This window comes from Mesorhizobium sp. WSM3626 (assembly GCF_000513935.1).
Classification (GTDB): Bacteria; Pseudomonadota; Alphaproteobacteria; order Rhizobiales; family Rhizobiaceae; genus Mesorhizobium; species Mesorhizobium salmacidum.
Map to the genome: position 1 here is coordinate 1 of NZ_AZUY01000053.1, position 41,384 is coordinate 41,384.

At 60.7% G+C, this 41,384-nt stretch carries 35 protein-coding genes and 1 pseudogene; 25 read left to right on the forward strand and 11 right to left on the reverse strand.

What is annotated here, in order from left to right; translation table 11 throughout:
• Positions 1–2,833 precede the first annotated feature (2,833 nt).
• The 3 genes from M653_RS0126600 to M653_RS0126620 all read left to right on the forward strand — a co-directional run bounded on the left by M653_RS0126600 (position 2,834) and on the right by M653_RS0126620 (position 5,363).
• Positions 2,834–3,061 carry a hypothetical protein gene (locus M653_RS0126600; protein ID WP_156938285.1) on the forward strand — a complete coding sequence of 76 codons (228 nt, stop codon included), beginning with the start codon at positions 2,834–2,836 and terminating at the stop codon, positions 3,059–3,061.
• Positions 3,062–3,148: 87 nt separating this feature from the next.
• Positions 3,149–3,340: a hypothetical protein gene (locus tag M653_RS0126605; RefSeq protein WP_051442818.1), complete on the forward strand. Its 192-nt coding sequence runs from the start codon at positions 3,149–3,151 to the stop codon at positions 3,338–3,340.
• A 1,366-nt stretch (positions 3,341–4,706) separates the two neighbouring features.
• A complete protein-coding gene (locus tag M653_RS0126620; protein ID WP_027146056.1) occupies positions 4,707–5,363 on the forward strand; it encodes an outer membrane beta-barrel protein in 657 nt (218 codons plus the stop codon).
• An 801-nt stretch (positions 5,364–6,164) separates the two neighbouring features.
• Here M653_RS0126620 and M653_RS0126630 read toward each other — a convergent pair.
• Together M653_RS0126630 and M653_RS0126635 are read right to left on the reverse strand one after the other, a co-directional pair.
• Entirely contained in the window at positions 6,165–6,641 is a 477-nt protein-coding gene (locus tag M653_RS0126630) for a DUF2269 domain-containing protein (RefSeq protein WP_027146057.1), read from the reverse strand.
• Positions 6,641–7,927, reverse strand: a complete 1,287-nt coding sequence (locus tag M653_RS0126635) for an SDR family oxidoreductase (RefSeq protein WP_027146058.1) — start codon at positions 7,925–7,927, stop codon at positions 6,641–6,643. The genes M653_RS0126630 and M653_RS0126635 overlap by 1 nt, the downstream gene beginning before the upstream one ends.
• Before the next feature lie 409 nt (positions 7,928–8,336).
• On the opposite strand from M653_RS0126635, the gene M653_RS0126640 reads away from it, so the two are divergent.
• The 9 genes from M653_RS0126640 (at position 8,337) to M653_RS01000000133630 (ending at position 19,381) form a co-directional block, all read left to right on the forward strand.
• Positions 8,337–9,383 carry an NAD(P)-dependent alcohol dehydrogenase gene (locus M653_RS0126640; protein ID WP_027146059.1) on the forward strand — a complete coding sequence of 349 codons (1,047 nt, stop codon included), beginning with the start codon at positions 8,337–8,339 and terminating at the stop codon, positions 9,381–9,383.
• A 390-nt stretch (positions 9,384–9,773) separates the two neighbouring features.
• On the forward strand, positions 9,774–10,685 hold the full coding sequence (locus tag M653_RS0126645) for a sugar ABC transporter permease (RefSeq protein ID WP_245262372.1): 912 nt from the start codon (positions 9,774–9,776) through the stop codon (positions 10,683–10,685).
• Positions 10,685–11,584, forward strand: a complete 900-nt coding sequence (locus M653_RS0126650) for a carbohydrate ABC transporter permease (protein ID WP_027146061.1) — start codon at positions 10,685–10,687, stop codon at positions 11,582–11,584. The genes M653_RS0126645 and M653_RS0126650 overlap by 1 nt, the downstream gene beginning before the upstream one ends.
• A gap of 45 nt (positions 11,585–11,629) precedes the next feature.
• Entirely contained in the window at positions 11,630–13,159 is a 1,530-nt protein-coding gene (locus M653_RS0126655) for an extracellular solute-binding protein (RefSeq protein ID WP_027146062.1), read from the forward strand.
• Positions 13,160–13,171: 12 nt separating this feature from the next.
• Positions 13,172–14,758 (forward strand): FGGY-family carbohydrate kinase, encoded by a 1,587-nt coding sequence (locus M653_RS01000000133625; RefSeq protein ID WP_198028838.1) that lies wholly within the window; start codon positions 13,172–13,174, stop codon positions 14,756–14,758.
• Positions 14,751–16,076 (forward strand): iron-containing alcohol dehydrogenase, encoded by a 1,326-nt coding sequence (locus tag M653_RS0126665; protein WP_027146063.1) that lies wholly within the window; start codon positions 14,751–14,753, stop codon positions 16,074–16,076. The genes M653_RS01000000133625 and M653_RS0126665 overlap by 8 nt, the downstream gene beginning before the upstream one ends.
• Before the next feature lie 74 nt (positions 16,077–16,150).
• Entirely contained in the window at positions 16,151–17,233 is a 1,083-nt protein-coding gene (ugpC, locus tag M653_RS0126670) for a sn-glycerol-3-phosphate ABC transporter ATP-binding protein UgpC (RefSeq protein ID WP_027146064.1), read from the forward strand.
• Entirely contained in the window at positions 17,234–18,289 is a 1,056-nt protein-coding gene (locus M653_RS0126675) for a hypothetical protein (RefSeq protein ID WP_027146065.1), read from the forward strand.
• 93 nt (positions 18,290–18,382) lie between these two features.
• Positions 18,383–19,381: a sugar-binding transcriptional regulator gene (locus tag M653_RS01000000133630; RefSeq protein WP_084636903.1), complete on the forward strand. Its 999-nt coding sequence runs from the start codon at positions 18,383–18,385 to the stop codon at positions 19,379–19,381.
• A 1,250-nt stretch (positions 19,382–20,631) separates the two neighbouring features.
• Here the strand turns inward: M653_RS01000000133630 and M653_RS0126695 are convergent.
• Positions 20,632–20,862 (reverse strand): DUF768 domain-containing protein, encoded by a 231-nt coding sequence (locus tag M653_RS0126695; protein ID WP_027146067.1) that lies wholly within the window; start codon positions 20,860–20,862, stop codon positions 20,632–20,634.
• 765 nt (positions 20,863–21,627) lie between these two features.
• Here M653_RS0126695 and M653_RS01000000133635 point away from each other — a divergent pair.
• The 6 genes from M653_RS01000000133635 to M653_RS1000000137010 all read left to right on the forward strand — a co-directional run bounded on the left by M653_RS01000000133635 (position 21,628) and on the right by M653_RS1000000137010 (position 24,808).
• The gene (locus M653_RS01000000133635) at positions 21,628–21,831 is read left to right on the forward strand and encodes a hypothetical protein (RefSeq protein ID WP_051442823.1); all 204 of its coding nucleotides are present in this window, start codon (positions 21,628–21,630) and stop codon (positions 21,829–21,831) included.
• A gap of 8 nt (positions 21,832–21,839) precedes the next feature.
• Positions 21,840–22,145 carry a hypothetical protein gene (locus M653_RS0126705; RefSeq protein WP_027146068.1) on the forward strand — a complete coding sequence of 102 codons (306 nt, stop codon included), beginning with the start codon at positions 21,840–21,842 and terminating at the stop codon, positions 22,143–22,145.
• A gap of 334 nt (positions 22,146–22,479) precedes the next feature.
• The gene (locus M653_RS0126710) at positions 22,480–22,668 is read left to right on the forward strand and encodes a hypothetical protein (protein WP_027146069.1); all 189 of its coding nucleotides are present in this window, start codon (positions 22,480–22,482) and stop codon (positions 22,666–22,668) included.
• A 169-nt stretch (positions 22,669–22,837) separates the two neighbouring features.
• On the forward strand, positions 22,838–23,377 hold the full coding sequence (locus tag M653_RS01000000133640) for a class I SAM-dependent methyltransferase (RefSeq protein WP_198028839.1): 540 nt from the start codon (positions 22,838–22,840) through the stop codon (positions 23,375–23,377).
• A 187-nt stretch (positions 23,378–23,564) separates the two neighbouring features.
• Positions 23,565–24,323, forward strand: a complete 759-nt coding sequence (locus tag M653_RS0126720; RefSeq protein WP_027146070.1) for a thermonuclease family protein — start codon at positions 23,565–23,567, stop codon at positions 24,321–24,323.
• Positions 24,320–24,808, forward strand: a complete 489-nt coding sequence (locus tag M653_RS1000000137010; RefSeq protein WP_156938287.1) for a hypothetical protein — start codon at positions 24,320–24,322, stop codon at positions 24,806–24,808. The genes M653_RS0126720 and M653_RS1000000137010 overlap by 4 nt, the downstream gene beginning before the upstream one ends.
• A 23-nt stretch (positions 24,809–24,831) precedes the next feature.
• Here M653_RS1000000137010 and M653_RS1000000137015 read toward each other — a convergent pair whose 3' ends face one another.
• From M653_RS1000000137015 to M653_RS1000000138265, 5 genes are all read right to left on the reverse strand, one after another.
• The gene (locus M653_RS1000000137015) at positions 24,832–25,872 is read right to left on the reverse strand and encodes a hypothetical protein (RefSeq protein WP_156938288.1); all 1,041 of its coding nucleotides are present in this window, start codon (positions 25,870–25,872) and stop codon (positions 24,832–24,834) included.
• Between the two features lie 179 nt (positions 25,873–26,051).
• Complete coding sequence (locus tag M653_RS0126745) at positions 26,052–26,249, reverse strand: hypothetical protein (protein WP_027146073.1); 198 nt, start codon at positions 26,247–26,249, stop codon at positions 26,052–26,054.
• Positions 26,246–26,425, reverse strand: coding sequence for a hypothetical protein (locus M653_RS0126750; protein WP_027146074.1), 180 nt, complete (start codon positions 26,423–26,425; stop codon positions 26,246–26,248). Before M653_RS0126750 ends, M653_RS0126745 begins: the two co-directional genes overlap by 4 nt.
• Before the next feature lie 864 nt (positions 26,426–27,289).
• Positions 27,290–27,781, reverse strand: coding sequence for a hypothetical protein (locus tag M653_RS1000000137020; RefSeq protein ID WP_156938289.1), 492 nt, complete (start codon positions 27,779–27,781; stop codon positions 27,290–27,292).
• Positions 27,782–28,676: 895 nt separating this feature from the next.
• On the reverse strand, positions 28,677–28,907 hold the full coding sequence (locus tag M653_RS1000000138265; RefSeq protein ID WP_084636905.1) for a DUF1127 domain-containing protein: 231 nt from the start codon (positions 28,905–28,907) through the stop codon (positions 28,677–28,679).
• 131 nt (positions 28,908–29,038) lie between these two features.
• On the opposite strand from M653_RS1000000138265, the gene M653_RS0126775 reads away from it, so the two are divergent.
• The gene (locus tag M653_RS0126775; RefSeq protein ID WP_245262373.1) at positions 29,039–29,935 is read left to right on the forward strand and encodes a transcriptional regulator GcvA; all 897 of its coding nucleotides are present in this window, start codon (positions 29,039–29,041) and stop codon (positions 29,933–29,935) included.
• Between the two features lie 1,353 nt (positions 29,936–31,288).
• Here the strand turns inward: M653_RS0126775 and M653_RS1000000137030 are convergent.
• Positions 31,289–31,732: a hypothetical protein gene (locus tag M653_RS1000000137030; RefSeq protein ID WP_156938290.1), complete on the reverse strand. Its 444-nt coding sequence runs from the start codon at positions 31,730–31,732 to the stop codon at positions 31,289–31,291.
• Between the two features lie 1,604 nt (positions 31,733–33,336).
• Here M653_RS1000000137030 and M653_RS0126800 point away from each other — a divergent pair.
• Both M653_RS0126800 and M653_RS1000000134725 read left to right on the forward strand, forming a co-directional pair.
• Complete coding sequence (locus M653_RS0126800) at positions 33,337–33,642, forward strand: hypothetical protein (RefSeq protein ID WP_027146081.1); 306 nt, start codon at positions 33,337–33,339, stop codon at positions 33,640–33,642.
• Between the two features lie 11 nt (positions 33,643–33,653).
• On the forward strand, positions 33,654–33,947 hold the full coding sequence (locus tag M653_RS1000000134725; RefSeq protein ID WP_245262374.1) for a KTSC domain-containing protein: 294 nt from the start codon (positions 33,654–33,656) through the stop codon (positions 33,945–33,947).
• A 289-nt stretch (positions 33,948–34,236) separates the two neighbouring features.
• On the opposite strand, the pseudogene M653_RS1000000138270 reads toward M653_RS1000000134725, so the two are convergent.
• Both M653_RS1000000138270 and M653_RS0126815 read right to left on the reverse strand, forming a co-directional pair.
• Positions 34,237–34,335, reverse strand: a pseudogene (locus tag M653_RS1000000138270) (hypothetical protein); the annotation flags it as partial.
• A gap of 752 nt (positions 34,336–35,087) precedes the next feature.
• Positions 35,088–37,205, reverse strand: a complete 2,118-nt coding sequence (locus tag M653_RS0126815) for a catalase (protein ID WP_027146082.1) — start codon at positions 37,203–37,205, stop codon at positions 35,088–35,090.
• Positions 37,206–37,411: 206 nt separating this feature from the next.
• Between M653_RS0126815 and M653_RS0126820 the strand changes: the two genes are divergently transcribed.
• The 4 genes from M653_RS0126820 (at position 37,412) to M653_RS0126835 (ending at position 41,082) form a co-directional block, all read left to right on the forward strand.
• Complete coding sequence (locus M653_RS0126820) at positions 37,412–37,966, forward strand: hypothetical protein (protein ID WP_027146083.1); 555 nt, start codon at positions 37,412–37,414, stop codon at positions 37,964–37,966.
• A 28-nt stretch (positions 37,967–37,994) separates the two neighbouring features.
• Positions 37,995–38,312 (forward strand): SemiSWEET transporter, encoded by a 318-nt coding sequence (locus M653_RS0126825; RefSeq protein ID WP_027146084.1) that lies wholly within the window; start codon positions 37,995–37,997, stop codon positions 38,310–38,312.
• A gap of 665 nt (positions 38,313–38,977) precedes the next feature.
• A complete protein-coding gene (locus M653_RS0126830; protein WP_027146085.1) occupies positions 38,978–39,886 on the forward strand; it encodes a tyrosine-type recombinase/integrase in 909 nt (302 codons plus the stop codon).
• Positions 39,887–39,888: 2 nt separating this feature from the next.
• A complete protein-coding gene (locus tag M653_RS0126835) occupies positions 39,889–41,082 on the forward strand; it encodes an IS91 family transposase (RefSeq protein WP_027146086.1) in 1,194 nt (397 codons plus the stop codon).
• Positions 41,083–41,384: the final 302 nt, after the last annotated feature.

Genomic DNA, 41,384 nt, shown 5'->3' on the forward strand with positions numbered 1-41,384 from the left:
GTTGCGGCACGCGATACCGCGGAAAGGTCTCTGGCCGAGGCCAGGCAGACGATTGAAGGGGAGCGGCGGAAAATCGGGCTCCTGGAGCGTGATATCGCCGGGGCNCGTCAGTCCATCGAAGCGCTGGAGGCGAGCNCGAAGCTGGCAGNAACAACGCGGGCCGGCGCCATTCAGGGCAGCCAGCTTGCTGAAGTTGCTGNAAGGCAGGCTGGCGAGGCCCTCGCACAGGAACGCGAAAGAGCAAACGCGCTGGCGAGTGATCTTGCAACTGCTCGGCGGGAACGCGACGCCGCAAAGGAGGAATTGGCCCGGATATCGACGGCGTTCAACGAGGCGGCGGATCAGGAGCGCAAAAAAACCATTGACCTGNCACGCGACCTCGCTTCGGCNCGCAAGGACNTCNACNNCNTCAAGCGCTGGGNTGAGCGCTGCACCTCGCATATCGAAAACNNGGCAAAGGCACNCCCCNCNGATCGCGCANGNGCACATGCGCCCCGGCGCAGNTCGCTTAACCNGNGGCAGCAGNANGTCGGCAANGCGGAAGTGCCCAANTCGCGGGTCGTTCGNCTGACGACGATCACGCTGCCAGACGCGCTGCTTCCCACGCGACCCCCGNNTGAGGGGTTCAGTCAATGACAGNCGAGGATGGAGGATTGCGATGAGCAGATACGTCGCGGCCGTTTTCTCGATTGTAATCGCGACTCAACCTGCCATGGCTATTGAGGCAGGAGTTGGGGCCAAGGCCGGCAATGTAGGGGTTGGTACCAGTGTGGGCGTCGGCCAGAGCGGGGCGTCAATCGGTCTTGGCGCGAGCGTCGGCAGCGTAGGGGCCGACACCGGAGTTTCGGTCGGAACAGGCGACGGCTCAGTAGGCGCAAGCGTTGGAGCCAGCGGCCAACGCAGTGGGCAAGGCGCCTCGTCCGAAAGTACCCCAGCAGGCGCTCCTCCAGGCAATACCCCTGGTCATCCCGCCGCCACGACCGCCACGACCGCCCCGGCCGCAGGCGTGCCACAATTCATCTCCCTGCCACGCATCCTCCGGCCGTATGGCGGGGGTGGTCGCTCATCGGCTGTGACGGCAATCGAAGCTATACCGGGCACGCCGAGTGCAATTGTTCGCGCCTGCCGTAAGGCGATTGCGTCGGCCGCCTTTCCTTTCGGCGTCGTGAGTATACATGCGACGAGCGCAGGTTCCGCACGCCGTCTGAGCCGAGGCGCGGTCTCGGCCCCGATAGCAGTTCGCATACATTATAAAAGGCAAGGTGGCGCCGAGATCCGGCAGGCGCGGATCAGATGCCACCTGGACGCAACGGGTAAAGTGATCAGGCTGACATAGGGGTTGTGCCTTGTGCTTCGCTTGCACCCTAGTGCGACAGAGTTCGCCGATATTGAGACCTCGGACCGACGCCCGGGCTTGATGCGCGCCAATGGCGCCGAGAAAAATCTCGCCGAACTCCTTGAGCTTGGCGGTGGACCTGGGCTTCCCGTCACCATCGATACCGATATCGTCAGGCTGGTGACTAAGCCGCCGAGGCCGAAGGCGCCACTGATGGACAAGGCCACACAGAAGCCGCCATCAAGCGGGACGTCTTACCCGCCTGGAAATAGCCCGCAATAGGTCGGCTTCGTTCGTGATCCCGGCATCGAAAACCTGGAACACTTCCCTAGCCAGGGATTCCCGCTGTTCCCTGTCTTTTTTGGCTAGACGGCGCTCGCTACGCAGCCGATCGAACACCCGCTGGAGCTTATCCAGATCAGCGGGGCAGTAGACACCACTGTTGCTCGACCAAGGCATTGCCGCCGCCCTCAGCGCGGCTTTGATAAGACACGGTTGAGGCAGCAGGAACCCGCTCCACAACTCTACACGGAGCGGGTTCCTATTCCCATTCCTGACCACAGCGCGGGCTCAGGCAAGCGCTGCTGCGGCCAATGGGATTGCTGAAAGCATGTTGCCTGCCGCGGCGGGAACGCAAGTAAGTCTTCCGGATAGCATAACCGCCGAATGGAGGAACTCCTCGGCACGAAGAGTTGCCGACTCCTTGACCGGGCCGTCCTATTCCGGACAGCGCGGTCAAATCCACCCTGACTGCGCAGGCGGCTCCGGCAAACCCCAGCCCCCCGCCCACTGTCGGGGCCGCTATGCTCATAATCTTGCGGGCCTATCTAGACAGGCCGGGTCGTGATGCAGGATCGCGTCGATAGAGACTGTCCACCTCTTCACCCCGCGATCCTTGCCGTCCTTAGGCCATGATCCTTCTAGGCAACGGCCATCTATCTTCCCTACCGGCCGAGCGGCTGCTCGGAAAGCGAGACCAGTTCGGCTTAGTCGGTCACGCCAGTTCACGGGAAATCGACAACTGGGGGCCGGCAATCATTTAAGTCCCCAAACCCCCCGCCTACTGAGCGTCGTCGATCTCTTTCAGCCTCCCTCCCTACAGGTCGGGTGTCACTGTCCGCAGCCGCGAAGGCCGGAATTGCGTAAGGGCGAGGAACAAACGCCAAGCCGCCATGTTCGGGGCTATGGCACTCTACTATTTCGATCTGGACGACAACGACACTATCTTCCCGGATGATGATGGGATCGATTGTGAAGGCCTCGCCATTGAACACGAGGCGATCAAAGCTCTAGCAGAGATAATGGGAGAGAGATTGCCTGACGGCGATTGCCGCCAGCTAGCCATTACGTGCGAGATGAGGGCGGGGATTTGGTGTTTCGGGCGAGCATCAAGTTCGAGATCGAGGCGAAACGTTTCCCAGCACGGCGCATCTCGCCTGACAGTCGCGCCTGAAGGACATTAACTGAGTGTGCAGTCGCTCCCTTGAAGCCCCGCCTTTGGCCGTCATATTCCCGCATATGCCAGATAAGGACAGCCAACGCCCTTCCATCTTCGACCTCGACGCCCTGCGAGAGGCTTTTATGAAGTCTGTTTGCGAAAACAATGTCTCGCCTTCCGAATGGGGCGAACCTGCCGAACGATTCATTCAGGGGCTTGCGGATCACAAGTTTACGGAAGCAGCGGTTAGCCAGATCACCGGAGCGCCGGACGATACCCAGCCATAAGTCCGCAACGGACGAATCCCACTTGATCTAAGATTGGGCAGCCACATAAAAATCGACGTTTCCCGTTGCTTTCTAGGGAGGCATGCGATGGATAACGTGGTTCCGTTCCGCAAGGTGGCGGCGCGCGTCGAAGTGGCGGAACCCAGCGGCGAATGGTTCGTCCGCGTCATCGAGAACGACCAAGAACTTACCCGATCATTTGAACTGGAATCATTCGCGCTGTCCTATGCGGAAGGCCAGCGGATACGGCTAGGATTGCATAGGATCACTCGGATATAGGAATTAACAAAGCTTAACAAAGCCCCGGCGCTCGGGTCTGCGCCGGGGCCGAGTTGGGCCTCAGCGTCGCGCGATCAACAGGCAGAGCTGGCGCAGGTCGCGGTCATAAGTGCCCTCGCTGCTCAGGACGTCGGCACAACAGTTTCTCTGGTGAGCGAGAGCCGAGGTTAGTTCTGAAGAAGACTTCCGAAGCCTTAAGCGGTACTTAAAATGATTTGGATTGGTGCCGGCCGCTGAGAGGCCGCTCAAGCAAGCTGCCAAAAACTAACCGGTGTGGCAACGTCCCGCTCCCGCCGCCCCATTCACGGCAGCGGCGGGCGTCCCTAGGGATGAACCAGGGCCGGCCCGGGGCGGGTGACCCAGGCTGATAGGAGGATGCAATTTCGGTGCCGAGGGCACTGTGCCGCCATGAAACACCAACGAAAAAGCCGGCCTGAGGAATCGCCCGCCGCATGCTCAACATGCCGTGCCAGACGGGTCAATTTCGATGCGAAAAAGCCCGCCACCTTTCGGCAGCGGGGAAGTTTTGGAGTGTGCTGGGATCAACCAGCATAGGTCAACGAGTGGCGGCGGCGTTGGTTGCGAGGGATTGACCACATAGAGGTCGAAGCTATGTCCTGAAATGTCGTGTTCTGGAAAGCGGTCGTGCATGCCCTCTCGCCTGGTCCTGGAATACCTTGCCATTGGGATCATGATCGTATTCGCGTTATGGGTCATGGTACGCACTTGGCCAGAGTTAATGATGTGATCCCTTCTTAGCATGGGCCTGCCGGCCCCACAGCACGCCGCCCCATTCACGGCAGCGGCGGGCGCTCTAGGATGTAAAGCACAAGCCCGGGGGGCGCTGGCGATCCAGGCTGAGGCCAGGAAGCAATCTTGCGGTGGAGACTGCGCCGCCGTGGAACATCAAACGAAAAAGCCCGCCGGCGGGAGCCAGCGGGCTTTGAGACGTGTCTGGCCGGCGTGCTGCCGAGCCGCGAGATAGTCAACGCCCTCTACGGGCCGCAACCGATCCACGAGGCCGAGGCGCTGGCGAAGGCAATCATTGAGGCCGTCGAGAAGCGGGATGAAATGGGGGCGGGCAGTGTATGCCTACTCTGTCAAACCGCATTCAAAATGCACTATGGCCTCGAGGATCGTGCGGTAGAGGCTCTCGACTTGCTTCGTCGGTCTCGCTCGCTGGTGGCCTCATTAACTTCGTTGCCTTGTCCCCTGTGAGCAGCGTGGCTGACTTGCCCTGCTCGCGGCGCTCGGTGCCAATGATGTCCATCCCCGCCTAAGGACTGAGGCTCGCGGGTGTGGCTCTTCAGCTACATACAAATTTTGCCGTTGATTCGATAATAGGCGCTTCGGCTAGGGGACTACTATGAAAGCTCTGTTGCTCGCTTCCTTGATTTCGCTTTCGTTCAGCGCATCGGCCTTATCGGCCGATCTCATCACAGCTCCCGTCGATACCACGCAATGGACTTGGCAAGGGCCATACGCGGGCGTGTTTGGCGCGGGGACGCTGGAACATTACAAGATCAGTGAACCGACTATCGGTGCCAGCGCTACGCACAGCGTCGGTTCGGCAACCATTGGTGGATTTGCTGGCTATAATTTCCAGTCGGGCAAGGTTGTCTACGGCATTGAAGGCGAGCTTGGCTACCGCTTCAAGAAGAACACGTTTGGCGACATTCCCGGCCCCGGCATACTAGACGCTTCAACTGGCTTGTTCGGCTCGTTGAAGGGACGCGTCGGGATGGACATGGGAGCTTATATGCCGTTTGTCACGGCCGGCGTCACTGCTGCAAAGCTGAAAACGTTCTTTCCGGGTGGGGACGCGGAGCGCGATGCAACTGTGGTGGGTGGTCTCGTAGGCGCCGGCATCGATGTGGCGCTGACCCATGAGGTATTCCTTCGCGGCGAGTACGATTTCTCCTTCTTCGGTAAGAAGTCGCTCGAATATTGTGGCGGTGGATGTACCCTCGACCATACCCTTCAGACACATGATTTCCGCGTCGGCATCGCCATAAAATTCTAATTGTTCGCGCATCGGCGGTGGCGCCAAACTTCAGTTTCGTTGATGACGAAGAGCGGGCCATCAAGCTATCGCGGATCATCCAGCGGCAGGTCGACTGGGAACTCCGATGGCGCACGCTCCGGAGAGTTCGCCGCCGAATTAGGCCGACGCAAGACTAGGCATCACTTGACGAAGCCTTTCGACGGCCCGGGGTCATTGGGTCATGGCCAAGGGCATCAATATCGGCGATGAGGTCGCGATAACCGCAACCGTCCGGCGGCGGGTAACTGAGGACCGCGTGAGCGTTTCCATCGCTTCTTATGGACAGCCGCATTCGATTTGCGACCAAACAACGAAGGTGCAGAACGGGCAGCACATCGAGCTGATTGGCAGCGTCACCCAAATCCGGGCGGGACCTGCAGTTCGCATAATGTCTTCGGTTCCACATGCGCCTCCTTTACTACTCCATCCAGAGGAGGGGCGGCTCGGGTTCCACAAACAAGAAAGCCCGCTGCCTCGGGGAGTGCAGCGGGCCCTTGGCGCTCGGAGTTGAGGGGTCATCTCCATGCTGAGCGGAACAATCCGCAGATAAGAGTTTGGTTCCGATGAATGCTCCCGACTCACCCTGATCTGCACTAAGGTCCAATAACCTCCGACCCGGCAATGTTTTTCTGGCCTGCAAAAAAGATGCCCACCGGCCGAAGCCAATGGGTAAACTGGAGATGACGTGCATGTGACTACAGAGGGATTGCCGGTGCTAATCTGAAGGTAGAGCAGCACGCCAAGAGCGCCACCAGGCCGCGTTCGCGCCCAAATGATAACTCAGATCCATTCGATGACGGGTCGCGTAATCATCAGCCAGAATATCGCGGTCACGGCTGCGAATGCTGGGAAGCCGAAGATAAACCACAGCCGGAACAGTCGACTGTAGCGCTCAGGTGGAGGCTCGCCGGATGCTGCTGCCTCTGCCGCCAGATTGCGCATCGTTATTTGCATCCAGACGACTGGAAGCCAGAACAGACCGGTGACGATGTAGAGCAGAATCGACAGGGCAATCCAGCCCTCCCAAAGCGAATAGCCGGCTTGCCAGGCGAGCGCGACCCCCGTCACAGGCTGCGCGACAACGGCCGTGGCCGTGAACACGAAATCCGCAATGACGACGATCCGGGCTACTGCGGCAATCGTCGCAGCATTGCCTGTCCGGTGCGCGAGCAGCATGAAGAATGCGATACCAGCGCCCGTGCCGAGTAGGATGGCGGCCCCGATGATGTGGAGGAACTTCAGCAGGAAATAGACCATCAGCGCTCCGCCAGGATCGCTAGCGCGACGAAGTGCACGACGAGGATTGGCAGGATCTTCATCAGCGGACCGAGCGGCTCGTTCCAAAGTCCCGGACGCAAGATCGTGCCCGAAACCCCATAGAACAACGAGATCCCGATCGCTGCCCAAAGTCCCAGCCGGGCAGTTGGTCGCCAGGCAATCAGCGTGCCCACCGCAATGTCGGCAAGCGCGCCGGCCACCACTGTCGGCTCGGCCAGTGCGCTGACTGCCGTATTGCTCAGAAGTTCGACACCGCTACGCCACCCGGTGGTAAGCGAGATGATGCCAGTCATAATCCAGAAAAAAGGAAGCACGACGAAAATCGCTGGCTTGACGAAATAGAGGCGAGCAAACCATCGTTCCTGTACGGTCGCGGGGTTGGTCGCAAGTGTGCTTGACAGGCTCGACGGCTGGAGCCCGGTCATCCTCATCCACGGCTCAGGGTCGCCCGTCGCACCTCGCGTGATCTCCTTCGCGGCGTTGGTCCGCATCGGTGGCCGCCATCCGAGCGCGCCTGCCAGATCGCCCAAGCGGTAGAGCACCCTGGAAGCCCCGCCCGGAATGACAAATTCTCGAGCTTTTCTCCAGCCGAACCAGCGACGATAATGGTCGATGACCTCGCTCATCAAGAGTGCCTCGGGCCCGGCCAGTTCCACCGCCACACGGGAAGGACTGTCGGGGCGCAGAAAAAATTCGACCGTGGACACGACGTCTTCGAGTTGGACGACCTGGAGGCGCCCGGTATTCGGCATCACCGGGAGAAGTGGTAAAGCGGCCAACCCGCGAAACAGTGCGCTCGCTCCATAGGCGGGTCGTCCGAGTACGACAGCGGGCCGCAGTATGACCCAGTCAAGATCAAGGGCCGTTAGCGCTTCATCCCCCGCTAGCTTGCTGGACGAAAACGGGGAGAGCTGTAGGCGGTCCACCCCAATTGCAGAGAAATGGATGACCTTCGTGACCCCTGTTTGCGCACATGCCTTGAACAACGCCGCTGCCGCGCTCTGGTGAACCGCGCGTGGGCTATCATGCAGCCCTTTTTGCAGGACGCCGACGCAGTTGACGACGGCATCGACACCTGACAAATGGCGATGCCAGTCTGCCGGATCCAAGGCCTTCGCGATGTCCAACACAATCTCGCGGCTCCCTGAAAAACAGCGCGATCCGTTGGGCCGAACAACACGATAGACCTCGTGTCCTTCCTGGCTAAGCCGCGCGCATACCGCAGCACCAATGAGACCAGTTGCGCCCGCTACCAAGACTTTCATCGCATGAAACCTGGCATGGAGATCAGGCCGCAATGCGTATTGCTTGGTGGCTGAACCCCAACATAGCTGACGAGGGGGGCGGCCATCAGGGTCGTTCGAAACTCGAAGGAGTGTTCCAAGATTTCCTCACTTTTGGCGCAACCGCAACCCGCTGCTAACCAACAACGTCTCTTGCGTTCAGTTCCGCCGGAAAATTGGGTAGCGCCTGGAAGGAGTGGTCGACCAGCCGGGCATACACGATCGCAGGACCGTGGAAGCCTTCTTCGCTTGTCCATATCGACGCTGACCAGCAGAGTCCGATAGATTGCCAACGGCGGTCCATATCCAACCAGCCATGGCTTGGCTGTTCGACCAGGGCGGCAGCCGGTCCTAGGCGAGAGGGGCAATTGGCTAGAGGAGATTAACGTCGATGACGAAAGTTCGCGCCCTTGTCCTTGAACGTCAGCACCAACTCAAGCTGCGTGATGTCGATCTGCCGCAGACAGTGGGTCCGGGCGAGGTTCGTATCAAGATCGATACGGTCGGTGTCTGTGGGTCCGACGTGCATTACTACACCCATGGGCGCATCGGCCCGTTCGTGGTCCAAGCGCCGATCGTCTTGGGCCACGAAGCCGCTGGCACCATCGTGGAAACAGGCGAAGGCGTCGAGCATCTGAAGATCGGCGACCGCGTCTGCATGGAACCAGGCATCCCGGATCCCAATTCGCGAGCGAGCCGGCTCGGCCTCTACAACATCGACCCGGCGGTCAGGTTCTGGGCGACGCCGCCGATTCATGGCGTATTGACAGCCCATGTCGTTCACCCCGGCAACTACACCTTCAAATTGCCCGACAATGTCAGCTTCGCCGAGGGCGCCATGGTCGAGCCCTTCGCCGTCGGCATGCAGGCTGCGGCCAAGGCCAAGATCGCGCCGGGTGACACAGCGGTGGTGCTTGGGGCAGGGCCGATCGGCACGATGGTGGCGATTGCCGCCCTTGCCGGCGGCTGTGCCCGCGCCATCGTCGCAGACCTCGCTCAACCCAAGCTCGACATCGCCAAAAGCTTCAAGGGTGTGGTCCCGGTCAACATCCGCGACAAGAACCTAGGGGCGGAGGTGAAACGCCTGACCGCCGGCTGGGGCGCCGACGTCGTCTTCGAATGCTCCGGGTCGCCCAAAGCATGGGAGACGTTGCTCGATCTGCCGCGACCCGGCGGCGCCGTGGTGGTGGTCGGCCTACCGGTGGCGCCGGTGGCGTTCGACATCGCTACGGCCTCGACCAAGGAAATCCGCATCGAGACGGTCTTCCGCTATGCCCACCAATATGACAGGGCGATCGCGCTGATGGCATCGGGTAGGGTCGACCTCAAGCCGCTGATTTCGGCAACCTTTCCCTTCGAAGACTCCATCGCGGCTTTCGACCGCGCGGTCGAAGGCCGGCCGGCGGACGTGAAGCTGCAGATCAGACTGCCGGATTAAGGCGAGCGCCGGGCTAACAGATTTGGCCCGCCTCCACTCTCATTGATGCGTCCACGCCTGGTGAACTGGTCGGCTATTGGTAGTTCCCCGTCTCCATTGCGATCACCACCATGTCGGTGATCGCAGTTGCAACTGGCTCAATGCAGCGATGACCCCGATGCAGACGGTCTCCTGCTTCCGTCGCGTTCCAGAAAACAATCCCTGTCCGGCTGTGATGGACGGCGTGCGAGGGCAGCGTCCGCCGACATGGATCTGACTTGACAAGTCAACACGCGTCCCACACGCTGCCTTAACAAAAGGCACAACAAACTTACAAAAGTTCAAGTTTGCACGATCTGGCCGATAGGGAGAAAGGCCAATGCATCTCTCTCACCAAGCGGAGATTTGCCCGTGAGCACGGCAACCTTCACGCAGGAGGGGTCCAGCTGGGCCCTGCCCCGGTTCATGACGGCCGAGCATCCTTTTCCCTGGCTCGCGCCAATCACGGTGATGCTTCTGGTTTTCGGCATCTATCCTCTCGCCTATTCGGTCTGGCTGTCGTTTCACAAACGCAATGTCGTTTCCCGGCAGCTTGATTTCGCGGGAGTGCACCAATGGGCGCGCGCATTTTCGGATACGCGTATGTGGCACTCTTTGGAAACGACGCTGATTTACACCTTCGTCGCACTGGCCGTTCAGCTTGCACTCGGCATCCTCATTGCGCTTCTGCTTGATACCGATCGCAAGGGCTATGGGATACTTCGGGCGCTGATGACGCTGCCGCTGGTCGTGCCGCCTGCCGTGACAGGAATGATGTTCTTGCTGATGCAGGACGGCTCTTTCGGTGTCCTGTCGTTCTACCTCTACGCCCTCGACCTGATCTCGCCGGCGCAGCCGATCCTGACGCAGCCGGTTACCGCATTGCTGGCGATCCTGCTGGCAGACATATGGCAATGGACGCCATTCATGGTGCTCATCATCCTGGCGGGCCTGCGCGCGCTGCCGAAAGAACCTTTCGAAGCCGCAGCGATCGACGGGGCCAACGGCATCCAGACATTCTTGCGGCTTACACTGCCGATGCTGCGCAAGGTGATAGCGGTCGCCGTACTGATCCGCGGCGTCGATCTCTTCCGCATCTATGACTACGTCTACATCATCACTGCCGGCGGGCCAGGCACGGCTACCGAAACGCTTTCATTCTATGCCGGCCGCATCTACTTCACCGGAGACTTCCCCTACGCCGCGACCCTGTCGCTGATTGTGCTGGTTGTGCTGATCGCCGTGTCCAACGTCTTTGTCAGGCTTTTCAAGGTGAGGTTCTGATGGAGCCGTCCCGCGTCCAGATGATCACCCGCGACGTGCTCGCCGTGTTGGTGGTGGCGATCTTCATGTTCCCGATCGCCTGGTGGGCTCTGTCCTCCGTCAAACCCTATTCCGCGATCTTCGACCGCAGCGGACCGGTCTACACCGGTTTCACGCCGACGCCGGACAATTACCGCGTGACGCTGCTTGGCGTCTCGCGCGTCGACATAGGCATGGAACAGGGCGGCGAGGCGGCGGGGGTGATCAAGGGGGGCGCCAGTTCCTACGATTCCCGCCAGTCGCTTCTCGACAGCGCGATCATAGCTGTCGGCTCGACGGCACTGACGCTGTTGCTGGCGACACTGGCCGCATATTGTCTGTCACGAATGCAGTTCAGTGGCCAGCAGTCTTTCCTTTTTTGGATCCTCTCGCAGCGCTTCATGCCGCCAATCGCGATCGTCATACCGGTCGTTTTCATGTTCCGGGATCTCGGATTGCGCGACACCTATACGGGGCTGATCCTCGTTCACAGTTTGATCAACCTGCCGCTGGCCGTCTTGCTTTTGAAGTCGTTCTTCGACGATGTCCCGCGCGAGGTCGACGAGGCGGCACTGATTGACGGCGCTACGCGCTGGCAGACGTTTCGACGTGTGGTCGTTCCCATGGTCAAAGGTGGCATCGCCGCGACAGCTGTGCTGTGTTTCATCTTTTCATGGACCGAGTTCCTGCTCTCTTTGTTCCTGACAACGTCGATCCGCACTGTGCCGGTGAAGATCTCGACTTTTGTCACCTCGACCGCGACCGAGTGGGGCTACATCACAGCACTTGGCACGTCCGCGATCATACCCAGCTTCATCTTTATCCTACTGGTTCAACGGCATCTGGTCCGGGGCCTCACCCTCGGATCGCTGAAGGAGTGAGGCCCGAACGAGAAGAATTAAACAAATCGCAAAGGAGGAACGATCATGAGCTTCAGAGATCACGACAAGAAGACATTCATCGCCGATACCTGCAATGACTTTACGGCGAACCGAATGACCAAACGCGACTTCATGAGGAAGATGGCGCTGGCTGGCGTTGGCTTTTCTGCCTTTGGCTCGGCCATGCTGGGCGGCGGCCGCTCCAATCGCGCCGGGCTGGGCCTGGGGGTCGAAGAAGCCCGCGCCCAGGACACGGATATGCTGAAGTGGCTGGCCGATGTCGGCAAACCCTATGCCGGCACGAAAATCCGTTACACTTCGGAAGCGACGCCGCCAACGATCGTCGCCAACCAGCTCGTCGCGGGTGAGTTCACCAAGGCGACCGGCATTGAGGTCGAGGTCGAGATCGTCCCGCTGGAACAGGTTCTCGCCAAGGCTACGCAGGACGTACAGGGCCAGCTGGGCACCTATGACGTCTACTATCTCGACCAGTCCTGGATGGCGACGTTTGCTCAGGATGTCATCGATCCGCGCGAATACTACGGCCAGAACAAAGAACTGGCGATGCCAAACTTCGACTGGGACGATTTCTCCAAGCCGCTTGTCGATGGCATCGCTATGTATAATGGCAAACAATGCGGAATTCCCTTCGATATCCCGATCTTCATCCTGATGTATCGGAAAGACCTTTTCGACAAACACAACATCGCGTTGCCGACAGACCTCGACGCCTATCTCAAGGCCGTGCAGGCGCTCACAGAGGCAGAAAAGGGCAATGGCATCTTTGGCACGGCCTGCCAGGCCAAGTCCGGCCATTATTCGCTCGAATGCGACTGGACCTTCGCACTGTGGGGGCATGGCGGCTCGATCTTCAACAAGGACAAGAAGTTTGTCGGCAACGACGAGCGCGGGGTGGCCGGGCTAAAATTCTACCAGGAGCTGGTCAAGAACTCGCCGCCCTCCGCCACGACATGGACCTGGGATGGTCAGGGGCAGGCCCTGACACAGGGACAGGCCGCCATGGCAATCACCTGGGGCGAGGATTTCCCCGGCTTCGATGCCAACGATTCCAAGGTCAAAGGACTGTTCGAGGCTCTGCCGGCGCCCAAAGAGGTCCCCGGCCGTCGCGCCGTCGCCGATTGCGGCTTCAATGAGATCCCGGCCGTCGGCCACCAGGGCGGTTCCACGATCTCGCTGTCGCAATATTCCAAGAACAAGGAAGCAGCATGGCTGTTCATGCAATGGGTCTGCTCGAAGGACGTGATGGCACGGGTGTCGACGCTGGGCGGCGGCGCCTCGCCGATGCGCAATTCCTCCTTCACCGACCCTCGGGTCAAGGCGAAAGCCGTTGTTGGACCGGGCACCACACGCCATTTCGACGCGATCAAATACACCATCGACAACCAAATGGGATCGGAGCCGGACATGCCGATTTGGGCAGATTTGTCGAACAATGACATCCCGGTTGAGCTCGGCAAGCTGCTAACGGGCCAGGACTATGGCGGCGACGCCAAGGCATGCCTGGATGCCATTGCCGGTATTGTCGACGGCAAGGTCAAGGATGCCGGCCTTTAGCGGGATACTCCAGTGATTTCGGCGACGGGCGGTTTCGACCGTCCTCGCCCCTTTGGCAAAATGGCGGCAATGGTTCCGGATCTCGTCATCGGCATTGATTCCTCGACCTCGGCGACCAAGGCGATTGCCTGGGACCGCAACGGTCGCGCCGTGGCGGAGGGCCGTGCGTCGATAGCAATGTCCAACCCTCGTCCCGGGTATTTCGAGCAGGATCCGGCCGATTGGTGGGCCTCGACGGTTACAGCGCTCCGCACCGTGACGGCAACAGTTTCGCCGGCACGCATTGCCGGCCTAGCCATTTCCAACCAGCGCGAAAGCTTCGGCCTTTTCGATGAGCAGGGGGAAGCGATCGGGCCCGCAACGCTCTGGCTCGATGAGCGTGCCCGCCACAAGGCACGCAGTTTCGGCGAGTTCTTCGGCGCGGCACGCATCCATGCGATATCCGGCAAGCCGCTGGACGTGATCCCATGCCTCTATCGCATGATCTGGTTTCGCGAGGAGCAGCCACAAATCTTTGCCCAGGTGCAGCGCATGGCCGAGGTGCACGGCTACCTGGTCTTTCGCTTGAGCGGCCGATGGATAACGTCGACCGCCTCCGCAGACCCGATGGGCGTGCTCGACATGCGAACCATGGACTGGTCGAACGAACTATTGGACGCGGCCGGGGTCGCGCGGCGACTGATGCTGGATCTGGCGCGGCCTGGCACCATCTTGGGCCAATTGACCCCGCAAGCCGCCATGCTGACGGGCTTGCGGGAGGGCACGCCGATCGTCGCCGGCGGCGGCGACGGTCAATGCGCCGGCACGGGCGCTGGTGTGTTACAAGCGGGATGCGCCTACATAAACCTCGGCACCGCGGTCGTCTCCGGCAGCTTCGGCATCGACTACGTCCATGACCCGGCCTTCCGCACCGAGACGGCGGTCGCCGAAGACGGATATATCTACGAAACGTGCCTTCGCGCCGGCACTTTTCTCGTCGACTGGATGACGCGTGAAATGCTCGGCGCCGAGCTGTGTGGGTCCAGCGGCCCCCTGGAGACGCTTGAGGCCGAAGCCGCGGTTAGCCCGATCGGCGCAGGCGGCATAATGCTCCTGCCCTATTGGCAGGGCGTCATGGATCCGCACTGGGACAGCGCCGCCCGCGGCGTAATTGCCGGCCTTTCGGGCTCGAGCCGCCGCGGCGACCTCTATCGCGCCGTGCTGGAAGGAATAGCGCTGCACCAAGCCGCGACAAGTCAGCGGGCCGCTGCCGCCGCTGCTCAGAATATCGACCGCTTCATCGCGATCGGCGGAGGAGCGAAGTCCGACCTGTGGATGCAGATTCTGGCGGATGCACTCAACCGTCCCATAAAACGTTCTACGACCGTGGAAGCCTCCTCGCTCGGCGCGGCAATGGCAGCGGCAAAGGGGGTCGGCTGGTTTTCCACGATCGCAGAAGCGTCGCTCACGATGGCCAGCGAACCAGCTAAGTCCTTCGAACCCGATGTGGGTCGTGCCTGCCGCTATGCCGAACTTCTTGCGATTCACGCCGATCTTTGGCCAACGCTTTCCGCTTGGAACCGGCGGCTCGCGGCCTTCATGGAGGCTGACCATGGCTGAAACGATCAACTGGAACGCCTTGATCGAGGATGTTGTCGCAGGCCAGTGGAAGGATCCCAACACAGGCGCGGCCGCCGACCTGCCGTTCCAAACGATCGAATTGCTGGAAACAACCGAGGGCCGCGAGGCGGATCTCGTTGCGCCTCTGACGCTGGGCAGCCGCATCGCTGTCGTGTCGGACGTCAACACCCTCGAAGTGATGGGTCGGCGCGTTGCCAAGGCCCTGCGTGCCATCGCCCATGTCGACGAAATCGTGCTGCCTCACGATCTCGCCTGCGACGAGGCGACGATCCAGATGATCAGGGAAAGAACGCGGCACGCCGACGGGGTCGTGGCCGTGGGATCGGGCGTCCTCAACGACAGCTGCAAGCAAGCAACCTTCCTTGACGACCGGCCTTATGCCGTCTTCGGCACGGCAGCGTCGATGAATGGCTATGGCGCCTCGACAGCGTCCGTGACCTTGGCGTCAGGGCTCAAAATCTCGCTGCCCTCGCACGCTCCGCGCGGCATCTTCCTGGACCTTGGTATTTCGGCCGCAGCGCCGACCTGGCTCAGCGCCGCCGGACTTGGCGACAGCCTTTGCCGTTCCACCGCGCAGATCGATTGGTGGGCCTCGCATCGGCTGTTTGGCACCTACTATTCCGACGTGCCCTACTTGCTGCAGGCGGGCGATGAGGAACCCATGCTGGCCCATGCGTCTGGCCTTGCCAGGCATGACATCACCGCAGTCGGGCACCTCCAGCGAGTCTTGACGCTATGCTCGATGGGCGTCTGCTTCGCCGGCGTTTCCCATCCCGGCTCCATGGGAGAGCACCAAATCTCCCACTGGATCGACATGTTCGCGCGAGAGCATCATCCTGGTACCACTCACGGTCAGCAGGTTGGGGTTGCCTCGCTGGTCATGGCGCGTCTGCAAGCCAGGCTGATGGACACGGAAGAGCCGCCGCAGGCAAGGCCGACCCTTGTCGATGAGACCGCGATGCTGGCCCGCTATGGGGCGCAGCTTGGGCCACTTTGCATTGCGGAGATGAAGAAGACAGCACTCGATCACAGCCAGACGGAAGCCTTCAATCGCAAACTTTGGGAAATCTGGCCGGCTCTGCGCCGGGAGCTTCGTCCGATGGCAACGCCGGTTGCCCGCATGGAGGCGGCGCTCAAGGCTGCGGGAGGGCCGCTCACCGGAGCAGAATTAGGTCTACCGCGACAGCTTTGGCACGACGCCATTCGCTATTCGCGAGAAATCCGTGGCCGCTGGTCCTTTGTCAATCTGGCCGCCGATGCGGGGCTCCTTGAAGAGTTCCTGGAGAGCGAATGGTGAACCGTATTGGATCGCCGCCGGTATGTCGCAAGGCCAAGCCAACAGGGTAAGCGCAATCGAAGGGATCGCAATTTATGGCCTCTGTCACCATCAGCAACATAAGGAGGGAGTATGGCGCCGTCGAGGTGATCCCTGGGCTCGATCTTTCGATCGAAGATGGCCAGTTCGTCGTGCTGTTGGGGCCGTCCGGGTGCGGCAAGTCCACTCTGCTACGCATGATAGCCGGTCTTGAGCCAATCACGTCCGGTGCGATCGCCATCGGTGACAAGGTCGTCAATACTCTTCATCCCAAAGATCGCAACATCGCGATGGTCTTCCAGAATTACGCGCTTTACGCCCACATGACGGTCTTCGACAATATGGCCTTTTCCATGCAGTTGAAGAAACGCCCCAAGGAAGAAATCAATCAGAAGGTGGGATGGGCGGCGTCGATCCTCAACCTCACTCCCTACCTCGAACGGTATCCCCGCCAGCTTTCGGGCGGCCAGCGGCAGCGCGTTGCCATGGGCCGAGCCATCGTGCGCGATCCAACCGTATTCCTGTTTGACGAGCCGCTGTCCAACCTCGACGCCAAACTGCGCGTGCAGATGCGGACGGAAATCAAAGAACTCCATCAGCGGTTGAAGACCACCACCGTCTACGTCACGCACGACCAGATCGAGGCTATGACCATGGCCGATGTCATCGTCATCATGCGAGACGGCCACGTCGAGCAGATCGGGCGGCCGCTCGATGTCTACGATCACCCCGCAAATCTCTTTGTCGCCTCGTTCATCGGCTCGCCTGCAATGAATTTGTTCCATGGCGAGGTGGCGCCCGAGCGCGATGCCTGGGTGGTGCGGACAGACAAGCTATCTCTCCCGCTGCCGCCGAAAGCTGCGGTCCGGCCCGGGCAGAAGGTGATCTATGGTATTCGCCCCGAACATCTTCGACCGGTGGCCAACGGGAGCGGCATCCCGACGACGGTCAACGTTGTGGAGCCAACCGGCCCCGAGCTTCATATCTTTGCAAGCATGGGCGACAGCACGATCTGCTCGGTGCTGCATGATCGCATGGAACTCTCTCCCGGAGCCGTGATCCATCTGGAGCCGACGCCTGACCGAATCCACCTGTTCGATCAAGACAGCGGCAAAAGACTGGACAAGGAGAGCAATTGAATGGCGCGGATCGTTATCCTCGGCGCCGGCGTCATGGGCTCTGCCATGACCCTTCCGGCCGCTCACGCGGGTAACCGCATCACTCTCGTTGGCACCCATCTCGATGAGGAAATCATTGGCTCCGTGGCGGGCACAGGTCATCATCCGCGCCTCAACATTACTCTACCTGGCGCAGTAACCGCCTGTTCCTGGACTGCCTTCGGGGCAGCGATGAAGGAGGGACCCGATCTGCTTGTACTCGGCGTCTCGTCGGCCGGCGTTCCCTGGGCGATCGACCGCATTGCTGAGAGCATCAAGTCGCCAGTGCCGATACTGATGATCACAAAAGGACTCGCCGCGAGCGACGCAGGCATTGAAATCCTGCCACATCTGCTCGCTCGCGAGATTGAACGGCGCACCGCCTTGACGATCCCAGTGATGGCTGTCGGCGGACCCTGCATTGCCGGCGAGCTGGCGGCACAGCGTGATACCTCAGTGATTGTGGCCGGGCACGATCCGGACCAGATTGCTGCGGCGTCCCACATTCTGCGAGCTCCCTTCTATCACATGCGACCGTCGTCCGATCTCGTCGGTGTCGAGATCTGCGCCGCTTTCAAGAATTTCTACACGCTGGCGGTTGGCGCTCCGATCGGACTGCTGGAGCGCGACCACAAGGCGCCAAATGGTGCCCTCATGCACAACCTTGCCTCGTCCCTTTTTTCGCAATCGCTCGCCGAGATGGCCATTTTGGTCGAAGCCCTGGGCGGAAGAATCGAAACAGTGCAGGGACTGGCTGGCTCCGGTGATCTTTATGTGACCTGCCAAGCCGGCCGCAATGGCCGCATGGGACGCTTGCTTGGCCGCGGCTTGCCTTATTCCGTAGCCAAGCGGGAACATATGAGCTCGGACACGGTCGAGGGCGCGCAACTGGCGCTGGATCTTGGCCAAACATTGGAGAAAATGATGGCGCAAGGTTTACTTCCGGGCGATCACCTGCCGCTGACGGCTGCCATCATCGACGCGATTTGCCATGATGCCCCGCTGGGCTTGTCCTTCGACCGCTATCACCGGTGCTAAGGACGATGCCAGAAAGTCAACCAACGCTTCATATCGATTCGGACACGGCGCCGCCGAGCCGTTCGTAGCCCGCGCAGTGGACAGAATGTTGTGATGGAGAAACCACCCCGAAAAAAACGTGATGGCCGCCATGCCGTAACCAGCTCCGTCTCGACCGATCGTGAGGAAGGGCTCCTCGTCCGCGCCGCCTGGCTGGCTTATGTCGGAGACCTCACGCAAGCCCAAATCGCCAAGTCCCTTGGCCTAACTCGCCTTCGCGTCAACCGAATGCTGGCGCAGGCCCGCGAGCGGGGGATAGTTCAGATCCGCATCAATTCGAAGGTGGCGAACTGCATTGAGTTGGAGAACCGGTTGCGTCATAGCTACGGCGTCTCGGATCCGATCGTGGTTCCGACACCGCCCGATCCTGCTCTGCTACCCCAAGTCATCGCAGCCGCCGCCGGGCAAGCCCTGTCGCTCAGGATCCGCGACGGGATTTCGGTGGGCGTCGGATGGGGTCGCACGCTCCAACTCAGCCTCCGGTCGGTGACTGTACGTCCGGTCAAAGGGATGTCCGTCGTTTCCTTGCTCGGCGGACTGACGCGCGGGTCGGCGATCAACATCTATGAGATGGCGTCGCGGCTCGCTGCGCTCTACGAGGCGGAATGTTTCTACATCGCCGCACCGGTGTTCACCGATACCGAGGCCACGCGCGATCTGCTGATGCGCCAGTCGATTCTGGAAGACGCCTTCACACATGCCCGCGACGTCGATGCCGCTTTCGTCTCGGTCGGTGCGGTGCATAAGGACGCAACCATTTTTCGGATCGGGCTGATAGGCGAGGACGATCTCATATCGCTGCACCAGGCAGGCGCCGTCGGCGATATTTGCGGCCACTGGATCGATGCCGATGGACAGCTCGTCGATCACCCGCTCAACCATCGTGTGATAGGCCTCGCTCCTGAAAGCCTGCGCGACATCGACACCGTCATCCTGCCCTCCGGTGGCCTCGACAAGGTTCCGGTGCTGCGCGCGGTGCTGCGTCTCGGTGTCGTCGATGTTTTGATCACGGACGAGCAAACCGCCGCGGCGATCCTTGCAGAAAAGCCCTAGCTTAGACGGACCTTTGGCATCGGTTGCCAAAGATCGAGTGAAACAGCGCCTTGCGCGCGGCTGCAACGGGCCAGGACAAAGCCAGGACCACCTTCTTATTCAGTGGTCGCAGGGTCAATCCCTGCATCGCCTACCAGCCAGCGCACCGATCCCGTTGGATATCACGCTCAAAGCGTCCACTGAAAAAGGCAACTGGCGCGAACTTATCGCATGACCGCTAAATCAGTCCTCTGCGAACGTTCAGGTGAGTGAACGCCGTCACCAGGATTGCACCGACCATGAAGTAGAGCGTGGGAATGGCGTGGCCGTTGTGGAACTGGAAACCAGCACAAAGGAGGGCTAGGACAACGGCGAGAAAGGCGGTTAGACGCGAGACGTTATCCGACATGGGGCGACCTTTGAAAACGGGTGGCCGCCCTCAATCGGCCGCGCGCTCTATAAAGCGCTTTGCACCGTCCTGCAAGCTCGGCCTGGTGCAGGCTCTTGGCCCGACACAACCCGACGCTCACAGGTTCTCCACTGTGCCCTGTTGGGGGCGGAGCGGGCTGGCGAAGCCCGTGATGACACATTTGCCACTCTGGCGCCTCCCGTGGACTGGTGCGGGCCGGGCATGGCGGGTATCGAAATCCTGCCGTCGAACACGCTCCTGATCCTCGCAATCTCGCTACGCGAATAGCCGCGACCAGAACCTGCCGAGTGCACACCAATTTACGCAGAATACGACCCTTTTCGCCACGTTTCGATCTCTCAGTGCACACGGAGCGCACACAAAAAACGGCCACCTACACGAAACTCTCGTCCGGCTCCTGGCGTGTCCAAGTCCGTCGCAAAGATCGCTACGTCAGCGACCTTCCTGCGCCGCGACGACGCACGGTGCTGGGCGACCGAAACCGAGCGCCAGGTCGATCGCGGTGAGACGCCGACCAAGTCTCCAGCTTGGCCTTGAGCAATTCGACCTCTTGCCGGAAATATTCCCGTTTGAGCAAAAGGGTCTGTGCCCGGCTCTCAAGAGTATTCGGGTAGCCCAGACCCGGCTCTCGATAAGATTCGCGAGAGGCAGTGCCAGTTCGCCTCGAGGAATATACGTGACACGCCCCAGAGCAAAGCCGCAATCTGCAGGCACCGCGCCGCCCACCAGGTTTTGTCGATATCAAGGTCGACGGCGCCCTCTTTCCACGGCGTCCATCCCTTGCCAGGCCGCTCGGTCAGATCACAATCGCGCATGCCGCAGATCATGCTTAAGTCGCGACTTATTGCCAAGCCTCGGGCAAACTGCCATCGCGGTGCTGCATCGCCTCCGCGATCACTGCGAAGACGCTGCCGACTTCCTCATAGATCTCGCTTACCGCGACGCCCTCTCGGTCCGCAGCTTCCATCACCTGGTCAACTAGATCGTTTATCGCGGCCGGGTCGTCGGTCACCGCATCAGGCAGATGCTCTGCCATCCACCGGTCGAGGAAATTGGCGCCGCGTGTGCTCATTTTCCATAAGTAGCCGGCGCATATTAGGTTCCGCTAGAATACAGGGGGCGCTGGGATCAAAGGGAACCCAATTAGGCAGATTCATCTACGTCAGCCCCTCTAAGGAACCTCGCCAGAACAGCGGTCGGTGATGCAGCAACGAAATTGCCTGTCACCGCCGATCGGCTGACCCCTTAGTTCGTTCGGATGCTTTGTGCGAGCTGCCTTAAAGAGCGCATAAACCCTTAGCCGGCGAGACGACGCGGCCCCCCGCTAATCTCGCCGGTTAGGCTCGGCGTCCTTCAGGCAACCCTCTTGCTTCATGGCGCCGAGCCGACAAGACTCTGCTTGCCTTGACACTGCGCTACCCAGGCCAGAACGCTGCTGTCCCGAAGATCACGGCAATTCCGAGTGCCGCTAATGCCATGATCGCGACCATTGTGGCCTCGAACGGGCCACCGCCATTCCCTTTGTCCGACATTATGGGTGATTCCAACACACGCCACCAACCGTCGTGTGCCGGCCTCGTGAGGTCACTTACAAGTGTTAATCGTCTTCCTTGTATCTTGCAGGGAGGCCTTGCGATATCGCGGCCGCTCGCTTGTCGAGCGCCGCCTGCAAGCGTGCAGCGACGACAAGGATGCTATCAGGGATCGGTTGAGGGTTCAGCCTGGGTCATGGCTGGACTAACATTTGTTTCCCGGGAATGTTCCCGCTCGCCGGCACCGGAACCAAAGCGGAATATGACGATTTCCTAATGGAAGGGACCGCAACGGACGCAAAACAATGGTTGAAATTTTCGAGATGGAGCTTGCCAAGGCCAGGCTGAGTGTAAACCAAGCTGAATCCGAACTCACACGTGTCGAACGGATGTTGAACAAGCGATATGGCGTGGGCATCGACATCACCCTCTGCGACACCGTACGAGACGCGCAAAGACGGGTCGCTGAAGCCAGAGAGCAGCTGATGAAGGTGAAGGCCGGCGCCTAAGCTCGCCGTTGGCCCGCATCAACATCGGCGATGAGGTCGCCATCACCGCGACCGTTCGGCGGGGGGTGACGGAGGACCGGGTGAGCGTTTCCATCCCGTCTTATGGGCAGCCGCATTCGGTCATCGACACATCAACAAACGTGCAGAAGGGGCAGCACATCGAGTCGATCGGCAACGTTACGCACCTACTCGACAAAAACCGCGTAACGGTCAACCTGGGCATTCCCGTGACCGTCGATGCCGCTGTCGCCAGGCTGGTGAATGCCTACAAGCCGCCGACCAGAAAGGCGCCGCTGGTGGACAAGCCGACATGAGGGCGGGCCGCCAACCTGCAACCAAGGAACCGCAACAGAATCGCTCATGCCGTCCGACAAACGAAAGGGAAGGTTCGGTTTCGCCCTTGGTCTCCGTGACACGCACCCAGTTTTCCTCCTGACGCCATAATGTGAAAGGCTGGCCCATGTGTGCCCCTGCCGCCTTGAAGGGAAGCTGTGCCATGAGCATGCTCGAAGACACCACCGATCCGCTGGCCCTGATCTCAACCTGATATTGCGGCATGTCGCCCCCCGGGGATTGCTGTACCGTGAGTCAATCAGCTTTAGCTAAAACAGTCCGGAACTTTTGCCATGGCGGGATGTTGCTGGCCGCATGACGAAGCCTTCAGACCTTGGACCGCCCATTAAGGGCAACCCGCACGAGCCCTCCGAGGAGGGCGACCTTTTCTATAAGTGCAAGATCTGCGGACAGCCGGTCGACATGCGCGATCTGCGTCAGGTGATGTGGCACGAGAAGCCGAGGCATGAGCGGCTGAAGCCCGAAGTCGTCAAAGGCTCCTGAAACGCAAAAAGCCCGCCGGTCGGAGCCAGCGGCTCAACGACAGAATGGTTGCTCACAGCCGGCGAACCGCCCTATGATCGGCAGGGTTGGGAATAAGATGGCGCCAAGGTTCATAGCAAAGCAGCTTTCCTGGCCGGCTGGTATTGCCGGCTGGCTCGTCCGAGCTGGTATGAACCGGGGCAACGCCCGGCTGAACAACTTCGCTCTCGATCAATTACAGCTGGTTCCGAAAGATCGAGTGCTGGAAGTCGGTTTCGGCGGCGGCGCAGCAGTGCAGCGCCTTCTCCCTGGCGCGTCATTCGTGTGCGGTGTTGATCGCTCCCGCGATGTGGTGAGCGCTGCCGCTCGCCAGTTTGCCGATGCGGTGCGCGACGGACGAGCAGAGTTTCACGTCGGCGCGGTTGAAAAGCTGCCCTTGCCGGATGCGACATTCGACAAAGCCCTCAGCGTCCACACAGTATACTTCTGGCAAAGCCTGAAAGCCGGATCTGCTGAGTTGGCACGAGTTCTCAGGCCCGGCGGGCGAATCGTTTTGGGCTTCCTTCCCAAGGCGCATATGGACCGGATGAACATGCCAGCAGATATCTTCACCCCGCGTGAGCCGGACGAGATCACAGCTGCTCTGCAAGGTGTGGGGTTCAGCGAGACGGAGGTTCGAAAACCGAACTCGGAGACGGCATGGGCCGTCGCGACAGGTATACGAAACTGAGCTATCCGCGTGCGGAACGCTGCGGCAACAAAGGTTCCAGCTGCTCTTTAGCATTCACTAATGCTGTCTGGACTCTCTCCCGCAATGGAAGCATTCTCTGCCCGGGAGACGGGCTTTGGGCAAAGACCAGCTTAATATAGGCGCCGATCAGGCTAAAAGGTGGCCCAAAGGCACGTCCGGAACGCCCATGCGGCTGGTCTTGGTCACCGTGGCTGCTGCCGCTGCCTTCGCCACCCAATATGTCATGAACCATGGCGGATCGTTGCCATCGGCAATATCAACTTGGGTCGACCCTCTACCTCCGCCTTTGGGCGGGCGCGCCGCGGTCATCGATGGTGACACTGTCGAGATCGCTGGCCAGCGAATTCGCTTCAATGGCATCGATGCGCCGGAGAGCAAACAGTATTGCAATGACGCCAAGGGCTTCGAATATCCTTGCGGTCGACAAGCTGCCCAGGCCCTAGACGAATTCCTGGCTGCATCGAGACCGCTCTACTGCGGCTTCGTGGATCGCGACCGATACGGCCGGCTTGTCGGCGATTGCTACCGAGCCGATCTCAAAAGCGTCCAGAAGTGGCTTGTCGCACAGGGCCTCGCTCTAGACTGGCCCCGCTATTCGAAGGGGGCTTTCGCAACCGAGCAGGCGTCCGCTAAGGCGGCCAAGCGAGGCCTATGGCAGGGCCGCTTCGATCAGCCCTGGGACTGGCGAGCCGCCAATGCCGATAAGGTGGAGACGGTCAGCGAACAGTCAACCGGCTTCGGGCTTCTCGGCAACCTCACCTGCATCATCAAAGGCAACATCTCGATCAACACCGGAGAGCACATCTACCACGTTCCCGGCCAGGAGCATTACTGGGAGACGAAGATCAGCCCGCAGTATGGCGAGCGCTGGTTCTGCAGCGAGGCTGAGGCGCAAGCGGCCGGCTGGAGGAAAGCGCGGCGGTGACGGGCACCGATCAATGGCCGGCCGTGCCGGTCTACAACCCCCGTGATTACGCTCTCATCCTAAAGCTTTCGGAAGCCGGTGATCTGCCGCCGACCTGGGACGAGTGGTGGGAGAAATTCAGAGCGTCCGAAGCTGAGCAACGTCGCCGGGGCTCTCCCGCAATTAGGGTACGTGTCCACCCCGGAAAGTTCAAAGCTTGGCTTCAGGAGAACTCGCTCTCGTCATCGGAGCAGACACGGCAGCAATTCGCGCAACAACTGCTCGATAGGAAAAGAGCCAGAAAAGCACAGCGTCTTGCTGGCGAAATATCATCGGCTACATGGACCCAGGCTCCCGTCCGGCCACCACATTGGATGGACATGCCGGTAGAGGTGTTTGCCTACGTCCTGTTGACGATCGCGATAATATGCTCCGCCCTGGTCGCGCTGAAGGATGGCTGGCAGGAGTGGATGGTGCGCCAACTGCCCAATTGGCCGCCATGGTAGCAATTGGATACCGAACGGCGCTGTTAACTGGTTGTTGGAAAGGGATCGTTTAGCGTTCGCTGATGGAAACCGTTTTCGACGATCTGACCCACGCCGTGAAGGTGCCTCAAAAGAGCGCTCGCCTTGCCGTGGCGTTCGCCACCTTTGTCGCGCTTGCCACCGTTGCGGGCGTCGGCGTTGCGATCAAAAGCGCGGTTCACACGGAGCCCAGGCTGCCAACCGTCGACATCGGCCAGGTGCTGCATCCTGGGGTGATCTGACCCCAGGTTCAAGGCCCGAAGCTGATGGCACCGAGCGACGTGAGCCTGGGAGGCCGAAAGCGTCAGGGTTAGATCCTGTGTCGTTGACGCTGATATCGTGGCGAAGTGACAGGCCAGGATCCGGTGGTTGCCTGTCGCACTGTTCACGTCGGCCTCTTCAACGACAGTCTCACTGCCCGACCAACTCTCTGTCCAGTCGGCGATCGTCGGGGAGCAGATATCCAAAGCAATAGCTGCCCCTGCGACTTTCGTCTCGATGTCATTGAGCGCAATCGATCCACTTGTCGCCTGAGCAGACGAGACCACGTTGAGCGGCGTCGCCGTCGTGCCGCTGATCACCCATGCGAAGAGATTCGCGCCTGTTGCTGCAGCGCTGGCGCTCAGCACGGTGTTCGCCCTGGCCAAGCTCCATCGTTTCCAGGTGACAAGCGACGATGCGATGGCTGCCTGTCGGGCTGGTGAAATCGACATCCTCGACCACGGCGTCCGATGCCGACCCTTCTTGTGTGAAATTGGTGATCGTCGGCTCGCAAACACCGATCGCCGGGACGGCGCCGGTGATCTCCTGGCGCTTTGCGCTTGAAGCGACGTCACCCCATCAACCGGCGCAGCGTTCAAACCATTGCCAAGGGTCCAGACGATGAGGCTTGCGGCTTGAGCTCCGGCGCTGCCGGTGTAGACGATATCGGCCGTCACCAGCGCGCCAGCCTGGCAGACGAAGAAATTTAGCCGGCCGCCGGAGATGAACGCCAAAACTGCTTCACGTGCGCTCCATTCCGTCGCGGCGGCGCCGTTGACGGTCAATCCGACGCCCGAAGATCCGAATGGGCTCTCGCGAACGGCACCGACCACCACGACGTCATTTGCGCCGAAATAATCAGCCCCGGCAAAAAAATCCCTGGATAAGCACCGAGCGGTTACAGCCCTCGTTTGCGGTTTCGATTGTCACCCGCCCGCCCCCTGTCTGATCGGCGACGGCCATGTCAGTGCTTCGTGGCGCCTAGTGGAGCGATATGCCCTTCGACGAGTTCGACTGCCTTGTCGGCGATCGGCATTAACTCCGTTTCTACGAAGGCCTCAAGCTTGGCCGGGATCTCTTGCGCGTCCGTGTCGGGATCGGCCATGAGATGCGCGGGGTATTTTTCGGCTGCGGTATGGGCAGCATCGCGGAGGTCATTCATGGCAGCATGATGCTGTCGCTTTGTCCGTCGGCCTGGCGGCGCTCATGGAGATGCCGGGTGATGGCTGTGGCGAGCAGATCGCGCTCTCGCTCGTTGGGTACTCGACCGAGGTGATTGATCAGCGCCTGCACGCAGCTCGTGACCAGGGCTTGGGTGTAGCCGGCGTCATTGCTCATCGGTACTGCCTTTCTCGTCCAGTGCCCTGCGCTTGGCTGCCCCACGGTTGACTTCCGCAAGCCTGGCCTCAACTTTTTGGCCGAACACGCGGCGCAGCACGCGCTCCCGGATCGCGGCCTGGTGCGCCTTGAACCCCAGTCCTTGGGTCTCATTTATGGTTAGCGGCGTCCCGTCCGCGCTTCACCGCCAAGGAATTGTTGACGTCGGAGGGACCCTTGCATTCGGTGTCGCAGCACCACAGGCTTCCGGCGCGGCTCACCATGTCGCCAGGAAGATATGTGCGCGTGTGATCGAACACGCCGCGGAAGATCGGCGCGATGGTGACGTAGTGGGTCGATCTGAGACTTCGCCATTTCGGATGATCCGGCGAACAACTGTTCTGCCGCCATCTTCGATCAATTCGTCGATTTCGAAGGGCTCGCTCGAGCTTGGCCGCGCGGGCTTCAATCTCGGCGAAGCGTTCGTCGAAGCCGGAGGCGCTTCGAGGAATTCAGAACCGACCGGTGGAACTGGCCAAGGCCAACGCGTGCGGCGATGTCGATTTCCTGCCGCCATGTTTGAGGTGCTGCTCGAACTAGTTGCCTTCGTGCTTCGAAGGTAGCGCGGGAATTTGTGCGTTACGGTTTAGCGTCACGCCGAAATTCACTTCAGGTCGAAGCGCATGCGCCGCAGCAGCGCCGCCAAGATCTTTGCCGGGTCGTCGCCGTTCCATGCGGGCAGATCACCATTCGTCAACAGGCCGTCGATGGTGTCGGCGATCTTGTCGTGCTTGCGCCTGGCACGACATGCGCGGCCGCGCAGCTTGGCGAGTGCTCATCTGGTGTCAGCGATCGCCGCGGCCGGCCGACTTTACGCTCAGCCACTCACGACGCCCACCTGTGCGCCGGCGCCGCAGGAACCAATGCTGCCGGCGCCTGTTGATTCTGCGAAGGGATGGCAAACCGAAAGGGTGCCGAAAAATGGTTGACCTTACAGTTCTGGAAATGGCGGCGGCCAGGCAGCGCGTCAAGCGAGCCGAGCTCTCCGTCAAGCAGGCAAAGGGGATGCTCGACGACAATCACGGGATTGCGATCAGCCTTGCCCTTTGCAGCCGCATACGAGCCGGGCAAGCGCGCGCGAAAGCCGCCCGTCGGCGTCTGCTGAAAATCGCTCCACCCACAAGCGTGCGTTGAGGAGCCGCTACCATGACGATGCTGTTCGAACCACTTGACTCGAACTACGAAGAGCGCGCCGATCTCCACCGAGCCGCTCGGCTTGCGATGCTGCATGAGAGGCTGGCTAAGCGCCTTGAGCGCATTGACCGCGCCGCCGACGAGGTTGAGCGCGCCGCGGATCTCTTGGTCGATGTGACGCACGGCTCGGCCGTCGACGCTTTCCAGGACGCAGTGCGCAGCAATTCCTCGGCGGCTTTCCTTCGCCTGGATGCAGGCCAAACCTTGGGAATGTGACTTCGGCGGGCGGCAACCGGCGCCGACCGAAAAATGGGAATTCTTACGCTTTTGCCCAACACCGGAGCCCAGCGGTCGGCACCTCAACGGTGCGTGGAAAAGCCGACGGCCCCGGGGGAAGTTTGCAACTTTTCGCGGCGATGCTGCTACGGACCGCTTGGCTCGAAAACTCCCACGATTGCAGATTGGTCATTGTTCTGGCCCGAACCGTCACGCCCCTTGGGCGTACCAGCAAAATCAATATGTTAGTTCGCTCATTCAAATTTCCCCCCGGCATGGGGCTCATCGACAAGATCCGCGGCGAGCCACGATGGACACCTTGGCTTCGTGTCTCCCCACGCTTTAGAAGCGACGCACTCGCGCTGCTAAGCAACGGACGACCTCTGTTCCTGGCAAAACACGAGCGCAAAACGAACCGCACGCGCTGGATCAGAGCGCGAGCTTGCAAACGACCGACCCTACAGAAATTCTCCCATAAGCACACGCAATCCGGGCTGAGGCGCAACCCAGAAAGTTCGAAAAGCTTCCAGGAACCCCAAGCAACTGGACGCCGCAGCGGGCAATGCGGTTCTCGGATATCCGGTGAACATCAGCATTGGAGCGGTTAATATCGTCGAGAGGAGAATGGTCTGTCGGCGGCTCCGTCGTGAGAACGAAAAAGAAGAGAAGCGAACTTTCGTGTGCGATTTTTCGCACACGACCTCTCGTAACTGCCTGATACATTGCATTATACGCCCGTCCATCATGGGCACCACGGCCACGCGTCGACCGAGACCGCCATCACTCATATCGCCCTCTGGCGTTAGCCCTGCCAAGGCCATTTTGCACATTCTTTCCGAACCTGAGTACGAGTAAGACCCAGGTCTGCAAGCTGATGGTCTTCGAGCTCGGCCAATTGTTCGCGTTGGCAGTGGAGTTGGATCCAGCGCGATACCATCACAATCGCTCCTGTCACATTGTTGGCGATGTGACGGACATATGTCGGCAGTGACGACAAGGGCCTCCGCGCTTCGGTCAGCGGGTGATTGAACATTTCTCATCCTTTCGCCGCATCCATATTGACCTCTGGCGCTGCAATGCCTCAATCTACTGGCGTGTGCAAAGCATGGTTTCTCGTCCTAGCCCCAATTTTTCTCATGACGTGGTGCGAAATTGGCTCGCCGGTTGCCATCGCTAAATGCCCTCAAAGCCTTCGAGGCGGCGGCACGCCATGAGAGCTTCACCAGGGCTGCGGAAGAGCTGTCCGTGACCCAGGGCGCGGTGAGCCATCAGGTGAAGGCGCTCGAGCTCGAATTGGGCATCAGGCTGTTCGATCGCGAACGTCAAAAGCTGAGCATCACACGGGCCGGGCTCTCCTATCTGGAGGTGGTGCGCGATGCCTTTGACCGTATAAGTCTCGGCACGCAGCGCATCCAGCATCTATCACGGGCCGGAGCGCTGACGGTCAGCACGTCGCCCGACTTTGCCGCCAAATGGTTGGTCAACCGCCTTGGCCGGTTTGCGGAGACGCATCCAGCCATCGATCTCAGGATTTCCGCAACCATGCATCACGTCGACTTCGCCAGAGAGGATGTCGATCTTGCGGTGCGGCATGGCGATGGGAACTGGGTGGGGCATGACGTTGTCCACCTGTGCTCCGAGGAACTGTTCGCGGTCTGCAGTCCCAGACTGCACCAGCGGATGCGCGAGCCGTCCGATGTGCTGAAATTTCCGTTGCTGCATCTTGATGACCGAAAGGACTGGTCGCAATGGCTCAAGGCCGCTGGCGTGGTCGATGCCGAACTTTCCCACGGACCGGTCTTGAACCGCGCCAGCATGGTTATAGACGCCGCTGTCGACGGCCAAGGCATTGCACTCGCCCGCACCACCCTTGCGGCGTGGGATCTCATCAACGGGCGCCTTGTCAGGCCGTTCGGCACGGCTCTGCGATTGTCCAAGACCTACTGGATCGTCTGTCCCAAGGCGACGTCGATGCTGCCCAAAGTCACGACATTCCGCGACTGGCTCCTGGCCGAGGCCGCTGATGACCTACGTCGCCTCAAGACGCTCGCTCCATGGTAGTACTTCCAAATCGCGAACGCCTAGCGGCCGAGCATCCGGTACCGGCCGGAAGCAGCAATTCGGGCCAACGCCGATTTAAGAGGCCGCTGTGGCGCAAACCTGCTGTTCAACCGATGCTATGAAAGGACCGGATTTTGGGCCGAAAGCGAACGGTCCGCGTCGGCATGGCCGCGCATGAAAGCCGCCTTTTACTTCAAGGAGCAGCTCCGCTCTGGCCTCAGGACGCGATTTGGTGAGTACAAAACCAACCACAGGCAATATCAAGGGCGCCGCCTGGAAGTCCGGCGGCCGTCTCGCCGACTCCCGGTGCAAAAGAAGCGGCTTGATGCTGCTGCCGCTCCCGTACGCGCCCTGCTAGTTGCCGATGTAGTCTGGTATCGCTGGCCGACTGCAGCATCCAGCAGCTGCGGCGCGTACACGTTGTGGCCGACCGTGAGAATGAAATCGACGTTCCGGCATGGACCATCGCCGAAATGGCCTTCTCGCCGGAGACGTCGGTGTAGCCGTAATCGCCAAACACAGCGAAGCGGTACAAGGTTTGCGGTGGATTCGTCGGCACGACGCTGAGCGCATAGTCGTGCGCGGCGGTGCTCGGCCGGGCGGCTCGCGCAGACCTGAATTGCCAATTGCGTGTGGGCCCGCTCTCTGGCGGAGAGGCGGGGCCTGGGATGCAGGTGAAGAATACCGGCCGCGGGCCCCTCCCCACCTCCTTGCACTGACCGCAGCGGAACACCATGCATGGCGCATGGTCGAGCCCCAGGCGGGCGCCTAGCGCCTCCAGGTCGATCTGGAGCGAATGATTGCAAATGGGAAGACCGCACGTGATGTAAAACGTCACTCGGCTGCGAATCGCATCAGCAATGGTTTTGGACATGGTGGGCCTCAGAATGAAGAAATCGCCGCGCGGGGAATATGTGTTCCTCTCGCTGAATGTTTGACCGACCCGACACGTACGGAACCGGCCGGCATCAACAGCGTTCTCTCGCATGCTCAAGAAAATTGCCTTTGCCGCCGTGCTCCTTCAAGTTGCCGCCTTCTCGGCGCTCCTAACGCAAACATTCCTTCTGGGATCTTCGGCCACGCAAGCGGCCAGCGTGCAAGGCGAGGCCGCTGTGGGCGTTACAAAGACGCAATGCGCCAGGGGGACTTGGCCCGACATCCCGGTTCAGTGCCTAGAGAGGGTTCAAGCTCGGACGCTCACCCTCCCCATGACCGCGCAATAAAACGGGCACCGAAAGCGCTGGCTGACTCAGAAATGTCGCCGAAACTGCAAAACATTCACCATGTCCTGAATCACTGGGGTGGCTCCGGAACAAAGTCCGCCGGCAGGAAGTTAACGGCGCGAAGGGGCAATTAAACCAAACAGGGATCTTCGCAATGAAAACCATGCTCTTCGCCGCCCTGGCGTTCTGCATCGCCGCTCCGGCTGTTGCATCGGCTGCCGAAGCTGATGTCGTCGTCGGGACGCATCACAGGCATCATCACCACGGTACCGCGATCGTTATCAAAGATGGGCACCGCCTCCATCACCGCCACCACGGCAGGGTCGCTTTCTACGATCACGGCAGACGCCATTATCGCCACTCCACCACCGCCGTGGTCGTCAAAACCTCCCGTCATCACCGCCACCATCACCGCGTTGTCGTGCAAGGCAGCGACTACTGACGAGATTTTGGCCAGATCTATAAAAAAGGCCCGGTAGCCTAAAGCTGCCGGGCAGCGGCCGGCTTCGAGTTCATCCCGGAGAAATGGTGGCGCCGGCGCCCGAATACGTGCTGGCCACTTTGCGCGATTCATACTTCTTCTTCTTCGGAGCGTCAGCCGGGTTTGCGAACGTGATGCCACCAGGGGCGCTGACCTGAACGTCAATGAATCCCCCTTCGTCTCCGGTCCACACGTAGTGCTTGCCGCCAGGCTCTAGCGCGAAAAAAGGTCTCCGGCTTGAGCCACGGGACGGTCTTGTCGACCTTATCCCCAAACTCGAACCTGGCTTGGCCGTTCCGAAGAGGCGACCCGGCTGCCACGGAGTGTTTGGAGGGACCTTACGGCAGCCGGGTCATGCCGGAGATACTCCCGGCGGGCTTATCATGGGCTTATATTAGAAACAGTGCAAATGCCCCCTTTGGTACGTTATCTGGAATACCAAACTAAGCGCGGCAAGGCGGGCCGACGTAACGGGCGAGCGCACGGCCTACAGAGACTCCCAGGCCAATGGCGAGGCTAAAGGCGGCACTGATGAGCAGCTGAACGGCGAACGCGCCGTAGCGGTCCCGCTCGCGGTATGGCGTCATCGCATCAGTTGAACGTAAGATCCGCGAGCGAGAAACCCCAAATCCTCTAGCCTCGCAAAGTTTAGTCCTGATCCCCATCAGGACCTAGGTGGAGAGTACCGGCGATCTCTTCGCAAGACCGGTGCAAGCGTCTGGTGCCGAAATGCCACATGGAACATCATAGTTCTTTATCGGTTCTATCTTGGTGGATTTCGCAAGGTAGAGGGCCGACCGTGTCAGCGTTTGAATTCGTCTATTTTTCTGGTTTGACGGCCAGTGATCTCTTAGGCGGCGTCGTCTCGTTGTTGGCGTGCTGTGTGCTCTACAACGTTATCGCAGAGGATCGTCCGAACCGGTAAATGCGGGAGCCGAACGCTTGGCCCGCCAGCTCCCTCCGGACGGCTTTTATGCCACCATGCGGGCACCTGGTATTCTTCGGCTGGTTCGAATGGCGGCAGCTCCCGTTTTGCAGCGGCTTGTCCGGAATGCCTCCGGGCAGTGGCCCAGGATTACGATCCGGCAGAGCTCCGCCGATCACACCGTGGCGCCAATTAACGCGGAGTCCATCGCCGCGCAGTGGCGCGGCGTGCACAAAACTCGACAGGGCGCCGACCCTTCCCACGAGCGAGCGCGGACGAAGCACGCAGGTCTGGCCTGACGAAGCTGGAGAAGTGAAGATCGAGACACATATGATTGCAGGCATGGGCCACGGTACCCCATGGGGGACGGCCTCGGCACTGCTGGACATTACATGCTCGACGTAGGTATCTCTTCAACCCAGGAGAGCCGGTTCTGGGGTCTCGGCGATGCCGAAGATGCGAGAAGGTGAGCGAGGGTTAGGTCCGCTTCGCCAAGGTGAGCTAAGCCAGGGATTGAGACGACGCCGTCAACATTCACCTTCGGGCAGCGTCTAAGGAACCGGCGCCGGCCAAGCCTGCGGAACCTGCTTTAAATGACTTGCAAGGAGGCGCAGGCTCGAGCTGTAAGAAGATCGAGGATGCTCTGCGCGGCGCGCCTGATGCGGTAGGCGTAGCGCCCTTGCCCTCAGTGAATAGCTGAGCGAAGCCTCCCTCTTGCACAAAGGAACGCCTCGACTTCGTAAGCGTTGACTGCCATTCAGCGAGTGGCCGTATGCATCTTATTCAGATCCTGCTTCCCCGAGCCGACAACGGCGGCCAGCCCTTTCCGCGGGAAGATTTCGATCGGATCAAGGAGGAACTGGCGAGCCGATTTAAAGGCGTTACGGCTTATCTTCAGGCGCCTGCAGAGGGCCTGTGGCGGCAAGGCGCGGAATCTGAAAGAGACGACATCATTATCTTCGAGGTGATGACGGAGGAAATCGATCTGGCGGACTGGCACGACCGCCGCGCGGAACTCGAACGAAGATTTCGGCAGGACAAGGTTATCATCCGCTACATGCCGATGGCGCTCGTCTAGGGTTCGACTCCATGCCTTCGAGGTCGATCCGCAACAGCGAATACGATCCCGAGAGCGAGGTTTTCTCCGTGTGGTTCCTTGCGAGCGGCAAGCGCTATGACTACGAGGGTGTTCCTGTGGAGATCTACACCGCATTCCGAAACGCCTTCGCGAAGGCCGATTCTTCAATGACCACCCCGGGACTGTTTTCACTATCGGCTGATCTCGGACGATTAGCGTACCCCGGTGAGGCGACGCCTTACGCTCCCGTCTTGGCGTTTGCCGCGCCCAGCAGGCTTCGATTCCGGCGAGCCTTTGTGCCGTAGAAAAATCGACGAGAGGACCAGCACTGCTGTCGTTGGAAAGATTCAAACCAGAGGTTGGCATCCATAAGGTAGCTGGACCTCCCCACTGTGGCCAGCCGCCTGGTTCGCCACGCCGAGGCTTGACCACCCGTGCAGGGCGAAGGAGATGACGAACAGCACGGCCAGCTCTATGCCCAGCGACTAGGAATAAAACCACAACCGGGTTCCGCCTCGGATGGATAGCCCGTAATTCATCGTCGGGCCGGTCAGGATCGCGAGATTCGGCCGAGCCGCGTTGAAACGGTATCGCGCTGAGCATCACGTAGGCCGACATTGCAGGCGTTCGATCCCAGTTGTCGAACAGCGCCGAAAGAAAATCTCCGCTGGTGAGATAGGCCAGCAGGCCGATCGCTGCAGAGCCGTGCTCTTCATTGTAGGCTGGGACGACCCGACCAGCTCATGCCCAACGCGCTAAATAGGAACAGTCCTAGCAAAGCGATCGTCAGGCCTGTGTGCCGAAAGCATGTTTTCACGGCCGCTACCCAGTTTTTGCGCGGCGTGATGGCAGAAGTCTTCGCTTCGATCCAAAGCACTCGCTTGGGGAAACGAAGATGAGATCCATAAGCCTGCCACGCCGCTAAACGCAGTCACAACCAAAGCTTGCACGTCGATGGCGTAAAGGAGGTTGCCGCCTTCATCCCGAATGGGCACGAGCCAGCCGGTCAAAGGTCCGTACCCGGCTCGAGATCCATAAGGAGTTCGATCGCACAACGAATGGCCCCTTCCTGGGCGGCCTCGTAGCTCGGCATTCTCGACGGCGGAACCTGCCAACTGCCATCACCGTCACGGCACTCGATGATGTAGACATCGCCGTTGCCATTGCTCGCCGCGGTAACGGCAACCTCATCGAAGTTGCCGCTGCGTCCTAGTCCTTGGCCGCAATGCCGAAAGTGGCTGTCTGCACCAAGATAGCCCGCGCCCGATCGAGAGCCGCGTCGTCGTTGCCAGCTTCGACACTCGCCATATCGACCGTGACGCAGTCTCCGCCTTCACCATAAAAGACAACACGCAGGATGGGCTCTCCGGTTGGCGAGGTCGCGCGCGAGACATCAGTTCGAACAATTTGCACTGCGGAACTCCTTTTTGGATGTGTCGAGCCTGCTATAGCTTGACCGCCATTTCGCGGCTCCAGAGCCGAAGCTTGCGGCAGGATCCGATGAACTTGGCGACAGCCTTCGGATCATCGAGCCCAATCAGGCCCTCGTCGGCTTGCGGATCGACACCGGCCCTCTGCAACAACGGGATGCTCCCCGAAGTGAAAGCGATGAACTTGCAGTGGGCGAAAGCGTCGGCAACGAAATCCCGCGCAGCAGCCTCACCCGTCAAGCGCTCAGCTCCCTCTTCAGAGAGGATGAGCGCAACAGCGTCGAACAGGACTGAAGGCCCGCCGTCGATCATGTGCTTCGCCGCTATCCAGCTTCCGTCGTCGGCTTCGACGCCGCCGACTTTTGGCGCGACAATCTCCATGACGGCGCCTTCTTTCTCAATCGCCGACTGCAACTTCTTCAGCAGCGAGGCATCGGCGCCGGGACCGACGAGCACTCCGACCTTGCGGCCGGCGAAACTCTCCGGCCCGTTGTCGATGATGCTGAGCGCCGGCGACGGTTCGAGATCGTCGCGGGGCGCAACAGCGGCGTCCGCCGGCTGGGGTAGTTCCTTCATGCCGAGTTTATCGGCAACGGTTTCGGCGAGTCCCTCATCGATGTGGAGAAGATGCGCGACCATGCGCTCGCGGATGGCCACCGTTTCGACCTTGCTGAGCTCGAAGGTCAGGGCCATGGCGATGTGGCGCTGCTCCGGGGCGGTCTGGCTGTTGAAGAACTGGCGCGCCTGGCTGTAGTGGTCTGCGAAGCTCCCGGCACGAAGTCGGACTTTCTGGCCTTGTTCCGCGTCGGCGAACGACCTGAACCCGCGCTCGGGAGATTCGCGCGGTCCTTCGCCAAACGAGTTCGGCTGGTAGTTCACGCGTCCAACCGGGTTGCGCATGGCCATGTGGCCGTCCTGCTGGAAATGATGGAACGGGCATTTGGGCGCGTTGATTGGAATGTGCGTGAAGTTCGGACTGCCCAGCCGCTTGAGTTGTGTATCGAGATAGGAGAAGTTGCGGCCCTGTAGTAGGGGGTCGTTGGAGAAGTCAATGCCCGGCGGCACGTTCTGCGTCATGAACGCGACCTGCTCGGTCTCAGCGAAGAAATTATCGGGCATACGGTCGAGCACTAGGCGACCGACCGGAATCGGACGCAGGATTTCCTCCGGAATGATCTTGGTCGGGTCGAGAACGTCGAACTCAAAACTGTCGGCAAACTCCTGGTCGAATAGCTGAAGGTTGAGCTCCCATTCCGGGAAATCACCGGACTGGATCGCATTCCACAGGTCGCGCCGGTGGAAATCCGGGTCGGCGCCGTTGATCTTGACGGCTTCGTTCCAAACCACCGACTGCATGCCGAGCTTTGGCTTCCAGATAAATTTGACGAAGGTGGATTCGTCCTTCGCATTGACCAACCTGAAGGTGTGGACCCCAAAGCCCTGCATGAACCGGAAGGAGCGCGGGATGGCACGATCGGACATGACCCACATGATCATGTGCATCGATTCCGGCGTGAGGCTTATGAAGTCCCAGAAACTGTCATGGGCCGACTGGGCCTGCGGAAAGGCGCGATCGGGCTCCGGCTTCACGGAATGGATGACATCCGGAAACTTGATAGCGTCTTGGATGAAGAACACCGGAATGTTGTTGCCGACCAAATCCCAATTGCCCTCCTGCGTATAGAATTTGACCGCGAACCCGCGAACGTCGCGCGCGAGATCGAACGAACCTTTCGATCCGGCGACAGTGGAGAAGCGCACGAAAACCGGCGTCTTTTCTCCGGCGCGCTGAAAGATGTCGGCGCGCGTGTAGGCGGCCAGCGACTCGTAGGTCTCGAAAAAGCCGTGGGCGCCATAGCCTCTCGCATGGACGACGCGCTCGGGAATTCGCTCGTGGTCGAAGTGGAAGATTTTCTCCCGGAAATGGAAGTCTTCGATGAGCGCCGGTCCGCGCTCGCCGATCTTCAATGTGTTCTGGTCATCAGCCACGGGACCGCCTTGCGCGGTAGTCAGGATGTCGGTATCGGCATCCCCTTCCGCGACCTGGTGAAGCTCCCCCCCGTTACCGCGCGTCAGCTTTTGATCATGGATCGTCGCGGGCTTGCCCGACGACTGTCTAGCGGTCTTGGCCATGCTAATATTTCCTGTTGGAGGAACCTGACTTCAGAACACTCTCAATGCCGGCCTCACCCTTAAGTTCCTTGTGACAGCGGCCCAGTTCCTCTTTTGGGAAAGACTGCGCCGGAGTATTGCCCCCTTTCGAGAGCGGCCACCCCACCCTCTGGAACCAAGACCGCCGCGTGCAGTTTTGTCGGGGACAAAACTGAGGTGAACATTCGATGGCAAGCGCCCGGGAAGACGCTGATTTAACGGCCAGGCTTGCACGCGAACACGGCGTTTGCGACGAGGCAGTGAGGGCGGTCTTTCAAGACTTGCGCCGCGGTGGCGGAACCATGGCCCACTTCAGCCATGCCGACTTCGGCGGGACGTCGCAATGGTCTTCCGGCATGACCATGGTCGGCGACATGTTCAACGACAGCCTTGAAGCAAAGCTCAATGCAATTGCGGGTGAACTGTCGAGGCACCTGCGAGCACCCCCTCAGGAGCGGGCTGATGATCGCGCCGTCAGCTATCGCTCCGGGGCCACTCGTCACGCCGGGTCATGGTGGCTCCAGGAGCTTGGTGATCCTTCATCTGACGGATCTCAGAATGATCTGCGCTTCGCGGTGTTTCCCCTAAAACGTCCCCGGTCATCGAAGACCACGACATACGACACGGGCGACCAACAGATTTCGGGTGTGTCTCAAGCGCGGAGCACGGATTCCACGCCCACGTTGGCAAGCCAGCACGGCGTCGTCCGCGTTTCGAGTCTCGCGCAGGCGAATAAGCTCTGAGCCGGACGTTCCTAAGATTGGACTTTCGATGGAAATTGTCACGATCGTCGGATATCTCGCAGCCATATGTTCGATGACCAGCTTTACGCCGCAGGCCTGGAAAATCATCAGAACGCGCGACACTAACAGTATCTCGGCGCCGATGTACGTGCTGACTGTCTTGGGTTTTGCGCTATGGCTGACCTTCGGCCTGATGAAAGACGAATGGCCCATCATTATCACCAATGCGGTCTGCCTCATCCTCTCTGCATTCATCCTCCTGATGACCGTGCTTCCAAGAGCCAAGAAAGAAGCCGTGGCAGAGGCTGTCGACCCGACAGGACGCGCCGGGGATACTAAGAGTTGATCTCCATTGGACGGACAACCGACGCAATCTTCACTGAGGAGCCGGCACCCAACGCTGGCGCAAACTGAAGCCGCAGCTTTCCGTAGACATTTGTAGCCAGGTAGATGGACCGAGGCTAAAGGGAAACGGTTGATTATGCTTCGGCCCTTGCGAGAAACTGGAGCAGTTCCTTCGCTGAGTCGTCGGCGCTTCCTCCACCATGAGGTGACCGCAATCAAGGCCCGCCCTTGGCAACAAGCGCGAAGCTTGCTGCGATCGCCCAGGAGATACGCAGCCATCCCTGAGCGCTTCGCCAACAGGGTCCCAACCGTACCCCCTTCGAGACGGCGGAACGCCATGGGCGGAAGAGCAGTCCCTGACGCAGGGCGCGGTGAGCCATCAGGTGAAGGCGCTCGAGGTCGATTGGGTATCAGGCTGTTCGATCGCGACGTCAAAAGCTAAGCATCACACGGGGCCGGGCTCCCCTATGGAGGTGGTGCGCGATGCCTTCGACTGTATGGCGCAAACCTGCTGGGCTGTGACCGAGAACGGGCCGGTGAACGAACCCGCTGCGCGGGATGGGCGCGTGGGGTGAGGTAGAGATCACGAGCTGGACGTCGCGCTCGCATTGAGGGTGGTTCGGCAGCGGCAGAGCATCACGGGCTTCTTCAACAAGGAGCCTGACCATGCCCTATCCTGTTCTTGATGCACCTATCAGTCCACTTCGTCAGCGGCTGATCGACGACATGAACATGCGGCGTTTCTCAGGGGAGACGCAGCGCAACTATCTCCGCGACATCGGACGCCTGGCGACGTTCCTCGGGCGTTCACCAGACACGGCGACCACCGACGACCTGCGCCGGTTCCAGATCGAGCAACAGGACGACGGTGTTCCCGTGCCGACGATGAACAGCATCGTGTCGGCGCTGCGCTTCTTCTTCACGCATACGGCCGATCGTCCCGACCTGGCGCGCAAGCTCGTTCGTCTGGCGCACCCGCGCAAGCTGCCGGTGGTCCTCAGCCGCGACGAGGTTGCCCGGCTGCTCAACGCCACCACCTGTCTCAAGCACCAGGCCGCATTGTCTGTCGCCTATGGCGCCGGCCTGCGCGTCGCCGAGGTGTCGATGCTGAAGGTCGCCGACGTCGACAGCGAGCGCATGCTGCTGCGCGTCGAGCGTGGCAAGGGCGGGCGCTATCGCAACGCCATGCTGTCGCAAGACCTGCTCTTGTTGCTGCGCCAGTGGTGGAAGGTCGGACGCCAGCAGGGGGTGATGCATCGCGACGGCTGGCTGTTCCCGGGGCAGCATGCGATGAAGCCGATCAGCACCCGCCAGTTCTATCGCGTGGTCGTCGAGGCAGCGCAGGCGGCCGACATCGCCAAGCGGGTCGGGCCGCACACGCTGCGCCACAGCTTCGCCACCCACCTGCTGGAGGACGGCACCGACATCCGGATCATCCAGGTCCTGCTCGGGCACGCCAAGCTAAATAGCACCGCCTTCTACACCAAGGTTGCAACCCGCACGGTGCGCACCGTCACGAGCCCGCTCGACAAGCTTGGCCTCTTCAAGCCGGAAGAGATCTCGCCCGACGGCTGAGCGTGCGCGCCTCGATCGAGGTTGCCGACATCTTCCGCACTGCCGGACCCGCCTTCCGGGCCGCCCATGCAGGGCATCTGACACTGCAGCAGCTCAAGGTCATGTCGGCGATCGAGCACTGCCGCACCGCCGCCCTCGGCGGTCACGTCGAGGCCTGCGAGGACTGCGGCCAATGGCGGATCGCCTACAACTCCTGCCGCAACCGGCACTGCCCGAAGTGCCAGGGCGCGGCCGCACGGACATGGCTCGCCGAGCGCGAAGCCGACCTGCTGCCAGTCGGCTACTTCCATGTCGTGTTCACGCTGCCCGCCGAGGTCGCCGCCATCGCCTTCCACAACAAGGCGGCGGTCTACGACCTGCTGTTCAAGGCGGCATCGGAGACGATGCTGACCATCGCGGCGGATCCGAAGCATCTCGGCGCGCGCATCGGCATCACCGCAGTGCTCCATACCTGGGGCTCGGCGATGACCCACCACCCGCATGTCCACATGATCGTGCCGGGCGGCGGCATCGCGCCGGACGGCAGCCGGTGGATATCGTCGCGTCCGGCCTTCCTGCTGCCGGTACGCGTGCTCGGCAAGCTGTTCCGCCGCCTGTTCCTCTCCCGGGTGATCGCGCTGCACGACGCTGGCCGGCTCGCCTTCTTCGGCGCAATTGCTCATCTCGCGCAACGGCGGGCATTCCTGCGCCACCTGTCGCCGGTCCGGAAGAAGCGCTGGGTGGTCTACGCCAAGCCGCCCTTCGCCGGCCCGGAAGCGGTGCTCGCCTACCTGTCGCGCTACACCCACCGGGTCGCGATCTCGAACAGCCGCCTCATCCGCCTCGACGAGAGCGGCGTCACCTTCCGCTACAAGGACTATCGTCGCCCTGGCGCCGACCGGCAGCAGCTCATGACGCTCACGACCGACGAGTTCATCCGCCGCTTCCTGCTCCACGTCTTGCCACGTGGCTTCCATCGCATCCGGCACTATGGCCTGCTCGCCGGCTCCGCCCGCAAGGCCAGCATCGCACGCGCCCGCGAACTGCTGAACGTCGCTGCGCCGCCCGAGACCGACACCTCGGAAGAGCCGGCTGACTTCCATCCGTCCTGCCCCTGCTGCGGCGGACGCATGATCGTGATCGAGGTGTTCGAACGATGGAGGCAGCCGCGCGGACCGCCACACGGTTCCCCGTCGACCGGGAGCAGCACGCCATGACCCGGCATGGCATGGTTCAGCCTTCGGCTGCAGGCACTCTGCCTCCGGCAACGGATCGACGCACGTCCATGGTGATTTTCGTCTCCGACAGAGCCGCTCCCAGCCGCCCACCGTCCCGACAACACCGCACGCAGGCGCAACGAAGCGGTCTGTCCGCATTCACCCCAGAGCTTCCCGACACCGGTCGCGCCATCGCCGACATCTGCAAAAATCCGAAATCTCCATAGCCATCGCCTGTGGCCCGCGGGTTCCTTCCTCGGGGACTTTCGTACGCCTGCCGGCGCCCGAAACTCTTCACGAAA

Bases quoted from the DNA above. Each gene is read 5' to 3' on its own strand.
- M653_RS0126605 (WP_051442818.1), top strand. From the start codon at position 3,149: ATGGATAACGTGGTTCCGTTCCGCAAGGTGGCGGCGCGCGTCGAAGTG.
- M653_RS0126620 (WP_027146056.1), top strand. From the start codon at position 4,707: ATGAAAGCTCTGTTGCTCGCTTCCTTGATTTCGCTTTCGTTCAGCGCA.
- M653_RS0126630 (WP_027146057.1), bottom strand. From the start codon at position 6,641: ATGGTCTATTTCCTGCTGAAGTTCCTCCACATCATCGGGGCCGCCATC.
- M653_RS0126635 (WP_027146058.1), bottom strand. From the start codon at position 7,927: ATGAAAGTCTTGGTAGCGGGCGCAACTGGTCTCATTGGTGCTGCGGTA.
- M653_RS0126640 (WP_027146059.1), top strand. From the start codon at position 8,337: ATGACGAAAGTTCGCGCCCTTGTCCTTGAACGTCAGCACCAACTCAAG.
- M653_RS0126650 (WP_027146061.1), top strand. From the start codon at position 10,685: ATGGAGCCGTCCCGCGTCCAGATGATCACCCGCGACGTGCTCGCCGTG.
- M653_RS0126655 (WP_027146062.1), top strand. From the start codon at position 11,630: ATGAGCTTCAGAGATCACGACAAGAAGACATTCATCGCCGATACCTGC.
- M653_RS0126665 (WP_027146063.1), top strand. From the start codon at position 14,751: ATGGCTGAAACGATCAACTGGAACGCCTTGATCGAGGATGTTGTCGCA.
- ugpC (WP_027146064.1), top strand. From the start codon at position 16,151: ATGGCCTCTGTCACCATCAGCAACATAAGGAGGGAGTATGGCGCCGTC.
- M653_RS0126675 (WP_027146065.1), top strand. From the start codon at position 17,234: ATGGCGCGGATCGTTATCCTCGGCGCCGGCGTCATGGGCTCTGCCATG.
- M653_RS01000000133630 (WP_084636903.1), top strand. From the start codon at position 18,383: ATGGAGAAACCACCCCGAAAAAAACGTGATGGCCGCCATGCCGTAACC.
- M653_RS0126695 (WP_027146067.1), bottom strand. From the start codon at position 20,862: ATGAGCACACGCGGCGCCAATTTCCTCGACCGGTGGATGGCAGAGCAT.
- M653_RS01000000133635 (WP_051442823.1), top strand. From the start codon at position 21,628: ATGGTTGAAATTTTCGAGATGGAGCTTGCCAAGGCCAGGCTGAGTGTA.
- M653_RS0126710 (WP_027146069.1), top strand. From the start codon at position 22,480: ATGACGAAGCCTTCAGACCTTGGACCGCCCATTAAGGGCAACCCGCAC.
- M653_RS01000000133640 (WP_198028839.1), top strand. From the start codon at position 22,838: ATGAACCGGGGCAACGCCCGGCTGAACAACTTCGCTCTCGATCAATTA.
- M653_RS0126720 (WP_027146070.1), top strand. From the start codon at position 23,565: ATGCGGCTGGTCTTGGTCACCGTGGCTGCTGCCGCTGCCTTCGCCACC.
- M653_RS0126745 (WP_027146073.1), bottom strand. From the start codon at position 26,249: ATGAATGACCTCCGCGATGCTGCCCATACCGCAGCCGAAAAATACCCC.
- M653_RS0126750 (WP_027146074.1), bottom strand. From the start codon at position 26,425: ATGAGCAATGACGCCGGCTACACCCAAGCCCTGGTCACGAGCTGCGTG.
- M653_RS1000000138265 (WP_084636905.1), bottom strand. From the start codon at position 28,907: ATGTTCAATCACCCGCTGACCGAAGCGCGGAGGCCCTTGTCGTCACTG.
- M653_RS1000000137030 (WP_156938290.1), bottom strand. From the start codon at position 31,732: ATGAATCGCGCAAAGTGGCCAGCACGTATTCGGGCGCCGGCGCCACCA.
- M653_RS0126800 (WP_027146081.1), top strand. From the start codon at position 33,337: ATGCATCTTATTCAGATCCTGCTTCCCCGAGCCGACAACGGCGGCCAG.
- M653_RS1000000134725 (WP_245262374.1), top strand. From the start codon at position 33,654: ATGCCTTCGAGGTCGATCCGCAACAGCGAATACGATCCCGAGAGCGAG.
- M653_RS0126815 (WP_027146082.1), bottom strand. From the start codon at position 37,205: ATGGCCAAGACCGCTAGACAGTCGTCGGGCAAGCCCGCGACGATCCAT.
- M653_RS0126820 (WP_027146083.1), top strand. From the start codon at position 37,412: ATGGCAAGCGCCCGGGAAGACGCTGATTTAACGGCCAGGCTTGCACGC.
- M653_RS0126825 (WP_027146084.1), top strand. From the start codon at position 37,995: ATGGAAATTGTCACGATCGTCGGATATCTCGCAGCCATATGTTCGATG.
- M653_RS0126830 (WP_027146085.1), top strand. From the start codon at position 38,978: ATGCCCTATCCTGTTCTTGATGCACCTATCAGTCCACTTCGTCAGCGG.